Raw genomic sequence first — 55,856 nt, forward strand, 5'->3', positions numbered from 1 at the left:
CTCCAGCCGGGGCCGCGGGCGGCCTGGTGAGCGCGTACGGAGGGGATGGTCGCGGGCTCCTCGGAGAGCGCGTAACTGCGGGTGGGGCTGGGGGTCCGGCCCGGGGCGGCGGCCGCAGAGGTCGTACCCGCCTGGTCCGGTGGCGCGCCGCCCGGGTCGGGGGCGCCTTCGTCGGAGCAGCCGGCGAGCGTCATGGCGAAGACGGCGGCCGAGGCGGTTGTCGCACCGATCAGACGGATCCTGCGAGAGAACCACATCGTTCTCATACCTCCCATAAGCGGTGAACCCCCTTGAAGCAGCAGCACCCCCTCTGCGTCCATTACCTGTGCCCAAACTCTCCCGTCCGGGTGAAATTCGTGCATCCATCGGACGGCTTCGCGTCGATATCGATAGCGTTACGACTCACCCTTCTCTCCCTTCCCACCGTCCCGCTGCCCTTCGAGGAGCCCCCGCTGACCAGCGATTCCCACGCCGGCCTCCCGAAGCGACCGCCGACACTCCACCACACCCGGGGCGTCGCCGCTCCCTCTCCCATACCGTCCCAGCGTCGCGCGGAGTCCGGGCTCGAGCACTTCAACAGCGCCCCGGCCGACGCCGCGGAGGCGACCGTCCTCGCCTGCTGCGGCAGCCGCCGCTGGGCCCGCCGGGTGGTCGCGCACCGCCCCTACCCGGACCTCGGGTCCCTCTTCGCCGCCTGCGACGAGGCCGGGTACGACCTCAGTCCGGGCGACGTCCACGAGGTCCTGGCCGGCGAGTCGTCCACCGGACTGCCGCCGAGTGCCCCGCAGGCCGCCCACACCGCGCTCGCCGCGGCACACGTGGCCTACGAGAGCCGATTCGGACACGCGTTCGTCATCTGTCTCGACGCCTACCGGCCCGACGAGTACCTGGACCAGGTACTGGCCGGTATCCGGAGCAGGCTTTCCCATGAACCGGACGAGGAGCGGGCCATTTCCGCGGAGGAACTGCGCGCCCTCGCCCGGTCCCGGCTGGTGCACGCCCTGGCCGACCACCCGGGGACGGGGACCGGCGTCGCGGGGGTCGTCACCTAGTCCGGTCCGTTCGTCCGGTCTGTTCGTCCTCCGTCTCGGTCGACAGCCCGCCGTGGTCGAAGGATGGAGGATTGGTCCGTCCGTGGCTGTTTGATTGCCTGTTTGATCACACCAGTGGACCCCAGGCCAACGAACCGACAACACGTCGCTACGATGGCCAGGGCCGGTGGACCGTACCCGGCCGGGCCAGACCGACACCCCAAGCCGGCAGGCCCCAATCCCCGCTCCCGGAGGGTTCTTCCGTGCCGGCTGGAACGCTGTACCGCGGCCGGGAAGGAATGTGGTCCTGGGTGGCTCACCGAGTCACCGGCGTCCTCATCTTCTTCTTCCTGTTCGTACACGTGCTGGACACCGCTCTCGTCCGCGTCTCCCCCGAGGCATACGACGAGGTCGTCGCCACTTACAAGACGCCAATCGTCGCGCTGCTGGAATACGGCCTGGTGGCCGCGATCCTCTTCCACGCGCTCAACGGCCTGCGCGTCATCGCCGTGGACTTCTGGTCCAAGGGCCCGCGCTATCAGAAGCAGATGCTCTGGTCCGTGATGGCCATCTGGTTCGTACTGATGGTGGGCGCCCTTTACCCCGTGCTCGGCCACGCCGTCCGCGAAGTCTTCGGGAGCTGAGGCCAGAAATGTCCGCTGACACCACTTCCGCGATCGGTCCCGTCGAAGGCGCACGCCGCTATGACGTGGACAACCCGGCCCCGCTCATCGAGGCCCCGCGCAAGCGCACCGGCAAGACCCCGCGCTCGACACGCGGCAACTTCGAGATGGCCGCATGGCTCTTCATGCGACTGTCCGGCGTGGTCCTCGTCGTCCTGGTCATCGGCCACCTGCTGATCCAGCTGGTGCTCGACGGCGGCGTCTCCAAGATCGGCTTCGCCTTCGTGGCCGGCCGCTGGGCGTCCCCGTTCTGGCAGACCTGGGACCTGCTGATGCTGTGGCTTGCCATGCTGCACGGCGCCAACGGCCTTCGCACCGTCATCAACGACTACGCGGAGCGTCCGAACACGCGCCTGTGGCTCAAGGGCCTGCTGTACACCGCCACGGTGTTCACCATCCTTCTGGGCACGCTGGTGATCTTCACCTTCGACCCGAACATCCGCTAGGCACGGGGCTGAGGTAATCCACTCATGAAGATCCACAAGTACGACACCGTCATCGTCGGCGCCGGCGGCGCCGGCATGCGCGCCGCCATCGAGGCGACGAAGCGCAGCCGCACCGCCGTGCTCACGAAGCTCTACCCCACCCGCTCCCACACGGGCGCCGCGCAGGGCGGCATGGCCGCCGCGCTGGCCAACGTGGAGGAGGACAACTGGGAGTGGCACACCTTCGACACGGTCAAGGGCGGTGACTACCTGGTCGACCAGGACGCCGCCGAGATCCTGGCGAAGGAGGCCATCGACGCCGTCCTCGACCTGGAGAAGATGGGCCTGCCGTTCAACCGCACCCCGAACGGCACCATCGACCAGCGCCGCTTCGGCGGCCACTCCCGCAACCACGGCGAGGCCCCGGTCCGCCGGTCCTGCTACGCCGCGGACCGCACCGGCCACATGATCCTCCAGACGCTGTACCAGAACTGCGTCAAGGAGGGCGTGGAGTTCTTCAACGAGTTCTACGTCCTGGACCAGCTGATCACCGAGGTCGACGGCGTCAGGAAGTCCGCCGGCGTGGTCGCCTACGAGCTGGCCACCGGCGAGATCCACATCTTCCAGGCCAAGGCCGTGATCTACGCGTCCGGCGGCACCGGCAAGTTCTTCAAGGTGACCTCCAACGCGCACACCCTGACCGGTGACGGCCAGGCCGCCTGCTACCGCCGCGGTCTGCCGCTGGAGGACATGGAGTTCTTCCAGTTCCACCCGACGGGCATCTGGCGCATGGGCATCCTGCTGACGGAGGGCGCCCGCGGTGAGGGCGGCATCCTCCGCAACAAGGACGGCGAGCGCTTCATGGAGAAGTACGCGCCGGTCATGAAGGACCTCGCGTCCCGTGATGTCGTCTCCCGCTCCATCTACACCGAGATCCGCGAGGGCCGCGGCTGCGGTCCGGAGGGCGACCACGTCTTCCTGGACCTCACCCACCTGCCGCCGGAGCAGCTGGACGCCAAACTCCCGGACATCACCGAGTTCGCGCGTACGTACCTCGGCATCGAGCCCTACACGGACCCGATTCCGATCCAGCCGACCGCGCACTACGCCATGGGCGGCATCCCGACCAACGTCGAGGGTGAGGTCCTGAGCGACAACACCACCGTCGTACCCGGCCTGTACGCGGCCGGCGAGGTCGCCTGCGTCTCGGTGCACGGCGCCAACCGCCTCGGCACCAACTCGCTGCTGGACATCAACGTCTTCGGCAAGCGGGCCGGCATCGCCGCCGCGGAGTACTCGGCGAAGTCCGACTACGTCGACCTTCCGGAGAACCCCGCGTCGTTCGTCGCCGAGCAGGTCGAGCGCCTCCGCAACTCCACCGGCTCCGAACGGGTCTCCGTGCTCCGCAAGGAGCTGCAGGAGACCATGGACGCCAACGTGATGGTGTTCCGCACCGAGCAGACGATCAAGACCGCGGTCGAGAAGATCGCCGAGCTGCGCGAGCGCTACCTCAACGTGTCCATCCAGGACAAGGGCAAGCGGTTCAACACGGACCTGCTGGAGGCCATCGAGCTGGGCAACCTGCTCGACCTGGCCGAGGTCATGGCCGTCTCCGCACTCGCCCGCAAGGAGTCCCGCGGCGGTCACTACCGCGAGGACTTCCCGAACCGCGACGACGTCAACTTCATGCGCCACACCATGGCGTACCGCGAGGTGGGCGACGACGGCTCCGAGTCGATCCGTCTCGACTACAAGCCGGTCGTCCAGACCCGCTACCAGCCGATGGAGCGTAAGTACTGATGGCTACCCCCGTCATGGACAAGGCCGAGGCAGTGGCCAAGGCCGCCTCTCCGTACATCACGGTCACCTTCCGGATCCGCCGCTTCAACCCCGAGGTCTCGGCCGAGGCGGAGTGGCAGGACTTCCAGATCGAGATCGACCCGAAGGAGCGCGTGCTCGACGGTCTCCACAAGATCAAGTGGGACGTCGACGGCTCGCTGACCTTCCGCCGCTCGTGCGCGCACGGCATCTGCGGCTCCGACGCGATGCGGATCAACGGCAAGAACAGGCTCGCCTGCAAGACGCTGATCAAGGACATCAACCCGGAGAAGCCCATCACGGTCGAGGCCATAAAGGGCCTCACGGTCCTCAAGGACCTGGTCGTGGACATGGAGCCGTTCTTCCAGGCGTACCGCGACGTGATGCCGTTCCTCATCACCAAGGGCAACGAGCCGACCCGTGAGCGTCTGCAGTCCGCCGAGGACCGCGAGCGCTTCGACGACACCACCAAGTGCATCCTGTGCGCCGCGTGCACGTCCTCGTGCCCGGTGTTCTGGAACGACGGCCAGTACTTCGGCCCGGCGGCCATCGTCAACGCGCACCGCTTCATCTTCGACTCGCGTGACGAGGCCGGCGAGCAGCGGCTGGAGATCCTCAACGACAAGGACGGCGTGTGGCGTTGCCGCACCACGTTCAACTGCACGGACGCCTGCCCGCGTGGTATCGAGGTCACCAAGGCGATCCAGGAAGTGAAGCGCGCGCTGATCACGCGCCGCTTCTGACACTTCGGCAACTCGTGTGACGTGGTGTCACGGGCCCCTGTTCCCCAGTGTGGAACAGGGGCCCGTGCCCGTATCTCCGTACGGGCTTCACCGACCGGGGGCGTACCTGGCAGGATCGGGGAACGTCTGATCTGACGCAGCGGGAAAGCGGGGACGAGAACATGACGACGCCCAATCCGTACAAGGACGGGGAGCCCGAGTACCAGTGGGGCCCGACCCAGCCGCCGGGCAGCACGCCTGCCTACGGCTACCCCAACCCCGCGCCGGGCTACGGCTACCCCCAGGATCAGACCCCGGCCTACGCCCAGACCCAGCCCGCGGGGGTCCCGGTGCCGTACACCGGTCCTCCCGCCGCCATGGGCGGAGCGCCGCTGGTGTCGATCGGCGACATCACGGTGATGGGTGACTCCATCGTCACCCCGGCCGGCACCATGCCGCTGAAGGGCGCCGTGTGGAACGCGACGGACATGTCGCGCACCGAGGAGAAGATCCCGACGCACGCCATCGTGCTCGCGATCGTCTTCTTCATCTTCTGCCTGCTGGGCCTGCTGTTCCTGCTGATGAAGGAGAAGACGACCACGGGCTTCATCCAGGTCACCGTGACCAGCGGTGGCAAGCACCACTCGACGATGATCCCGGCGCAGGGTCCTCAGACGTTCCAGATGGTGATGGGGCAGATCAACTACGCGCGTTCGCTGAGCAGCATGTGACCCCGGGCGTGTGAGCGCCCCTCATGGCGCGAGGGCACGCCGAATCCTTCTCAGCGTCACCGTGTGGGAGACATGGTCGGCGAGCCGGGACAGTTCCGCATGCCCGGCGCCGCCCTCCATACGGGCCAGTGCCCGGACCGCGGCACCGGCGACGACGGCCTTGACGGGCGGCCGTTCGACGAGGGCGCCGAGGGTGCGGACGGACTCGGGGTGCGGCGGCAGCAGGGACAGCAGCCAGGCGAGACCTCGGACCGCGGTCACGTCACAGGGATCGTAGCCACCGCCCTCCGCCCGGCCGCCTTCGGCTGCCAGGGCCGCCCACGCAGTGACGGTCCGCCGGACGGTCTGGGCGTCGATGCCGTCGAGAAGACCTCTCGCCGCCTTGTCCCAGCGCCCGGTGGGGGCGGCGGGCGCCGCGTGCAGATGGGCGACCAGAGCGGGCCAGGGGTCGCCCAGGACGGGCAGGTCGGCGCGGATACGGTCGGCCCACGGCTCTCCCGGGTTGAGCAGCGGAAGAGGCACCCGCTCGAGCAGCAGGGCCGCCCAGTCGTGTCCTTCGAGCGCCGATCTGCGCAGCATCCCGACCACCGCGTCGGAGAGCGGGAGCCCCGCGTCCAGCAGCGCCTCGGCCACCGGAGGCGGTCCGTCGTCGGTGCCCATGGTGTACCAGTGCGCGGCCCAGTGCTCCAGCAGTGCGGTCCACTCGTCGCACCAGGAGGCGCGCACGAAGCCGCGCGAGATTGTGGCGAGCAGCACCATGCCCTGCTCCCGCAGGACCCGGGGCAGCCGGGGACGCTCACGGCCTCGAGGAGGGCGCCGGCGAAGGCCCTGCGCCGCGCCTCGGGCATGGCACGCAGCCGGGAGACCGCGCCGTGGCCCTCGCAGCCGTTGGCGTACAGCAGGTGGGCCACCAGCGCGCCGGGGTCTCCTTCTGCGGCGAGACGCCCCACGTAGTCGATCCGGTCCTGGCTCTCCCACGGCGACGGCCGGTACGCCACAGCCCCGTGTCCTGGGGCCCGGCCGCCCGCCCCTGACGCCGTCCCGCCGGCGAAGGTCACCGTTGCCATGCCCGAACTCTAGGTCCTGCCACCGACATTCGGGCCGGGACCGGCCTCCACGGTGGTGCGCCGGACGACACGCCGTTCGCGGAGCTTCCGCACCCCTTCACGGATCACGCGCGCCCTCCCGACCGGCAGGGTCCGTCAGGCGGCGCTCGCGCCCGCCGGGCGTCCCGCTCCCGCCAGGAAGCCGGTCAGCAGGGCGCTGATCTCGGCAGGCCGCTCCATGCCCGGAAGATGGCCGGCCCAGGGCAGTTCGAGATGGCGGGCGTTCGGCAGCAGCCCCGCGACACGTGCCGCCGCCCGGCGGAAGTCCGGCAGGTCGTGGGCGCCGGACACGGCGAGGCAGCGTGACTCGATCGCCGAGAAGTCGGGCAGTTCGGTGACTCCTTCACCGGACAGGACATGGGGCGCGCCCTCGGCCGACACGGCCTTCTCCGCCGCTGCCTGCATCTCAAAGGCGTGGAGCTGCATCCCGTACACGGCGTCCCCGGCCGCCTCGTCGGCGTCCGGACCGAGCCAGGTGGCCACGTTCAACGCGGCAGCGGCAGCCAGGTCGCCCGTTTCGAGGAGCGCGTCCTCCCGGGTGCCGAAGGCGGCCAGTTCGGCGCTCGCCTCCTGATCCGGCAGCGGGGCTGCGCACAGCAGCGCCAGCGAGGTCACCCGCCGGGGGCTGTCGGCGGCCGCCAGCAGGGCGACCCGGCCTCCGAACGAGGAACCGACCAGGGCTGCTTGTTCGATGCCGAGGGCGTCCATGAGCCCCAGGACGTCGCCGGCGTCCGTGTACGGGCGGTCGGCCACCGGTGTGGCGCCGTGGCCCCGGAGGTCGCAGCGCACCACGCGGTGCCCGGCGTCCGCGAGCGCCTGGAACTGGGCGTCCCACATCCGCCGGTCGCACACGGATGAATGGAGCAGGAGGACCGGGGCGCCTTCACCGGCCTCGTCGTAGGAGAGCGTCATCCGGGCGAGGTTAGGGCCCGGCGCGCACGGCACGCTCACCTTTTCCGCCCGCCCGCGCCGGGGACGACCATGACTTGAACATGTTCAACGGCAGGTCTACAGTCATGACCGCCAGCTTTTGAACATGTTCAAGGAGGGTGGGGCATGGACCTCACTGTTGTCGCGTACGTCGTCTACCTGCTGATCAGCGTCGGGCTCACCGCCTGGGTCGCACGCACACTCAGCAAGAACGGCCGGATCTTCCTCGCCGACGTGCTCAAGGGGGACGAGAAGCTCGCGGATGCCGTGAACCACCTTCTGGTGGTCGGCTTCTACCTCGTGAATTTCGGCTTCATCGCGCTCTACCTCCGGTCCGCCGACGAGATCACCGAGACCCGCGGTCTCTTCGAGGCCCTGTCGGTCAAGATCGGAGTCGTCCTGCTCGTCCTCGGCATCATGCACCTCGGCAACGTCTACGTGCTCAACAAGATCCGCCGCCGTCGGGTGATGGAGCGCGAGCAGACCCCGCCGGTCGGACCCCAGGGCTGGACGCCGCAGACCCCCGCGGGCCCGTGGGCCGCGCCCGCCACCCGCCCCACCGGAGCGTGACCCCGATGCGCCCCGCCGTCCGGGCTCTGACGGTCCTCTACGACGCCGACTGCTCCCTGTGCGTGCACCTGCGGAGCTGGCTGCTGCGCCAGCCGCAGCTCGTGCCGCTGCGCCTGGTGCCCGCGGGTTCGGCCGAGGCACGGCACAGGTACCCGCAGCTCGATCACGCGCGGACCAAACGCGAGATCACCGTCATCGGCGACCGTGGCCAGATCTACTCGGGCCAGGCCGCCTGGATCGTCTGCCTCTGGGCACTGGCCGAGCACCGGCCGAAGGCCCACTGGCTCGCCACTCCGGCCGGCGCCCCGTTCGTGCGGGTCACGATGCTCGCCGCGGCCAAGTACCGCGAGGCGACCGGGGCGGGGGCGACGGGAGCCCCCGTGGTCGCGGGGGCGGAGGAGGTCGCGGGGGCGGAGGGTGTCGCTCCCTGCGACGACCGGTGCTCGGTACCCGACTAGGCTCGGGCACCGTGACTGAAGCGAACTCCCCTACCGAAGCGAAGGCCCCCAAGAGCGAGCAGACCCGCACGCTCATCCTCGAAACCGCGCTCCGGCTCTTCCAGGAGCGCGGTTACGACAAGACGACGATGCGGGCCATCGCCAAGGAGGCCGGTGTCTCGGTAGGGAACGCGTACTACTACTTCGGCTCCAAGGAGCACCTCGTCCAGGGCTTCTACGACCGGATCGCCGCCGAGCACCAGGCCGCGGTCCGGCCCGTGCTGGACAAGGAGACCGACCTCGAGTCCCGGATGGCCGGCGTGCTCACCGCCTGGCTGGACATCGCCGCGCCGTACCACGAGTTCGCGGCCCAGTTCTTCAAGAACGCGGCCGACCCGGAGAGCCCGCTCAGCCCCTTCTCCCCCGAGTCGGAACACGCCCGCGAGGCCGCCATCGACGTCCACCGGGAGGTGCTGGCCGGGTCGAAGTCGAAGGTGGCCGAGGAACTGCGGGAGATCCTCCCGGAGTTGATGTGGCTCTCCCAGATGGGCCTGGTCCTGTACTGGGTCTTCGACCGCTCGGAGAACAGCGAACGCAGCAGGCGCCTCGCCGAACGCGGCGCCCGGCTGACCGCCCGGGGCGTGGCGCTCGCCCGCTTCCGGGTGCTGCGCCCGCTCGTTCGCGAGGTGCACGAGCTGTTCACCGACTTCCTGCCCGGCATGGCGCAGACGGTGGCCGCCCGCAAGAAGGCCTGACGCCTCGCCTCACGCCCGGCCTGAGCGCGGCGCCTACGCCTGGCGCGACGCGAGCTGTACGACGGTGATGTCGGACGGCGCCCCCACCCGCACCGGCGGCCCCCAGGCGCCCGCGCCACGGCTCACGTACAGCTGCGTGTCGCCGTACCGTTCCAGGCCCGCCACGGTGGGGTTGGCCAGCTCGGCCAGAAAGTTGCCGGGCCAGAGCTGGCCGCCGTGGGTGTGACCGGACAGCTGGAGGTCCACACCGTGTTCGACGGCGTCGTGGATGACGACGGGCTGGTGCGCGAGGAGCACGGCGGCGCGGGAACGGTCACGGTCGCCGAGAGCCCGTACGAAGTCCGGGCCCTGACCCTCGTCCTCACCGGCCACGTCGTCGACGCCTGCGAGGTCGAAGCCGCCGGCGATCTCGACGCGCTCGTTGCGCAGCGGCCGCAGGCCGAGCTCACGGACGTGGTCGACCCACTCGTCGGCACCGGAGAAGTACTCGTGGTTGCCTGTCACGAAGAACGAGCCGTGGCGGGCGCGGAGCTGCGCGAGCGGTTCTGCAGCGGACCCCAGGTCGGCGACCGAGCCGTCGACGAGGTCGCCGACGACGGCGACAAGGTCGGGCTGGGTGGCGTTGATCGAGTCGACGATGCGCTGCGTGTGGGCGCGGCCGAGGATCGGCCCGAGGTGAATGTCGCTGACGACGGCGACACGGAAACCGTGGGCGGCGCGCGGCAGCTTCGCGAGCGGCACCGTGACGCGCTTGACGCGGGGGCCGCGGAGCACGCCGTACGTCCCGTACCCGACGGTCCCCAGCGCAGCGGCGGCGGCCGCGCCCCCGACGATCCGGGAGACGAACACCCGCCGCGACACGGCGCCGGGGGCCGGTAGCGCGTCTCCCGCCGGGCGGGGCTCCTCCCCACGGGGACCGGCAGCGCCCGGCTCGTCGGCGCCGCGGTTCGCGACCCCGGCGACGACCGGGCTGTCGCTCGCAGCCGCGCCCGGCACGTCGCCCGCGGCACTTTGCGGTCCCTCAGGGCCGGCCGACCGCCCGGCAGCCGGTGGGCTGTCGACGGCGACCGCCGCAGCGGCGCCCGCCGGACGGGGCCCCTGCCCGGCGGCACCGGCCCGCGGTGGGACGGCGACCCCGGCCGGGACGGACGTGGCCCCGGCCGCGGCGGTCTCGTTCGGGTGATCCGCAGGCGCGGCACGGCGGTCGAGGGCCCTGCGGAGGAGGGGGCGGGCCACCTCGCCCACGAGCAGTGCCAGGACCAGGTAGAGCAGTACCGCGAGCCAGAGGTACCCCGGCCACGCCAGGATCCGCTCCAGCCAGAACGGCGCCCCCGCCCGGCCCGACACGAGGGCGGCGAAGGACAGCAGGGGCAACACCCAGGCCGCCGCGGTACCGAGCCTGCGCGCACTGCCGCCCCGCGCGGTCGTGTCACGGACGAGGCGCCGCCACACGTACCAGTGCGCCCCGGCGAGCAGGGCGACAACCAGAATGATCACGAACACGACGACTGCCGCCACGATCGGCTCCCTGTCCCCTAGCCGTTTTCCGTGTCCTGGCCGCGCTCGCCGCCGAGCGCGCGCACGCCGCGCAACCCGATGACCCCGATGACCGTCCCCAGAACAAAGGACGTGACGGCGAGCAGCAGATGGACCCAGAAGTAACCGGTGGGGTCGCCCGCGTCGTCGAAGGCGAGCCCGCTGGCGTCACTCCACAGGTTCTTGACGAAAGTGATCCAGATGAACCAGCTCCACACCCCGAATGCGAGCAGGAACCAGGAGACGGACCGGCTGAGCTTCATGAAGCAAGTATCGCGGCCGTCGTCCGACCGGGTTCTCCGGGGTGAACTGTCCCGAGGCCGGTGTAGGCCGAATGGCGGTCCGATCTCCATATTTTCAACGCGGCCCTGTACGTTCTCGTCCGTGTCTGCACTGAAAACCACCGCGCGACGAACCGCGTTGACGGTCATCGCCGCCGCGTTGCTGCCCGCGATGACCGCTGCTCCCTCGTTCGCGGCCACGCACGACAACAACCCGGACCGCAAGAAGCCGAAGCCTCCGGCGATGATGTCCTCGGTCGGCGGCGCGCAGCTCGCCAAGCCGGGCACGCAGGTCCGGCTCGGCCCGGGTGCGCCGGTCCTGCCCAAGGAGGTCAGCGGCCGGTCCTGGATCGTCGCGGACGCCGAGAGCGGAGACGTGCTGGCCGCCCACAACGCACACTGGCGGCTGCCCCCGGCGTCGACGCTGAAGATGCTCTTCGCGGACACACTGCTGCCGAAGCTGCCGAAGACCACCGTGCACAAGGTCGCCCCCGCGGACCTCTCGGACCTCGGTGAGGGCAGCAGTCTGGTCGGGATCAAGGAGAACCAGAGCTATACGGTGCACGACCTGTGGCTCGGGGTCTTCCTGCGCTCCGGGAACGACGCCGTCCACGTCCTGTCGTCGATGAACGACGGCATCGACAAGACCGTCGTGGACATGCAGAAGCACGCGGAGGAACTGCAGGCGCTCGACACCAAGGTCGTCTCCCCCGACGGGTACGACGCCCCCGGCCAGGTCTCGTCCGCGTACGACCTCACTCTGATCGCCCGCAGCGGCATGCAGAAGAAGGACTTCCGCGAGTACTGCTCGACGGTGAGCGCCGACTTCCCGGGTGAGGCGAAGAAGGGCAAGAAGCGCGAGACCTTCAAGATCCAGAACACCAACCGGCTGCTCACCGGCTCGAACGGCATCGCCCCGTACAAGGGCATCGCCGGGGTCAAGAACGGCAGCACCACCCAGGCCGGATCGACGTTCACCGGTGTCGCCGAGCGCAACGGCAGGGTGCTGCTGGTCACCGTCATGCACCCGGACTCGGACGAGAGCATGGCCGTCTACAAGGAGGCAGGCAGGCTGCTCGACTGGGGCTTCGCGGCGTCCGGCAAGGTGACGCCGATCGGTGAGCTGGTCCCGCCGACGTCGGCGCAACCGGCGTCCCCGGACCCGGAACCCGTCAAGAACGGCGACGCGGACAAGGACGACGCGGCGGACCCGGTCGCCGCCTCGCAGGCCGGCTCGAGCGGAATCGGCGTCGCACTGAGCGTCGCGGGCGCCGTGCTGGCAGGTCTCGGCACCGCGATGTTCCTGATCAGGCGCCGGTGGCCGCTGCCGAACCGGGCGCGTCGCGACCCGCGTCCGTAGCGGGCTTCACGTCATGGGCGGCCTGCTCTTCGGCGGGCTGCTCGTCGCTGCTCCGCGTCGCCGTCCACGCGGCGCAGAACAGCAGCAGCTTCGCCGTGAAGTTGATCCACAGCAGCAGCGCGATCGGGACGCCGAAGGCGCCGTACATGCTCCGTGACGCGACACCGCTGATATAACCGCCGAGCAGCAGCTTGAGCAGCTCGAAACCGGCCGCGCCGATCAGCGCGGCCACCACCAGCCGGCGGCGCGGCGGCTGGACTCCCGGCAGCAGGGTCAGCACGTAGAGCAGGATCAGGAAGTTCGCCACCACACCGACGGCGACGGCGGCGATCTGCAGCAGCACCCCACCGATCCCGCCGTCCTCAAGGCCCAGCCTGTCGGCGGTCCAGCCGACCGTCGTGGAGCCGAGCGCCGAGGCCGCGAACGAGGCCAGGCCGATGCCGCCGAGACCGGCCAGCACCCCCACGTCCTTGATCTTGCGGACCACCGGGTTGCCCTCGTCCACGTCGTCCAGTCCCCACACGGCCCGCAGGCACTCCCGCATGGAGCCGACCCAGCCGACGCCCGTCAGGAGCAGCAGCGCGCCGGCGACGACGCCGACCGTGCCCGCGTTGGCGACCAGGCCGTCGATGTCGAGCTGCTCGGAGATACCCGGCACCTGGTCGGACAGCTGGTCGTCGAGCTTGTCCAGCGCCTGCTGGTCGAGGGTCGCGGCGACGATCGCCGCCGCGACGGTGATCAGCGGGAAGAGCGCCAGGAAACTGAGGAACGTGACCGCGGCCGCAAGACGCGTCCAGTGGACCCGGTCGAGCGTCTCGTACGACCGCCAGGCATGGGTGCGCATCAGCCGCTGCGCGAGCGGGCCGACGACGGGAAGCTTGATCAGCCAGTCCATGCGGTACGCCTACCCGCCGTCACCCGCCGCAGGCCCGCGGCACGCCGGGCCGCTGTGGACCGCCACCGACGGTGACCGTTGCCGGCGCGGGTCAGAGACTGGTGGCGTGCTCGTCGACCGGTGCGCCCTGGGTGGGCACACCGGAGATGCCGCCCCCGAAGCTGAACGTGCTGAGCTTGCGCCACACGGCGTCCGCTCCCTGCTCGTAGAGGGCGAGGGACGCGCAGGTCCACCCCGCGCGGTACTCGGACAGCTCCTCGTAGGCCCGGTCCATGGCCTCCTCGGAGATGCCGTGGGCCACGGTCACATGCGGGTGGTACGGGAACTGCAGCTCGCGCACCAACGGACCGGAGGCGTCCCGCACCCGCTTCTGCAGCCAGGTGCAGGCCGCGCCGCCCTCGACGACCTGGACGAAGACGACGGGCGACAGCGGGCGGAAGGTACCGGTGCCGGAGAGCCGCATGGGGAACGGCCGGCCGGCCGCCGCGACAGCCGCGAGGTGCGCCTCCACGGCCGGCAGCATCGAGGAATCGACCTCGGTCGGCGGCAGCAGGGTGACGTGCGTCGGAATGCCGTGCGCGGCGGGATCCCCGAAGCCCGCGCGCCGCTCCTGGAGCAGGCTGCCGTAGGGCTCCGGGACCGCGATCGAAACGCCGAGCGTTACGGTCCCCACGTCGTTCTCCTCAGTTGTCGGTGCGGAAGCTGTCGGTACGGATCGGTGAGCGGGTCAGCCGCCAGTGTGGCGGCTGCACCCTCGGTAAGGCCAGAGTCCCTGGACACACGTCCTTCGACTCTTTCCGGCTCAGTGCTTCGCGGGGACGAATCCCAACTTGTCGTACGCGTCCGCCAGCGTCTCCGCCGCGACCGCACGGGCCTTCTCCGCCCCCTTGGCCAGGATCGAGTCCAGCGTCTCGGTGTCGTCCAGGTACTCCTGCGTACGGGCCCTGAAGGGTGTGACGAAGTCGACCATCACCTCGGCCAGGTCGGTCTTGAGCGCACCGTAGCCCTTGCCCTCGTACTTCTGCTCCAGATCGGCGATCGTCGCACCCGTGAGGGTGGAGTAGATGGTGAGCAGGTTGCTCACGCCCGGCTTCTCCTCCGCGTCGAAGCGGATCACGGTGTCGGTGTCGGTGACCGCGCTCTTGACCTTCTTCGCGGTCGTCTTCGGCTCGTCGAGCAGGTTGACCAGGCCCTTGGGCGTGGAGGCCGACTTGCTCATCTTGATCGACGGGTCCTGGAGGTCGTAGATCTTGGCGACCTCCTTGACGATGTACGGCGCAGGGACCGTGAACGTCTCGCCGAAGCGGCCGTTGAAACGCTCCGCGAGGTCACGCGTCAGCTCGACGTGCTGGCGCTGGTCCTCGCCGACCGGCACGGCGTCGGCCTGGTACAGCAGGATGTCCGCGACCTGCAGGATCGGATACGTGAAGAGACCGACGGTGGCCCGGTCCGTGCCGTGCCTGGCGGACTTGTCCTTGAACTGGGTCATACGGGAGGCCTCGCCGAAGCCCGTGAGGCAGTTCATGACCCAGCCGAGCTGGGCGTGCTCCGGGACGTGGCTCTGGACGAAGAGCGTGCAGCGCTCGGGGTCGAGGCCGGCCGCGAGCAGCTGGGCCGCGGCGAGTCGGGTGTTCGCACGCAGCTCGGCCGGGTCCTGCGGCACGGTGATCGCATGCAGGTCCACGACCATGTAGAACGCGTCGTGGGTCTCTTGCAGCGCAACGTACTGCCGGATGGCACCGAGGTAGTTCCCGAGGTGGAACGAACCGGCGGTGGGCTGGATACCGGAGAGCGCGCGGGGTCGGGATGAGGCCATGCACACCATTCTCTCAGGTGTGGAACCGATCTCCGGCCGCCGGTGCATCAAAGGTGTGAGGACGCGGGAGGGGACCCTCGAGCGGGGTCCGGAGGGGGCCGCATCGTCGACGCCGAGGGCGCGGTGATCGCTCGTGTGCGCGCCGGAGAGCCGGAGGCGTACGCGGAGCTGGTCCGCGCCCACACGGCGGTCGCGCTGCGCGCCGCGGTGGCCTTCGGAGCGCGCGCGGACGCGGAGGACGTGGTGCACAGCGCGTTCCTCAAGGCGTATCAGGCGCCGGGGCGCTTCCGGGACGGGGCGGCGTTCAGGCCGTGGCTGCTCCGGATCGTGGCCGGCGCGAAGTCACCGTCCGGCGGCGTGGCGGGCGCGAAGTCACTGTCCAGCGGCGTGGCGGGCCGTCCGTCCGCCTGGGAGCAGGACCGGGGCGCCGCCGCGCCGGCGCCGCAAGCGCCGGAGGCAGCCGGGGCGGACCCGGCGACCACCACCGGCTGGTGGTGGTCACTCCCAGGCGTGGCAGCCGGCGCGGCCGTGGCCCTCTGCCGCCGCCCGCCGGCCGCCCGTCTCCCGCGCCCACCGTTCGGCGGCAGTGCACGCCACTCGAACCGGGCCCACGCGGGCAACTCCTGGACAACTGGCGGTGTCCGCCGCAGGTGGGGCGTGCGGGACGGCGGCACGGCCCGGAGCGACGGACGCCGGGCCGGGCGGGCTCAGGCCCTCAGGTCGTCAGGCCCGGCGCGGGGTAGGCGGTCATCAGGTCCGCCACCTCCGCGCGGATTGCGGTGAGCTCGTCCTCGTCGCCCTTTCCGGCGGCCGTGACGCCCCGCTCGATCCACGCGGCGACAGCGGCCATGTGCTCCACGCCGAGACCACGGGAGGTCAGGGACGGCGTACCGATGCGGATGCCGGATGGGTCGAAGGGCTTCCTCGTGTCGTAGGGCACGGTGTTGTAGTTGACGACGATCCCGGCACGGTCGAGCGCCTTGGCCGCGACCTTGCCGGGGACGTCCCGGGAGGTGAGGTCCATCAGGATCAGATGGTTGTCGGTGCCGCCGGAGACCAGGTCGAAGCCACGGGCGAGCAGTTCGCCGGCGAGCGCCTTGGCGTTGGCGACGACCTGCGCGGCGTAGTCGCGGAAGGAGGGCTGGGAGGCCTCGTGGAGGGCGACGGCGATGCCCGCCGTGGTCTGGTTGTGCGGCCCGCCCTGCAGGCCGGGGAAGACAGCCTTGTCGATGGCCTTGGCGTGCTCCTCGCGAGACATGAGCATCGCACCGCGCGGCCCTCGGAGGGTCTTGTGGGTGGTGGTGGAGACGACGTCGACGTGCGGCACGGGCGAGGGGTGGGCACCGCCCGCGATCAGGCCGGCGATGTGCGCGACATCGGCGACCAGCACGGCCCCGGCCTCGCGGGCGATCTCCGCGAAGGCGGCGAAGTCGATGGTGCGGGGCAGGGCGGTGCCGCCGCAGAAGATGACCTTGGGCCGTTCTTTCAGGGCGAGTTCGCGCACCTCGTCGAAGTCGACGAGACCGGTGTCGTGGCGTACGCCGTACTGCACACCGCGGAACCACTTGCCGGTGGCGGAGACGCCCCAGCCGTGTGTGAGGTGGCCGCCCATCGGCAGGGCCATGCCCATCACGGTGTCGCCGGGCTCGGCGAAGGCGAGATAGACGGCGAGGTTGGCCGGGGAGCCGGAGTACGGCTGGACATTGGCGTGGTCGACGCCGAAGAGCGACTTGGCGCGGGCGACGGCGAGCAGCTCGATCTGGTCGATGTTCTGCTGACCCTCGTAGTACCGGCGGCCGGCGTAGCCCTCGCTGTACTTGTTCTGCAGGACCGTGCCGGAAGCCTCCAGCACGGCCTGGGAAACGTAGTTCTCGCTGGGGATGAGCCGCAGAGTGTCGGCCTGAAGCTGCTCCTCCGCGCCGACGAGCGCCGCGAGCTCGGGGTCGGTCGCGGACAGAGCGGGATGGGAGAGGGGAAGGGTCATGTCAGTGGTCCTCCGGGGCGATCCGTGGTCGTCGGTCGTGGTCCCGGGGTGCCCAGGCGGGCGGCACCTCGCGCGAATACCCGCGCACGGCTTCCTCGGGGTCGCTTCCCCGTACGCCAGTCGCCGCGCGTGCCGACCACACTAGCGGCCGGACCGGCCGCCACGCCGTCCCGTCCACACTGCGAGCCGCGGGCGGAGCGCGACGATGGAGTGGAAGGGCGGACGGGGCTCCGGCTCCGTCCGCGCCGCCGGAGGGCGGCCCCGACGATCGGAGGACCCGTGCCGAGAACGACAGCCGCCTTCGCCTCTGCCGAGGCGCACAGCGCGCACAACTACCACCCGTTGCCGGTCGTCGTCGCCACGGCGGAGGGCGCCTGGATGACGGATGTCGAGGGCCGCCGCTTCCTCGACCTGCTCGCCGGGTACTCGGCACTCAACTTCGGCCACGGCAACCGCCGGCTGATCGAGGCCGCCAAGGCGCAGCTGGAACGGGTCACTCTGACCTCCCGTGCCTTCCACCACGACCGGTTCGGTGACTTCTGCGCACAGCTCGCCGAGCTCTGCGGCATGGAGATGGTCCTGCCGATGAACACGGGCGCCGAGGCGGTGGAGACAGCCGTGAAGACCGCCCGCAAGTGGGGTTACCGGGTCAAGCGGGTGCCGGACAACATGGCCAAGATCGTGGTGGCGGCCAACAACTTCCATGGGCGGACGACCACGCTGATCAGTTTCTCCACCGACCCCGAGGCAAGGGCCGACCACGGTCCCTACACCCCGGGTTTCGAGATCGTCCCCTACGGCGATCTGACCGCGCTGGAGTCGGCGGTCACGGAGAACACGGTGGCCGTACTGCTGGAGCCCATCCAGGGCGAGGCGGGGGTGCTGGTCCCGCCCGCCGGCTATCTCACCGGCGTCCGCCGGATCACCCGCGAACGGAACGTGCTGTTCGTCGCGGACGAGATCCAGTCCGGGCTGGGCCGCACGGGCAGGACGTTCGCCTGCGAGCACGAGGGCGTGGTGCCGGACATGTATGTGCTCGGCAAGGCGCTGGGCGGCGGTGTGGTGCCGGTGTCGGCCGTGGTGTCCTCGGCGGACGTGCTGGGCGTCCACCGGCCGGGTGAGCACGGCTCGACGTTCGGCGGGAATCCGCTGGCCTGTGCCGTCGCCCTGGAGGTGGTGGCGATGCTGCGCACCGGCGAGTTCCAGCGGCGCGCCGCCGATCTCGGTGAGCACCTCCTCCGCGAACTGCGCCTGCTGATGGGCAGCGGCGCGGTGACGGCCGTGCGCGGGCGCGGCCTGTGGGCGGGTGTGGACATCGCGCCGGACCGCGGCACCGGGCGGGAGGTCTCGGAGAAGCTGATGGACCGCGGGGTGCTGGTGAAGGACACCCGTGGACCGACGATCCGGATCGCCCCGCCGCTGGTGATCAGCGAGGAGGACCTGGACTGGGGCCTTGCCCAGCTCCGGGCGGTGCTGACCGGCTGACGGCGACCCGCTGACTGCCACCCGCTGACGAGACCGGACGGCGGGCGCGACCGCGAGCCCCCGGCCACCGGACCGCCCCGCGCTCGCCCCTGTCGCCCGGCAAGCGCCCCCGCCGCCGGGCAACGGGGCCACGACCTGAACCTACGCCAGAACCCCGCCTACGCCAGCGCCCGGCACAGCGCGTCCAGCGCGCCCGCCCAGGCGCTGTCCGGCGGGGTGGCGTAGCCGACGACGAGCGCGTCCCTGCCGGGCGCGGCGTCCGGGTGCCGGAAGCGCCCGAGCGGCTCCACGACCAGGCCTTGCCACGCCGCCGCCCGGACGGCCGACTGCTCGGTCCCCGGCGGCAGTTCGAGGACCGCGTGCAGCCCGGCGGCGATACCGCTCACCCGGATGCCGGGGTCGTGCACGGCCAGCTGCCGCACCAGTTCGTCGCGGCGGCGCCGGTAGCGCATCCGCATGCCCCGTACATGCCGGTCGTACGCACCGGAGGTGATGAACTCCGCGAGCGTGAGTTGGTCCGGCGTGCCCGACATCCATTCGGTGCCGCCCTTCGCCTCCAGCACCTCGCCGACCAGGTCCTGTGGCAGCACCATCCAGGCCAGGCGCAGCCCGGGGGCCAGCGACTTGCTCGCCGTGCCCATATAGACGACGTGCTCCGGGTCGAGGCCCTGGAGCGCGCCGACGGGCTGGCGGTCGTAGCGGAACTCTCCGTCGTAGTCGTCCTCGAGGATCAGACCGCCCACCGTGCGTGCCCAGTCGACTGCCGCGGCCCGCCGGTCGGCGTGCAGCGGCAGTCCGACGGGGAACTGGTGGGCCGGCGTCATCAGCGCCGCGCCCACCCCCCGCAGCCCGCCCTCACCCAACCCGGTGGTGTCGGTGCCCAGTTCGTCGAGGGGCAGCGCCGGGGTGCGCAGCCCGGCGTCGGCCAGCAGGTCGCGGTGCACGTCGAGGCCGTAGGACTCGACGGCCACGTCCTTGACCCGTCGCCGCCGCAGCACCTTGCCCATCAGCATGAGGCCGTGCACGAAACCCGAGCAGATGACGATGCGTTCCGGGTCGGCGTACACACCGCGTGCCCGCGCCAGGTAGTCGGCGAGCACGCTCCGCAGCTCGACGCGGCCGCGCGGGTCCCCGTAGCCGAAGGCCTCGTGGGGTGCGGCGCTGATCGCCCTGCGGGCGGCCTTGAGCCACTCCGCTCGTGGGAAGGAGGCCAGGTCGGGGCTGCCCGGCAGCAGGCTGTAGGCGGGCCCGCCGCGCGCCGGGTGCACCCTGACCGGGCCGGAGGCGGCCTTGCGCGGCGCGGACCGGCGGGCCACCCGGGTACCGGATCCCTGCCGCGCGGTGAGCCAGCCCTCCGCCACCAGCTCCGCGTACGCGTCGGCGACGGTGTTGCGGGCGATGCCGAGGTCGGCGGAGAGCGAACGGGACGACGGAAGCCGGACGTCCGGCGCGAGTCTGCCGCTGCGTACCGCCTCGCGCAGCGCGTCCATCAGTCCCTGCCGCAGCCCCGGTCCGCGAAGCTCGAGGTGGAGATCCGCCCCCACGGCTCCGAACGCGCCGGACACGGCGTCGTCACGGGGCGCGGCGGCGTCGCCGGAAGCCGCGGCGGGGGCGGGATTGGCCCGCGAATCCGTCATGAAAGTGGACCATACCCCTGCGCCACTGCGCCTCTACGGTCGTACTCATGACAACCACGAACGCAGCCAACGCCCCGGAGCACACCCCCCGCATCCGCTGGACCGAGCACGCACCCGACGTCTACAAGGCCATGGTCCGGCTGGACCAGGCGTCCCGTAAGCATCTTGACCCGGCGCTGCTGGAGCTGGTGAAGATCCGCGCCTCGCAGATCAACCACTGTGCCTTCTGCCTCGACATGCACAGCAAGGACGCACTGGCGGCCGGCGAGTCGGTGGAGCGGATCGTGCAGCTCAGCGCCTGGGAGGAGTCGCAGCACTTCTACACGGAGAAGGAGATCGCCGCGATCGAGCTGACCGAGGCGATGACGGTGCTCACCGACGGCTTCGTTGCCGACGAGGTCTTCGAGAAGGCAGCCAAGCACTTCGACGAGATCGAACTGTCCCACCTCATCTCGGCGATCACGGTCATCAACGCCTGGAACCGCTTCGGCGTGACGGCCCGTCTGGTCCCCGGCCACTACACACCCGGCTCGCTGAAGCACTGAGGGGGAACGAGATGACCACGAAGGCGCAGGCGTTCCGCGCGCTGCACCGAGGCCGCGAGGCCGGCGATCCGCTCGTGCTGCCGGGGCCGTGGGACGCGATGAGCGCCCGCGCCTTCGCCGACGCGGGCTTCCCTGCCCTGGCGACGCCGAGCGCGGGGGTCGCGGCGTCGCTCGGTCACGAGGACGGCGCGACACCGGCCGAGGAGATGTTCGCCGCCGTCGCCCGTGTGGCACGGGCCGTCGACGTCCCCGTGAGCGCCGACATCGAGGACGGCTACGGCTTGCCGCCGAAGGAACTGGTGGCACGCATCCTGGAGACCGGTGCCGTCGGCTGCAACCTCGAGGACACCGACGGCGCGACGAAGGTGCTCAAGGACCCGCGCCGGCACGCCGACTGGCTGGCGGACGTCTGCGCGGAGGCGGGCGAGGAACTGTTCGTGAACGCCCGCGTCGACACGTTCCTGCGCGGGGTGAACGACCCGGCCGAGGCCGCCCGGCGGATCCGGCTGTATGTCGAGGCGGGCGCGGACTGTGTGTACCCGATCAGTGTGCCGTCCGCGCAGCTGCCACTGCTGCGGGCGGCGACGGACTCGCCGATCAACGTGTTCGCGTCCGTCGCGTCCGCGTCCGACCCGTCGATCGCAGAGCTGGGGCGGCTGGGCGCGACCCGCATCACCTTCGGCCCGGGTCTGCAGCGCCGGGCGCAGGCCGCGGTGGCGGACATCGCCCGCGAGCTGTACGAGAAGGGGCCCGGGCGGGCAAAGCTCTGAAGAGGCTCAACTGCGTTGAACAGCAAGCTGTCACGGGACACGATCACCGTATGCTCGGACTCAGCAAGCAGGAGCAGTCAGTGATCGTGCTGCGCGACGCGGACGGCATCGTCGACGCCGTCCGCGCCGCGCTGGACCGGGCCGCCCCGGAGGAGCGTCCCGGACTCGAGCGGGCCCTGGAGATCGTCGAGGACGCCTCGGCCACGACGTACGAGGACCTGCAGGCCCGATGGGTGCGCCAGCGTCTCGACGCGGCGGGCGTGACGGGCCCCGCCGACTCGATCCCGGCGATCAAGGCCCTGCGGGAAGCGGCCCCGGGCCTGAGCCTCAAGTCGGCGGTGGACCTGGCGAAGACCACGCGGTCGGCCGAGTCGCTACGCCGCGGCGCCTAGCGGAACCCGCTCGCCTACCGAGCCACGGTCCCGCTCGCCTACCGAGCCACGGTCCCGCTCGCCTCCCGAGTGCCGCAGGCGGCGCGCGGCGAGCGGGCCGGTGCCGGCCGGCACCGCCTGCGGCCCGCCCCGGAACCGGCCCGCCCCAGGTGTCACTTCTTCGGCAGCCAGGCCTTCCACGTCGACTCGTTGGCCTTGACCCACTTCTCGGCCGCCGCCTCGGGGGACATCTTCTCCCCGGCGATCATCTGCGCGACCTCGTTCTGCTGCTCGGTCGTCCACTTGAAGTTCTTCAGGAACTCGGCGGCCTCCCCGCCGTTCTTCGCGAAGTCTGCGTTGAGGAACTTCTGCAGCGGCGTGTTCGGGTAGGCGCAGGCAACCTTCTTCGGGTCGGCGTCGCAGCCCTCCTTGTACTCGGGGAGCTTGACCTCGACGAGTTCGACCTCGGCGTTGAGCCACTGCGGCGTCCACCAGTACGTGAGGAAGGGCTTCTTCTCCTTCACGTACTTCTTGATCGCCGTGATCTGCGCCGCCTCGGAACCCGCGTAGTTCGTCTTCAGGTCCAGGTCGAGGTTCTTGATGATCGCGTCGTCGTTGGTGACGTAGTCGGGCGAGCCCTCGAGGATCTCACCCTTGCCGCCGCTCTCGGCGGTCGCGAACTCCTTGGCGTACTTGTCGAGGTTCTTCCAGTCCGTCACGTCGGGGTGCGCGTCGGCGAAGTACTTGGGCACGAACCAGCCGATGTGGCCGGTGACACCGAGATCGCCGCCCTTGACGACGGTCTTCTTGTCCTCGACGTACCGCTTCTCTTCCTTGGGGTGACCCCAGTCCTCCATGATCGCGTCGACGTCGCCCTTGGAGAGCGCGTCCCAGGCGAGAACCTCGCCCATCTGCTGGGACTTGACCGTGTAACCGAGCTCCTTCTCCAGGATGTACTCCGCGACAGCCGTGTTGGCCTGCGCGCCGACCCAGGAGGGAACGGTCAGCTTCACGGTCTTCTCACCGCCGGCCGCGTCCTGGCTCTTGCCGGTCTCCGCGGCGCTGCACGCGCTGAGCGTCAGGACACCCAGGGCGCCGACGACGGCGGTGGCGGTACGGAGGGTTCTGGTGCGGTTTCGCATGATGGTGCTCCTGCTGTTCGTGACGGGGACGTCGGTGGTGGCGGTGGTGGTGGATCAGGGGCGTTTGCGGGCGGTGGGCTGGGTGACCCTGTCGAGCACGAGGCCGAGGCATACGATCGCCAGGCCGGCGGTCATCCCGAGGCCCATCTCGCCGCGGGACAGGCCCTTGACGACGTCGTAGCCGAGCGCCCCGCCTCCGACGAGCGCGCCGACGACGACCACGGCGAGGACCAGCACGACGCCCTGGTTGACGGCGAGTTGGAGAGCCGGCCGGGCGAGCGGCAGCTGGACCTGGAAGAGCTGCTGCCTGGTCGAGGCGCCGAGTGAACGTGCCGCTTCCATGGCCGCGGGGTCGACCTCGCGCAGGCCCTGGGCGGTGATGCGCACGACGGCGGGCAGCGCGTACACGACGGCGGCGATGATGGCCGAGGCCCTGGTGACTCCGAAGAGCGCCACGACCGGGATGAGGTAGACGAACTGCGGCATCGTCTGCATGGCGTCGAGCACAGGCCTCAGCCAGCGCTCGAGGCGCCCCGCACGCGCACATACGACGCCCGCGAGCACGCCCAGGACCAGGGTGACGACCAGCGCGGCCAGCACCTGCGAGAGCGTGTTCAGGGACTTCGTCCACACGCCGAGCACACCGATCGCCGACATCGCGAGCGTGGCCGTCAGCGCGGTCGCCCAAGTCCCGACGAGCCACGCCAGGGCCGCGACGATCAGCAGGACCGACCACCAGGGCAGCCAGAGCAGGCCGTCCCGCAGCGGGTTGAGGACCCACACGGTGAACTGCTCCGACCAGACCTCTGTGCCGCCGAGCACCGGGACACCGGACGAAAGGTGCTCGGTGATCCAGCTCTGCGCCTTGTTCACCGGCGTGGAGATGTCGAACGTCCAGGCCTCGGGCCATGCCCCGCCGATCAGGAACCGGGCCGACACGGCCACGGCGACTCCCGCCGCGACCAGGGCCCAGCCGGAGCGGCCGTGCAGCAGTCCGCCGCCCGGGACGCCGCGGCCGATGCGGTCACCGGCCGCGGCCGTCGTGCGGTCCAGCCAGATGGCGATCAGCACGATCGGGATGCCGGCGGTGAGTGCCTTGCCGACATCGACGGTGGAGAGCGCCGAATAGACCTCTTCACCGAGGCCGCCCGCGCCGACGAGGGCCGCGATGACGACCATCGACAGCGCCATCATGATCGTCTGGTTGAGGCCGAGAAGCATCTGCTGACGGGCGAGCGGCAGCCGGGCGGTCCGCAGACGCTGCCACGGGCTCGCGCCGAGCGACGCGGACGCCTCCAGCACCGAAGGGTCGGCGCCGCGCAGACCGAGCGCCGTCAGCCGGGCCATGGGCGGGGCGGCGTAGATGACCGTGCAGAACAGCGCGGCAGGTGTGCCGGTGCCGAAGACCAGTACGAAGGGCAGCAGGTACGCGAAGGCCGGCAGGACCTGCATCGTGTCGAGCACCGGCCGCAGTGCGCGGTTGATCCGGTCGGACAGGCCGGCCGCCAGGCCGATCAACACGCCGAGCAGCGCGGCCAGCGCCACGGCGACGATCATCAGCGCGATGGTCAGGAGTGTGGCGTCCCACATGCCCAGGAGTCCGCACAGCGCGAACGCGCCGAAGGCGGTGGCGGCGACCTTGGCGCCGCCGCGACCGAGTCCGGCAGCGCGCCAGGCGACGAGGACGCCGACGGCGAGCACTCCGAGCCAGCCCATCGAACGCAGCAGGTCGTAGACGCCGCCGACCGCGTCGGTGGCGGTGTTGGACAGGTGCAAGAGGAAGTAGAGGAAGAGCGGGTGGGAGTCGCGGTTGTCGATGACCCACCTGTTGGCGTCGTCGAGCGGTCCCGAGATGTCGACGTGCAGTGCTCCGGGCCAGCTGCCGCTGCCCCACAGCGTGACCCCGGCGGGTACGAGGACCACCGCGAGCGCGGCGAGCGCAAGCAGCTTGCCCTTCACGGGATGGCGCAGGACGTCACGGAACGACGGACCGGTGATGTTCTTCTTCTCCGCGGCGGGCGCGGACACGGCGGCGGTCATCGGGGCCACCTCCCGTCGGCGTTCCGGCAAGGTGTCGGGTGGGGTCTGCGGATCACGCGGCGACCCCCTTGGGCGCGGTCGTGCCTGCCACGACCCCCAGCAGGTCCGCGTGACCGACGACGCCCAGGCACCGGCCGTCCTCGACGACGCGGGCGGTCAGTCCGGTGCGGGCCACGGCCTCGATCGCCTCGAAGACGGTCGCCTCCGGGGCCAGCGCCGGTCCGCCCTCTCCCTCGTCGCCGTCGGCGGGCCGCATGGCCGTGCGCACGGTCATGACCTGCTCGCGCGGCACGTCGCGGACGAAGTCCCGTACATAGTCGTCGGCGGGGGCGCCCACGATCTCCTCCGGGGTGCCGAGCTGCACGATCCGGCCGTCGCGCATCAGGGCGATACGGTCGCCCAGCTTGAGCGCCTCGCTCAGGTCGTGGGTGATGAAGACCATCGTGCGACCCTCCTCGCGGTGCAGTCGTACGACCTCCTCCTGCATGTCGCGGCGGATCAGCGGGTCGAGCGCGCTGAACGGCTCGTCGAAGAGCAGCACCTCGGGGTCCACGGCGAGCGCACGCGCCAGGCCAACCCGCTGCTGCTGGCCGCCGGACAGCTGGCCGGGCCTGCGGTGTTCCATGCCCTCCAGGCCGACCTTCGCGACGACCTCGGCAGCGCGCGAGCGGCGGGCGGCCCTGCCCATGCCCTGGATCTCCAGGCCATAGGCGACGTTGTCGAGGACCGACCGGTGCGGCAGCAGGCCGAAGTGCTGGAAGACCATGGAGGCACGGTGGCGGCGCAGTTCCCGCAGCCGCGTGGTGTCCATGGAGAGCACGTCCTCGCCGTCGATGGCGATGGACCCGGAGGTCGGCTCGATCAGCCGGGTCAGACAGCGCACCAGCGTGGACTTGCCGGAGCCGGACAGGCCCATGACGACGAACACCTCGCCCTTGCGGACGTCGAAGGAGACGTCGCGCACGGCGGCCGTGCAGCCGGTACGTTCGCGCAGCTCGGCGGGGGCCAGGGCGGCGAGTTCCGGGTCGGCCGGGACCTTGCCCGCCTTCGGTCCGAAGACCTTCCACAGGTCGCGGACGGAGAAGACGGGGGGTCGTCCGGCGGACGTGGCGGCGTCCGCCTTCGTGTCCAACGCCTTCGTGCTCGTCGCCTTCGTGCTCGTCGCCTTCGTGTCCGTCGCCTTCGTGTCCGGCACCATCGGCTCTGTCTTCATGGGATCTGACTTCATCGGTTCCCGCCCCTCTTGTCGGCTTCCGCGCCCAGTAGTTCGGCGCACTTCTCCCCGACCATCAGGACGGTGATCATCGGGTTGACGGCCGTCATCGTCGGGAAGACGGACGCGTCGGCGATCCGGACGCCCTCGAGGCCCCGGATCTTCAGGTCGGGTGCCACGACGGCGAGTTCGTCGTCGGCGGCGCCCATCCGGCAGGTTCCGGCCGGGTGGTAGACGGTGTGCGCGACCTTGCGCGCGTACTCGCTGATGTCCTCGTCGGAGGTGACCTCCGGCCCCGGGCAGACCTCGCGCTTCAGCCACCCGGCGAGCGGCTCCTGAGCCGCGATCCGCCGGGCGAGTCTGATCCCGTCGACGAGGGTGCGGCCGTCGTAGTCGTCCTCGTCGGTGAAGTACCGGAAGTCCAGCGCCGGCTTGACCTCGGGGTCGGCGCTGGTGAGGTAGAGGCGGCCGCGGCTCTTGGGCTTGGGGATGTTCGGGGTCATCGACACGCCGTGGGCGGGGCGTTCGTAACCGAGCCGCTCGGGGTTGTCGGTGAAGGGGATCTGGTAGAAGTGGAACATCAGGTCGGGGCCTTCGGATCCGGGGTCCCGCCGTACGAAGAGCCCGGCGTCGCTGTCCATGGCGGAGTTCTCCGGGATGGGCCCGTGGGTCTCCCAGACGATGACCGACTCGGGATGGTCGAGCAGGTTCTCGCCGACGCCCGGCAGGTCGTGGACGACGGGTATGCCGAGCTTCTCGAGGTCGGCGCGGGGTCCGATGCCGGAGTACATCAGCAGCCGGGGCGTGTCGACGGCGCCCGCGCACACCAGCACCTCGTGGCGCGCCCGTACGAGGCGCTCCTCGCCGTCCTTCGTCCGCACGTGCACGCCGGTCGCCCGCGTCCCGTCCAGCTCCAGCCGGTACACCCAGGTCTCCAGCGCGATGTGCAGGTTCGGCCGGTCGAGGAACGGGTGCAGATAGGCGACGGAGGCGGAGGAGCGCTTGTTGTTCTCCGGGTGGTAGGCGAGGTCGAAGAAGCCGACGCCCTCGTGGAAGGGTTCCTTGTTGAAGCCCTCGACGCGGGGCACCTCCAGCGCGGTCTGCGCGGCGTCGACGAAGTCGCGGGCGATCGCGTTCCGGTCGTCCTCGTCGACGGGCACGATGTTGTTGCGCAGCTTCGCGAAGTAGGGGTCCATCGCCGCGGCGTCCCACCCGTCGGCGCCGGCCTCGGCCCACTCGTCCCAGTCGGACGGCAGCGGCTTGAAGGCGATGAGGGTGTTGTGCGACGAGCAGCCGCCGAGCACACGGGCGCGGCTGTGCCGGATGTGCGAGTTGCCGCGGGGCTGCTCGGTGGTCGGGTAGTCGTAGTCCAGTTCGCCGCCGAGCAGGCCCATCCAGCGACGCAGGGTCAGGACGTCGTCACGGCCGACATCGCTCGGGCCGCCCTCGATGACGGCGACGGTGACGCCGGGGTCCTCGGTGAGGCGGGAGGCGATCACCGAGCCGGCGGTGCCGCCGCCGACGACGACATAGTCGTACTCGTGGATGTGGTCGGTCATGGTGTGCGTTTCCTTGGCTCAGCCCGCGAACCAGCGCACGGGGCGCGGGGCGAGGTTCTGGTAGATGTGCTTGGCCTCGCGGTACTCGGCGAGCCCCGTGGGCCCCAGCTCACGGCCGGTGCCCGACCTGCCGAAGCCGCCCCACTCCGCCTGCGGCAGGTAGGGGTGGAAGTCGTTGATCCAGACGGTGCCGTGCCGCATCCGGCGCGCCATCCGCCGGGCCCGTCCGGCGTCGGCCGTCCAGACGGCGCCGGCGAGGCCGTACTCGGTGTCGTTGGCAAGGGCGAGGGCCTCGTCCTCGGTGCGGAAGGTCTCGACGGTCAGGACCGGGCCGAAGATCTCCTCGCGGACCACCCGCATGGAGCGGTGGCAGTGGTCGAGGACGGTGGGCCGGTAGAAGTAGCCGGGGCCCTCGGGCTTCTCCCCGCCGGCGCGCAGGACCGCGCCTTCGGCGAGCGCGGAGGCGACGAAGTCCTCGGTCCTGGCGAGTTGCTGCGCCGAGACGAGCGGGCCGCACTCGACGCCTTTCTCGGTGCCGCGGCCGAGGCGGATCTTCTCGGCCCTGCGGGCCAGTTCGGCGACGAACCGCTCACGCAGCGACTCCTCGACGATGAGCCGCGAGCCGGCGGAGCAGACCTGCCCGCTGTGGATGAACGCGGCGTTCAGCGCCTGGTCGACGGCGGTGTCGAAGCCCTCGGGGGTGGCGCAGGCATCGGCGAAGACGACGTTCGGGTTCTTGCCGCCGAGTTCGAGGGCGACCTTCTTGACGCTGTCGGCGGCGGCGCGGGCGACCTTCGTGCCGCTGGCGAACCCACCGGTGAAGGACACGAGGTCCACGTCGGGGTGGTCGGCCAGCCGGGCACCGACCGGGTCTCCGGGGCCGGTCACGATGTTCGCCGCGCCCGGGGGAAGCCCGGCCTCGATCAGGAGCTCGATCAGGGCGACGGTGGTCAGCGGCGTGATCTCGCTGGGCTTGATCACAAAAGTATTGCCCGCGGCAAGAGCCGGGGCAATCTTCCAACTCGCTTGGAGGAGTGGATAGTTCCACGGCGTGATGAGTCCGCAGACCCCGACCGGCTCGTGCACCACCACGCTGTGGATGTCGTCGGACCCGGCGTCGACGACCCTCCCGCCGCTCTCGTTCATGACGAGGTCGGCGAAGTAGAGGAAGGCGTCGCGCACACAGTCGACGTCCACGCGCCCCTCTTCGAGAGTCTTCCCGGCGTCCTGGCTCTCGAGGGCTCCGATCTTCTCGCGGTCGCGCTCCAGGAGCGCCGCGACGCGCCTCAGCAGCGCGGCCCGCTCGGCGACCGGGGTACGCGGCCAGGTCCCGTCGTCGAATGCGGCACGCGCGCATGCGACGGCGTCATCGGTGTCGGCGACGCCACCCTCTGCCACGACGGCGAAGACGCTACCGTCCACGGGGTCGATGATGTCGCGCGTGGCGCCGGAGACGGCGAAGCGCCACTCTCCGCCCACGTGGATGGTCTGCTGTACTGCCGACACGTCGCGTTTTGCCCTTCGTTCCCGTTTGGTCCCACTGGTCTGCTGACTCAGCGATCTGGCCGCCTGCCCGGGACCGGAGAAACCATGCGCAACGGCTGACGGAAAGTGACATGGCTCACGGGGCGGCCCCCTCGGCGGCCCGAACGGCTGCCGGCGGCGCCCCATAGGGTCTGCTCATGTCCATGACCTTCAGCGACCCGTTCCTCCACCTCACCGAGCAGCACGCCGCCTGGGGCGCGGAACAGCTCGAGACGTTCAACGAGTACATGCCCATGGGCGAGTGGAGCGCCGACCTCGGACAGTGCCTGTACCGGCAGGCCGGGCGGGAGCTGAGGGTCTCGCTCCTGGGGACCTTCGACGTACACGAGCAGGCGTGGCTGTGGGCCTGGGCCAACCCCGGCTTCGCGGGCTCACCGGTGGTCGCGGCGGCCGAACGGGTCCGTGCGTACGGGCAGGCGCACGGTCTGAACGAGTTCACCGACGAGCTCGTCCCCCTGGCCGGGCACGACGAGCCCCGCCGCGCCGTCGAGACCCTCGCGTTCACCGCGATGGGCGTGCTCGGCGCCGCCGGATACATCGGCGTACAGGCGAGCGCCGACGGCCGGGCGTACATGGTCTCGGACGATCCGCAGGTCCCCCGTGCCGAACCCGACGCCATCACCCTGCCTCGCGTCCTGCTCACCGGCGCGGGCCTCCTCGGTGGATCGGCCCGCCGGGTGGTGGCCGGCTACTTCGGCCACCACGACCTGCCGCAGCGCCGCACAGAGGACCGGATGAGCGCGGGACTCCCGAACGGCGGCACGGTCGACGTCCTCTTCGACGACCTCGACCGCATAGCCTCGGTCCACGTCAACTCGGGCGCGCCGGGCGAGTAGCCCCCGTCACGGCCGGTCCGCCGTCCCGTCGGTCACCAGGCAGGCGCCGGCCGGCGGTGACGAAGCCCTTGCCGCCCACCTCGAGGACGGCTGAAGGGCGCCGCTCACGACGGATCTGCCGCGCCTGGGAGGTCCCCGCGGCACCGCGCTCGATCCGGAAAGTGACGCGGAGCGACATCCCCACCCTGGTCGTGTCAGCCGGGTTCGACGCCCAGACCGGGGCGAGCAACGGTGCGTACGCCGCCCGTACGCTGAGCAGGTCCACCTCCGTCACGGTCCCCTACGTCGCCCATGTCGCCTTCGCCGAGTCACCGTGTGCGCAAGCGATCACCGCCTCGTTCTTCGACAGTCCGACCGCGCCGAACACGGGATGCCTCGCGGGTCTCCAGCCGCCCGAGTTCGAGATCGGGCCGTAGTCAGCGCTTCCTGACCGTGCCCCCGCTCCGCCGGGGCACGGCGCGCCCAGGGGCACCGCCGGCCTGGTCCCGGCCGTCACGACGTATCTGGACCGCGACCCGGGCCGCGGGTCGCGGGTAGCCGCCGCGCTATCCGCAGGCACCCTGTACCGGCCGTCCCGGATCCTCGCGTACCGCGTTGAGCACTGGCTGCCGCCCGAGCTTGCCGAAGGCCGCCGCGCCGGTCGAGGACTGCGGCCGCCCCTTCGCATCGACGGTCGCGGGGAACTGCCGCGACTGCCGGCGGCGCGAGTCCTCGGACGCCGCCTCCGGGGAACTGGGCGTGACGCCCGGCCGTCTCAATGATCAGGAGACCACTGGATCGAGGGGGAACACGCATGGCGGTCACGCTGGGCGAGGAGATCATGCTGCTGTCGCTGGACGACGAGTCCGGGGCGGCGAAGGACCGGCAGTCCGCCGGGTGGGCCGTGGCGGGCGCCATCCTGCTCGATCTCGTCATGGCCGGACGGGTCTCGGTGGACGACGGGCGGGTCGAGGTCACCGACCGTACGACCACCGGCACCCCTCTCCTCGACGGCCGTCTGGAGCAGCTCGCGGCCTGGGCGGGCAGGAGGAACAAGCCGCCGAAGGTCACGGACTGGCTGACGAAGGACCACTCCAAGGCCGTCAGCGCCACGATCGACAGCCTCCGCGGGCGTGGCCTCGTGGCCGAGGAGCAGCACAAGGTCCTGGGCCTCTTCCCGGTGAAGCGCTACCCGGAGGCGGACGGCTCGACCGAGCGCGAACTGCGCGAACGCCTGGCCGCCGTCGTCCTCCACGGCGCCACTCCGGACGACCGCACGGCCGGCCTCGTCGCCCTGATCCACTCCGCGAAGCTCCACCGCCTCGCCTTCCCCGACCTGCCGCGCAAGCAGCTCTCACCACGGATGACGGAGATCGCCGACGGCCAGTGGGCCGGCGAGAGCGTCCGTACCGCGATCCGCAACATGCAGGCCGCGATGGTCGCGGTCACGGTGGCGACGTCGGTCGCGGTCATGGGCTGAGCCCGCGGGGCCGCCGTCCGCCTCCGTCCCGCGCCGACAGGACTGCGACTGACCGCCGCGGCGGACGTTCTCGGCCGGCGGCGCCGCCCGCGAAGGCCGGGCGCGCCGCTTCCCCGGCCGGCTGTCGAAGGCCACTGGACGCGACCGGACCCGTCGGGCCGATCTGGCGGATCGGGCGGATCGGGCCGACGGCGGGCCCGTAGGCGTGTGGACACTTCAGGGCCTGGCCGACGCCCGTGCCCCGGAAGCCGGTTCAACCCTGCGGCCGCCGAACGCGGCCAGCGTGCGCTCCAGCATCGGCATCGCGCGGACCGTGCGCCTGGAGCGGATCAGCGCGTCCCAGGCGGGCTCGAACTTCTTCCAGCCGCCCGCGTACGCCAGGTGCCGAAGGCGCTCGTGCGTGCCGGGCTGGGCGGAGGCGCCGCGCCAGATGTTGGACCAGCGGTAGAAGTCGCGGTACGCGCGCCGGTAGCCGGCCTCCAGTTGCTCCGGCGTCATGCCCTGGGGGCGGTAGACGACATGGCGGGTGTCGTACAGGTCCCAGTCGCGGTGCACGATCCGGTCCTCTGCCTCCATCTGCTTCCACAGTCCGGTGGACGGGTACGGCGTCATGATGTGGAACGTCGCCGTCTCGATGCCCTGCTCGACCGCCCATTCCACGGTGCGGTCGAAGACGTCGGGACCGTCCTGGTCCAGGCCGAAGACGAAACTGGCGTTGACCATGACGCCGGCGTCGTGGAGGCGGCGGACCGCCGCGTCGTAGTCCTTGCCGATGTTCTGGTTCTTGCGGCGCTCGGCGAGGTTCGCGTCGTTGACGGTCTCGAAGCCAACGAACAGGCTGCGCAGCCCCGCGTCCACGGCGCGCTCCAACAGATCCGGCTGAAGCACCGAGTTGACCGTTCCGGCGGCCTGCCAGAGCCGCCCCATCCCTTTCATGCCGTCGAACAGGGACTCGGCGAAACGGCGGTTGCCCAGCAGATGGTCGTCGAGGAAGTACAGGTGCTTGCCCGGCAGGCGGTCGATCTCGGAGAGGGCGTCGTCGACGGTCTGCGTGTAGAACGACTTGCCGCCCTCGAAGAACGCGTCCTTGTAGCAGAAGTCGCAGTGGTGCGGGCAGCCCCGCGAGACGACGATCGAGTTGGGGACGAGGTAGAGGTGCCGCTTGATCAGGTCACGGCGGACGGGTGGCAGGCCGACGAGGGTGCGCTGCGCGGTGGAGTCGTAGCGGCCGGCGGCCGCCCCGTCCCGGAAGTCCTTCAGGAACAGCGGCCACTGCTCCTCCCCCGGCCCGGTGAAGATCGTGTCGGCGTGCTGCGCGGCCTCGTCGGGCAGTGAGGTGACGTGCAGCCCTCCCATCGCCACGTGCACACCGCGCGCCCGGAAGTGGTCGGCTATCTCGTAGCTGCGGCGGGCGGAGGTGATGTACGGCTGGAGGACGAGCAGGTCGGGGCTGGGCAGGGACTCGATGTCGATGCGCTCGACGTGCTCGTCGTAGAGCGTCACCTCGTCCGTGTCGTCGAGGTACCCGGCGAGGGTCGCGAGGCCGAGGGGCGGGAACAGCGAGTACTTGATGGGGCGGAAGAGCGGACTGGTCGCTTCGGTCAGAGCCGGCAGGATCATCATCACGCGCATGACAGCCCAGACTTCCGGAACCGCCCCGGCAGTTCCCGCACACACGTCCGCCCCGGCCGCAGGGCGACCGGGGCGGACGTACGACGGAGTCAGATGAGGCCGAGCTCGCGGACCGCGGCGCGCTCCTCCTCGAGCTCCTGCACGGACGCGTCGATGCGCGTGCGCGAGAACTCGTTGATGTCCAGGCCCTGGACGATCTCGTACTTGCCGTCCTTGCAGACGACCGGGAAGGAGGAGATCAGGCCCTCCGGGACGCCGTAGGAGCCGTCCGACGGGATGCCCATGGAGGTCCAGTCGCCCTCGGCAGTGCCGTTGACCCAGGTGTGGACGTGGTCGATCGCGGCGTTGGCGGCGGAGGCGGCGGAGGACGCGCCACGGGCCTCGATGATCGCCGCGCCGCGCTTGGCGACGGTCGGGATGAAGGTGTCGGCCAGCCAGGCCTCGTCGTTCACGGTCTCGGCGGCGTTCTTGCCGGCGATCTCCGCGTGGAAGATGTCCGGGTACTGGGTCGCCGAGTGGTTGCCCCAGATGGTGAGGCGCTTGATGTCGGAGACGGCGGCGCCGGTCTTGGCGGCCAGCTGCGAGATCGCGCGGTTGTGGTCGAGGCGGGTCATGGCGGTGAAGCGCTCGGCCGGTACGTCCGGGGCCGCGGCCTGGGCGATCAGCGCGTTGGTGTTGGCCGGGTTGCCGACGACGAGGACGCGGATGTCGTCCGCGGCGTTGTCGTTGATGGCCTTGCCCTGCGGCTTGAAGATGCCGCCGTTGGCGGAGAGCAGGTCACCGCGCTCCATGCCCTTGGTGCGGGGACGGGCGCCGACGAGGAGGGCGACGTTGGCGCCGTCGAAGCCGACGTTCGGGTCGTCGGTGATCTCGATGCCCTTGAGCAGCGGGAAGGCGCAGTCGTCGAGCTCCATGGCGGTGCCCTCCGCGGCCTTGAGGCCCTGCGGGATCTCGAGCAGGCGCAGCTTGACCGGCACATCCGCGCCGAGCAGGTGGCCGGAGGCGATGCGGAAGAGCAGCGCGTAGCCGATCTGGCCGGCCGCGCCGGTCACGGTGACGTTGACGGGAGTGCGGGTCATGGCGATCTCCGTAAGACAGCTGGCGGTGGGCAACACTGCCCCTCGTACGGGACCTCTCGTCCACGCCCGTGCTGAATCTTGACGTGAAGAGATTTCCAGCGGTCAGGCTATCCGACCCGTGCCCGACCCAATCCCCACCCCCTTGTGGCGCGGCTCACGCGGTAGTGCCCCAAGGGCGCTCACTGTCCGGAAGTACAGCCTTCCGTGCCGGTCTTGAGCGTGGTGCACGCCTTCACATCGGCGGGATCCGGCACTGCCGCCATCGGGGTGTACGCGTCGTTGTCGTTGACCAGAGCGGACTGACGGGCCTTGCCGCCGACGGCGATCCGGACCTCGTCGCCGGGCACCGCCTGGGTGATACGGGCCCAGCCGGCGCCGCAGACCTCGCTGTAGCGGACCTCGATAACCGCCTTGCCCACGGTCGCCGTGGAGACGGTTCTGGCGTACTCGCCGCCGCAGCCCATGGTCTCCGGGTCCTGGCCGGCACAGTCGTCGCCGTTGCACTTCACCCCGGCCGGAAGCTTCGGGCTGCTGGTGGTCGGCGTGACGGACGGGGTCGGCGTGGCGCGGTCCTCGCGGCCGTCTCCGCCCTCACCGCTCACGAGGAACCAGCCGCCGGTGCCCACGATGAGCACGCTCACCACGGCGGCGGCGACGAACGGGGCCTTGCGGCGGCGCCTGGCAGTGCCGGCGGGCCCGGACGGGGCGGACGCGGCCTCTCCGCCCTGGTGCGGCGGGCGCGCTCCGGCCCCGGGAGCGGGGGCGGCAGCGGCGCCGTACGGTCCGGGGCCGTACGGCGACTCGGTGACGGTCGGCCAGGTGTTGCCGGCGGATCCGCCGCCAGGGCCATGGCCCGCGGACCGGCCGCCTGTGGCGCCGGAGCCGGTCGAGCCCCGTCCGCCGGGCGCTCCCGACGCTGCGCCGTCGCCGCCGAGCGCTTCGCGCGCCTGCGATATTCGTATCGCTTCCATCGTCATGTCGTGCCGCATCTCGGCACGGCTCCAGGCACGCTCCGCGAGCTCCCACATGGTGGTCACATGGACCGTGTCCGTGCCGGTCACCTCGGCGAGCGCGACGACCGCGCCCTTGGGCGCGAGGAGCCGCCCGTTGAGATAACGCTCCCAGGACGTCTTGCTGTACCCGGTGCGGTCCGAGACGGCCGAGATGCTCAGTCCGCTGCGGTCGACGAGCCCGCGCAGCTGGCCGGTGAACTCGCGTACCTCCGGGTCGAGCTCCTCGGGCAATTCCTTCCAACGAGGCATCGATACTTCCCCCTAGTCCCCCGAATGTGCTGTGTTTACCCCCGGCGCAACCGATGGGCGTCGGATGCGGCCCCAGTCTCGCATCCGTAGCACGACGATCACACCGTGGCGGAATGGTCACTTCCGTGCCACAGGCCACAGTCGCCCCTTGAACGCTCTTGGCGCGTGCATGACTCTGGAACCCACGACGGCGCCCGTCCTCCCTCGGGGGAGAGGACGGGCGCCGTCTCGTTCGCACGGGCGCCGTCACCTTCGTACGGGCACCGTCGCCCTCGTACAGGCGCCGTCGCCCTCGTCCGTGAGCCGCCGGCCCGGCCGCTCACAGCGCCGTGCGGTCCACCATCTTCTTCTGCAGATTGGCGTCCAGCGTGTCCAGGAACTGCTCCGTGGTCTGCCACGGCTGGTTGCGGGAGATCAGCAGCGCCAGGTCCCTGGTCATCTGACCGCTCTCGACGGTCTCCCTGCACACCTGCTCGAGCGTCTCCGCGAACCGGATCACCTCCGGGGTACCGTCCAGCCTGCCCCGGTGGGCCAGGCCTCGTGACCAGGCATGGACCGAGGCGATCGGGTCGGTCGACGTCGCCCGGCCGTGCTGGTGCATGCGGTAGTGCCGGGTGACCGTGCCGTGCGCCGCCTCCGCCACGACCGTGCTGCCGTCCGCGGACATCAGCACCGAGGTCATCAGGCCCGGCGAACCGAAGCCCTGTGAGACGGCGTCCGACTGGACGTCACCGTCGTAGTTCTTGCAGGCCCAGAGGTAGCCGCCTTCCGACCTGAGCGCCGCCGCCACCATGTCGTCGATGAGACGGTGCTCGTACGTCAGACCGGCCCGGTCGAACTCCGCCTTGAACTCGGCGTCGAACACCTCCTGGAAGATGTCCTTGAACCGGCCGTCGTACCGCTTGAGGACCGTGTTCTTCGTCGACAGAAGGACGGGATAGCCGCGGGCCAGGCCGTAACGGAACGAGGCGCGCGCGAAGTCCCGGATCGAGTCGTCGTGGTTGACCATGCCGAGCGCGACGCCGGGGCCGGAGAACTCATGGACCTCGAGCTCGACCGGGTCCGAGCCGTCCCTGGGGGTGTACGTCATCGTGAGCGTGCCGGGCCCTGGGACCTTGATGTCCGTGGCACGGTACTGGTCACCGAAGACGTGCCGGCCGACGACGATCGGCTTGGTCCAGCCGGGTACGAGGCGGGGGACGTTCTCCATGATGACCGGCTCGCGGAAGACGACGCCGCCGAGGACTTCCCGGATGGTGTCCTCGGGCGAGCGGTACATCGCCTTGAGGTTGAACTCCTCGACGCGCGCCTCGTCGGGCGCGATCGTGGGGCATTTGACGCCCACGCCGTGCTTCGCGACCGCCCCGGCGGCGTCGGCGGTCACCTGGTCGCCGGTGGCATCGCGATGCTGGATGCCCAGGTCGAAGCGGTGCAGCTCGACATCGACGTACGGCAGGATCAGCTTGTTCCTGATGAACTGCCAGATGATGCGGGTCATTTCGTCGCCGTCGAGCTCGACGACGGGGTTGGCTACCTTGATCTTGGCCATCGGGTGAACGTCCCTCTCGCGCGGCAACCGGTCGCTGTCACTGCGGGTGACGAGCGGACCATCTCCGAATCAAGCTACTCGCGTGAGAGGGCGACACTTCGGACCCCGGGCGCTAACGCACGGTGAAATGAACCGCGTCTTCCAGGAAGGGCACATCGAGCCACGGCTTCGGCTGCACCACCAGCGCGAGCAGAACGATCACCGTGCCCAGGAGGCCGTACGTGATCATGTCGGTGAAGCGGGAGCGGACGGCGAGCATGCCGACGGACGGCGTGACGCGGCGCAGTACGGCACCGAGGATCAGAGCCGCGCCGATCAGCATCGTGCCGACCCGGAAGGCGTCGGCGAAGGCGTTGGTGCCGACGATCAGCAAGCCGATGCCGGTCAGGGAGAGCACGCTGAGCAGCGGCCACTGCCGCGCGGGGGCGGGCGCGTCCCCGCGGGCGGCACGCCCGCCGCCCTCGGGCCGCGCGGTGTCCCGCGTGACGGTCGGCGGCCGCCGGGACCCGGCCGGACGGCCGGCGCCGTCGTCCGGCTCCTGGGTTTCACCCACCGGGCAAGCCTCGGCCCCGGCAGGCCGGTCGGGGCCGGCAGGGCCGGACCGGCGGGCGCCGCCCTGTGCCGCAGCGCCAGCGACTGCCTTCCCGCTGTCGGCCGCCCCGGCCCGGGAGGGCGCGCCTGCCTCGGCCACATCCGGCTCGGCCTGCTCCGCGGCCCCGCTCCCCCGGGCGGAGCCGAGCCCCGCCGCACCGGCCGCCTCGGCTCCGGCCGCCGCCTCGCGGGCCGCGCCGGTGCGGCCGGCAGGATCGGGCTGCGCCCCGGGCGCATCGGCCCCGCGGGCGGGAACGGGGTCCTCCCCCGCCCGCCGGTCCGCGTCGCCCGGCCCGTGGGCGGCGGTGCTGTCCGCGCGTACCTCCATGGGGTCAGCCACCCTCAGGCCGCGGAACCGGCCGACGCCGCGCGCTCGGCCGCGTCGACCACGTTCACCAGCAGCTGTGCGCGCGTCATCGGGCCGACACCGCCCGGGTTGGGGGCGACCCAGCCGGCCACCTCCGCGACGTCCGGGTGGACGTCGCCGACGATCTTTCCGTTCTCGTCGCGGCTGACGCCGACGTCGAGCACGGCCGCGCCCGGCTTGACGTCCTCGGGCCGGATCAGGTGCGGTACCCCGGCGGCCGCGACGATGATGTCGGCCTGGCGCAGGTGGGCGGAGAGGTCGCGCGTACCGGTGTGGCACTGCGTCACGGTCGCGTTCTCGGACTTGCGGGTCAGCACCAGCGGCATCGGCCGCCCGATGGTGATGCCACGCCCGACCACCACGACGTTGGCGCCCTTGATCTCCACTCCGTGGTGGCGCAGCAGTTGGATGATGCCGTACGGGGTGCACGGCAGCGGCCCCGCGATGCCGAGCACGAGCCGGCCGAGGCTCATCGGGTGCAGCCCGTCCGCGTCCTTGTCGGGATCCATCAGTTCGAGAACCCGGTTTGCGTCGATGCCCTTGGGAAGCGGGAGTTGGACGATGTAGCCCGTGCACTCGGGGTTCTCGTTGAGCTCCCGTACGACCGCCTCGATCTCCTCCTGCGTGGCGTCCGCGGGCAGTTCGCGCTGGATGGACGCGATACCCACCTGTGCGCAGTCGCGGTGCTTGCCATTGACGTACCAGCGGCTCCCCGGGTCGTCCCCGACGAGCAGGGTCCCCAGGCCGGGCGTGACACCCCGCTCCTTGAGGGCCGCCACGCGGGCGGTCAGATCGGACTTGATCGCGGCTGCGGTGGCCTTGCCATCGAGAATCTGGGCGCTCATACCCCCATCCTCGCGGATGCACCCGCCCCGGTTCCAATCCGCCCTGCCCGCGTCTCGACGGGCGGATGGCCAACAGGTTGCACTTGCACAACACATACGGATTCCGGCTGGACAAAAAGTCCATTGTCAGACGACTATGAGCCGCGCAGTGCCGCGGGCAGTGCCGGGGGGCAAAACAGCAAAAAACCATGCAGTTCCTCCGCTCGGACCGCGTCGTCCCCGCATTTCAAACGGAGGAACCCGCCATGAGCTTCGGCGACCCGAACAACCCCTACGGCCAGCAGCAGGGCCAGCAGCCCGGCTACGGCTACCCGCAGGCCCCGCCCGTCCAGCCGTACGGTGGCGGCGGTTACGCGCCGGTGCCGCAGGAGATGCCGGGCGGCGTCAAGGCGGCCCGCGTGATGCTCTTCGTGATCGGCGGCCTCCAGCTGATCGGTGTGATCTTCGGCGCGCTCACCGCCTTCGGCGTCAGTGCGGCCAAGGATGACCCGGCGCTCCGCGACGAGCTGCAGTTCCAGGAGGCTGCCGACCTTTCCATCGGCGTCATCTGGTTCATCGTGGCGCTCATCCTGGCCTGGGGTGTCTTCGCCGTCTTCCTCGCCGCCAAGTTCGGCAGCGGCGGCAACGGCATCCGCGTCACCACCATGGTGTTCGGCATCATCACCGCGGTGCTCGGCATCTACCCGTTCATCCTGGTGGGCCTGGTGCACACCGTTCTGGCGATCCTCGTCGCCGTGTTCGTCGGCAAGTCCGACGGTGGCGCCTGGTTCAACCGTCAGCGCGCGTAAGTCCCGCTCCGCGCCGCTTCGAAGGCCGTGACCCCGCCCCGGCGGGTTCACGGCCTTCGGCCGTTCCCGGGTCGCGGACGCGGGTCTTGCCGGCGCTCCGCTTCGGCCGACGCACCGCGTCGGCCGGGCCGTCGGCGGGAGTCGGCCGAGCCTGAGGCATCCTGGGCCGGCGGTCACGACGTCGTACGGCTGTCCCAAGTACGACGGGCGATACGACCGTTGCGACCAACGACCAACGACCAACGACCAACGAAAGGTACGTCGGCGGCCGGGCCCGCGAACTTCTGCGGAAACGGCAGGAACGGCGGTACGGACGGGCCCGCCGGTCGTCCCGACCGGCGGGCCCGTCCGCGGGGCTCACGTTCAGTGGAAGAAGTGCCGCGTCCCCGTGAAGTACATCGTCACGCCGGCCTTATGAGCCGCCTCGACGACCAGCTCGTCACGGACCGAGCCGCCCGGCTGGGCCACGGCCTTGACGCCGGCCTCGGCGAGGACCTCGAAGGCGTCGGGGAACGGGAAGAACGCGTCGGAGGCGGCGTACGAGCCGCGTGCGCGCTCCTCACCCGCCCGCTCGACCGCGAGCTTCGCGGAGTCGACCCGGTTGACCTGACCCATGCCGACGCCGACGGACGCACCGTCCTTGGCGAGCAGGATCGCGTTGGACTTGACCGCGCGGCAGGCCTTCCAGGCGAAGGCCAGCTCGGCGAGCTCGTCGGCGGACAGCGCGTCGCCGGTGGCGAGCGTCCAGTTCGCCGGGTCGTCGCCGTCGGCCTGGAGACGGTCGGCGACCTGGAGCAGCGCGCCGCCGTCGATGGGCTTGAGCTCGACCGGGTTCGCCGGGGCGCCCTCGGCGCGCAGCACGCGGATGTTCTTCTTCTTGGCCAGGACCTCGACCGCGCCGTCCTCGTAGCCGGGCGCCACAATCACCTCGGTGAAGATCTCGGCGACCTGCTCGGCCATCGCGACGGACACAGGACGGTTGACGGCGATCACGCCGCCGAACGCGGACAGCGGGTCGCAGGCGTGCGCCTTGCGGTGCGCCTCTGCCACGTCGGCGCCGATCGCGAGGCCGCACGGGTTGGCGTGCTTGATGATCGCGACGCAGGGCTCGGAGTGGTCGTACGCGGCCCGGCGCGCGGCGTCGGTGTCCGTGTAGTTGTTGTACGACATCTCCTTGCCGTGCAGCTGCTCCGCCTGCGCGAGGCCGCCGCTGCCGGAGGTGTAGAGCGCCGCGGGCTGGTGCGGGTTCTCGCCGTAGCGCAGGACGTTCTCGCGCTCCCACGTGGCACCCAGGAAGTCGGGGAAGTCGCTCTCGTCGGCGGGCGCGTAGGAGGATGCGAACCAGGAGGCGACGGCCACGTCGTACGCGGCGGTGTGCTGGAACGCCTCCGCGGCGAGCCGCTTGCGGGCCGGGAGGTCGAAACCGCCCTCGCGGACGGCCGCGAGCACGTCCGAGTAACGGCCGGGGCTGGTGACGACCGCCACCGACGGGTGGTTCTTGGCGGCGGCACGGACCATGGACGGGCCGCCGATGTCGATCTGCTCGACGCACTCGTCGGGGCTCGCGCCCGAGGCGACGGTCTCCTTGAACGGGTACAGGTTCACGACCACCAGGTCGAACGGCTCCACGCCCAGTTCGGCGAGCTGCTCGCGGTGGGCGTCCAGGCGCAGGTCGGCGAGGATGCCGGCGTGCACGCGCGGGTGGAGCGTCTTGACGCGGCCGTCCAGGCATTCGGGGAAGCCGGTCAGTTCCTCGACCTTGGTCACGGGCACCCCGGCGGCGGCGATCTTCGAGGCGGTCGAGCCGGTGGACACGAGCTCGACGCCGGCCTCGTGCAGCCCGCGGGCAAGCTCCTCAAGACCCGTCTTGTCGTAGACGCTGACCAGTGCGCGACGGATGGGCTTGTTACCCGACTTATTCACCGACATGAACCTTTCGTCCCTCAATGCGGTAGCCGTGCCGGGCGAGACGCCCCACGACCTCGACGAGCAGCGATCGCTCGACTTCCTTGATGCGCTCGTGGAGAGCGTCTTCGTCGTCCGTGTCCCGTACCTCGACCACGCCCTGGGCGATGATCGGGCCGGTGTCGACGCCGTCGTCGACGAAGTGGACGGTGCACCCGGTCACCTTCGCGCCGTAGGCGAGCGCGTCCCGCACTCCGTGGGCACCGGGGAAACTGGGCAGCAGCGCGGGGTGCGTGTTGACGGTGCGCCCGCCGAACCGTGCGAGGAATTCCTTCCCCACGATCTTCATGAACCCGGCCGAGACCACGAGGTCCGGCTCGTACGCGGCGGTCGCCTCGGTCAGGGCCGCGTCCCACTCCTCGCGGGAGGCGAAGTCCTTCACCCGGCAGACGAAGGTCGGCAGCCCGGCGCGCTCGGCACGCTCCAGACCGGCGATGTCGCCGCGGTCCGCACCGACGGCGACGACTTCCGCCCCGAATCCTTCGGGATCGTCGGCGATCGCGTCGAGCAGGGCCTGGAGGTTCGTTCCCGATCCGGAGACCAGGACGACGAGGCGGGCGGCAGCCACGGAAGGGACTCTTTTCGCGTTACGGTGCGGCTTACGGTGCGACTTTGTGCGGTCGTACAAACGAGTCGCATCCCCTGATACGGGGAACTCTACGAAGAGGTCGACCGTCAGCAACGATACCGGCACACAGGACGGCCCCCACGGGACGGGGGCGTGGCCGGACGGTAGCGTCTGGGGGCAGGGCCCGCGTCCAGACGGACCCGACCAGGGCATGACGAGGGGAAGACGTTCACCAGATGCCGGACCGACGCCGCCGTACGGACCTCCTGTTGCCGCGGGAGCGCCAGTCCACGGACGACAGCAACCCCTTCGCGCCGCCGCCGGAGGGCACGCCGGACCAGCCGTGGCAGCCGCGCCACCCCTCGTCGAACGACGCCCCGTCGTCGTCCGGCTCGTCCGGTTCCGACGGTTCGGACTCCGGCTCCGGCCCGGCTTCCGGATCGGGGTCGAACCGGGGCAGCCAGTGGAGCAGCCGCCAGCCCGGCCGTTCCTCGGGCGGCGGCTTCGGCGGCCGGCCGGGCGCCGGCCAGAACGGGCCGGAGGGGAAGGGCGGCCCCGGTGGTTCCGGCGGCCCCGGTCTGCGCTGGGACCCGACGGACCCGGCGCAGCGCCGGGCGCGGTACGCCCTGCTGTCGGGCATGTGGGCCTTCTTCTTCGCGCTGTTCGACTTCCCCGAGATCGCCCTGCTGCTGGGCGCGCTCGCGCTGTACTGGAGCATCAGCTCCCTGCGCGCCAAGCCGCGCAGCCGGGTGACCGCCGACGCCCTGACCGGCGGCGGCACCCCGCCGAACGCCCCGCCTCCGTCGGCACCCGCCTCCGCGGCCGCGGCTGCCACCTCGAACCGGCCGCAGATCACGGCGGCCGTCAGCGGCCTGGTGATGGCGAGCATCGCGCTGGTGATCGTGGCTGCGTCGTTCACGGCGCAATTGGTCTACCGCGACTACTACACCTGTGTGAACGACGCGCTGACCAAGTCGGGACAGCTGACCTGCAACGAGAAGCTCCCCGAGCCGCTGCGTGGCGTGCTGGGCGTGAAGGAGTAGAGGCCGCCCGGCCGTCCCGGGCCCACGCTCGCCACGGGCGGTTCATCGGGCCTCGTCGTCCACGGGCGGCTCGGGCTCCGACTCGAGCGTCTCCCCGGCGGCACCATCGGGTTCGGGCCGTGCCGCCGGGAACGCCGCCGCCGGCTCAGGTGCGGCCGGGTGCTCGGGCCCGGCCCCGGAATCCGGACCGGCCGCCGTCGCGCCGCGCGCCGGCACCGGCGGTGAGTCCGGGTCGCCGGAGGACTCCTTCAGTGCCGCCCACCGGTCCTCGTTCGGCGCCCGATCGGCCCAGGTGTCCTGCGGCAGGTAGTCGTAGAGCTCGGACTCGTCGTCGAGGAGGTCCGACGCGGGGTCGAGGTCCGCCTCCGAGGCCGCGCTCCGTTCGGCGGGTGCCTCGGGCACCGCGGGTTCGGCGACGGCCGCCCCCGCCGACCCGTCGGCGGCCTGGGCGGAGTGACGGCCCAGCAGCCTTGGCCACCACCCTTGCGCCGGTGTCCGCAGCCGCCACGCCCGCAGCACCAACGCCAGCGGGATGCTCAGGCCGGCCGTCCAGGCCAGTGCCGCAAGGCCGACCAGCCACCACACGGGCCCGAACGCCGCGAGTCTGCCGGTGCCGAGCGGGCCGCCGGACGCCGCGGCGAGCAGCGCCGTCAGTCCCGCACAGCCGACCGCGCCGAGCAGCGCCGCGCGGGCGGTGTCGCCGGGCCGCCAGGCCGTCTCGCGCTCCCCGTACCGAGGTGCCGCCGCTCCCACCGTGAACCAGGCCAGCACCGCAGCCGCGACGACCGGCACCGCGACTGCCGCCCAGTGCAGAGGTGTACCCGGCCCCTGGTCCGGCACGGCCGCGAGCAGGGGGAAGTCGGGAAGGGCGGGCGTACCGGTCAGGGCGAGCGGCGTGGCCGTGGCGCCCGTGCCGACGGCGAAGCCCGGCCCCAGCCCGTAGCACGCGCCCCAGACCGCCGCGTTGGGCACCAGCGCCAGGACCAGCAGGGCGATCGCCGTCCGGCCCGACCACTCCCCCGACAGGTTCATGAACGACTCCTGCGCCGCCCGCCCGTGCCAGACCGTCGAGGCCACGACGAGCACCGCACCGCCGACGAGCAGCGCGAGCGCGCCGGCGGCCGCGGATCGCAGCGCGGCGGACATCCGGCTGCGGGCCAGGGCCACCCGCAGTCGCTGCGGCACCCAGGACGGCAGTGGGCCGAGCGGCAGTCCGTTCGCGGTCCAGGCCCCGGAGGCCGCCGCGAGCAGCGTCAGGAGCGGCAGATGGACCAGCGCGCTCAGGGGGTCCGCGGCGAACGAGCCGCCTGCGACGTAGAGCACGACCGGCGCCCCGACCATCACATATCCGCAGGCCACCATGATCGGCGCGCTCCACGCGGACGGTCGCGGCCTGCCCGGGTCCGGTTCCAGTGCGTCGCGCGCCGCCCGGTGCGCCAGCCAGACCGGCAGCGCGACCAGTAACAGCGGCGCGACCCCCATGGGTGCGGGAGCCCCGGAGAGGGTGTCCGCCCGTACGAGTTCGGTGCCGTGGGCGAGCAACCACAGCGCCGCCGCCACATGCAGCGCGTCACCGGGGTCGCTGTCGGGGAAGGGCGAACTGATCCACATCACCGTCACGAACACGGCGATCAGACCGAGTCCGAGTCCGGCCGCCGTCGCGCCGCGCACGAACGAGGCGACCAGCGCGACCGATGTGCCGCCCTGCACGGCGACCGGGGCTTGCGGCATCGACGGGCTCTGTTCGGTCACTTGGGTCACGCGGCCATGCTGCCAACGACACGCGCTTTATCCATGCAACAGGCCAATGACCGATGTGTCGCTCAAGATACGCTTATGTGCTTTTTCGTCGAGTACTGTGCCGCTGGGGGCCCTTCATGACCAAGAGCACCGCCCGCTCCGCCTCCGGCACCCCGCTGCCGCCGCCGAAGGAACGGCGCAGCCTGCGGGAGGCCAGGTCGATCTCCGAGGACGCCGTCGCGGCAGCCATCGGCGTCACACGGGCGACGGTCCGCTCCTGGGAGGCCGGGCGTTCGACCCCCAGGGGGCGCAAGCGCGAGGCGTACGCCCGGATGCTCGCGTCGTCCGGTGCGCCGGACGAGAAGGCGCCCGGGACCCCGACACCCACGCCGTCGCCCACGCCCGCAGTCCCCGCCGGGCAACTGCCGCCGGACTCCGGGCCCCTCATCGCCCCGGTTCCACCACCGGACTCCCGAGCCCTCACCGCGCCGGTTCCACCACCGGAGCCCGCCCCCGCTCCCGTGGCCCCGATCCGGCCCGCGCTCAGCCCGGAGGAGGCCTTCGACGTGCTGTACGCGGGTGCCGCCCCGGGCCTCGTGGGCCAGACGTATCTGCTCACCGGCCGTCGCCTGCTCTCCCTCGAGTCGGTGGAGCGCGCGTTCCACCACGCCTGGCAGCGCTGGCCGGAGGTCGCCGTGGACCGGGACCCGGCAGGCTGGGTCCGGGCCGTCGCGCACGAGTACGCCATGTCCCCGTGGAACCGGCTGCGATCCGTCCACCGGTACCCCGACGAGCTGCCCGCGGAAGACCCCCGCCGCGGGCTGCTCGAAGCGCTGCAGGAGCTTCCCCCGGCCTGCCGTCGCGCCCTGCTGCTCCACGACGGCCTGGGCCTCGGCCTGCCGGATACCGCGGCGGAGACGGAGGCCAGCACCCCGGCCACCGTGAACCGCCTCGTGCACGCGCGCGCGGCCCTCGCCGAACGGCTCCCCGAACTGGCGGACGCGCGCGTGCTGCGGGACCGGTTGCGGGCACTGGTCGGCGTGGGTCCCGGGCCGTTCACGACCCCATCTGCGAGGACTGTGCGCAGGGGCTGCGAGCGCCGGACGAAAACATGGACGCTCATCGTCGCCTCTGCGATCACGCTGCTCACCGCGGCGACAGTCTTCACACTGGTCACCGCCCCGCGGCAGTACGAACCGCCGCTGCCTGCGGCCCGGCAGATCGAAGGCGTGCCCGCCCCGCAGCACGGCCCGCACGCGCTGACGGCCGAGGACAAACGGCTGCTGGGCAAGCTGCGCGCCGAGCCGGCCGGCGGCCCTGCGCGCCTGGTACCGCTGCTGCACTGAGCGGCCGCGCCGACACGCGTGTGGGCCCGCCCCCTCGCCCGGGGAGCGGGCCCACATACGTACAGCGGAAGGTCAGCCGGCGAGAATGGCGCGCGCCAGCTTGGCCGTCTCGGTCGGCGTCTTGCCGACCTTGACGCCCGCGGCCTCGAGGGCCTCCTTCTTCGCCTGGGCGGTGCCGGAGGAGCCGGAGACGATGGCGCCGGCGTGGCCCATGGTCTTGCCCTCGGGCGCGGTGAAGCCCGCGACGTAGCCGACGACCGGCTTGGTGACGTTGGCCTTGATGAAGTCGGCCGCACGCTCCTCGGCGTCGCCGCCGATCTCACCGATCATGACGATCAGGTCCGTCTCGGGGTCGGCCTCGAACGCGGCGAGCGCGTCGATGTGCGTCGTACCGATGACGGGGTCGCCACCGATGCCGACGGCCGAGGAGAAGCCGATGTCACGGAGCTCGTACATCATCTGGTAGGTCAGCGTGCCGGACTTCGACACGAGACCGATGCGGCCGGGCTTGGTGATGTCGCCCGGGATGATGCCGGCGTTGGACTGGCCCGGCGTGATGAGACCGGGGCAGTTCGGGCCGATGATGCGGGTCTTGTTGCCCTTGGACTTCGCGTACGCCCAGAAGGCGGCGGAGTCGTGCACCGCGATGCCCTCGGTGATGACGACGGCCAGCGGGATCTCGGCGTCGATGGCCTCGACGACGGCGGCCTTGGCGAAGGCCGGCGGGACGAAGAGGACGGAGACGTTCGCGCCCGTCTTCTCGATCGCCTCGGCGACGGTGCCGAAGACCGGTACGTCGGTGCCGTCGAAGTCGACGGACGTGCCGGCCTTGCGCGGGTTCACGCCGCCGACGATGTTGGTGCCGTCACCCAGCATGAGCTTGGTGTGCTTCATGCCCGTGGCACCGGTCATGCCCTGGACGATGACCTTGCTGTCCTTGTTCAGGAAGATAGCCATGGTTCTACAGTCCCTCTTCCCTTACTTGGCCGCAGCAGCGAGCTCGGCGGCCTTGTCGGCCGCGCCGTCCATGGTGTCCACGCGCTGGACCAGCGGGTGGTTGGCGTCGGAGAGGATCTTGCGACCCAGCTCCGCGTTGTTGCCGTCGAGGCGCACGACCAGCGGCTTGGTGACCTCCTCGCCCTTGGAGGCCAGGAGCTCCAGCGCCTGGACGATGCCGTTGGCGACCTCGTCACAGGCGGTGATGCCACCGAAGACGTTGACGAACACGGACTTGACGTCCGGGTCGCCGAGGATGATCTCGAGGCCGTTCGCCATGACCTCGGCGGAGGCGCCGCCGCCGATGTCGAGGAAGTTGGCGGGCTTCACGTTGCCGTGCGCCTCACCGGCGTAGGCGACGACGTCGAGGGTCGACATGACCAGACCCGCGCCGTTGCCGATGATGCCGACCTCGCCGTCGAGCTTGACGTAGTTGAGGTTCTTGGCCTTGGCGGCAGCCTCGAGCGGGTTGGCTGCGGCCTTGTCCTCGAGGGCCTCGTGCTCCGGCTGGCGGAAGTCGGCGTTCTCGTCGAGGGACACCTTGCCGTCGAGGGCGATGACCTCACCGCTCGCGACCTTGGCCAGCGGGTTGACCTCGACGAGGAGCGCGTCCTCGGCGATGAAGGTCTTCCACAGGGTCACCAGCACCTCGGCGACCTTCTCTGCGACCTCGGCCGGGAACTGGGCCTGGGCGACGATCTCGCGCGCCTTCTCGATGGAGACGCCCTCGTTGGCGTCGACCGGTACCTTCGCCAGCTTCTCGGGGGTCGTCGCGGCGACCTCCTCGATGTCCATGCCGCCGGCGACGGAGGCCATGGCCAGGAAGGTGCGGTTGGTGCGGTCGAGGAGGTACGAGACGTAGTACTCCTCGGCGATCTCCGGAGCGGTCTCCGCGATCATCACCTTGTGGACCGTGTGGCCCTTGATGTCCATCCCGAGGATGTCCGTCGCACGGGCGACGGCCTCGTCCGGGGTGGCGGCCAGCTTCACACCGCCGGCCTTGCCGCGGCCGCCGACCTTCACCTGCGCCTTGACGACCGACTTGCCGCCCAGCCGCTCGGTGGCTTCGCGCGCCGCCTCAGGCGTGTCGATGACTTCACCGGCCAGCACCGGTACACCGTGCTTGGCGAAGAGGTCCCTCGCCTGGTACTCGAACAGGTCCACGCGCGTCCGTCCCTTTTCTGAAGATCGCGGTTCGTTGTCTGCGTGGGCGTGCCGCGAAGGGCAACGTGACTGCTCTTGTCACAAGGGAGGCACACACGGTGTCCGTGGGCGCGGCATGTCCGCCTGGCAGGTTATCCCCGCCGGACCTGCGCCCCTAAATCGCAGATCACACCTACGTGGTGATTACAGTCACAGAGGCCACCCCGGCCGGACGGCCGGTCCAGGGCCGGCGCGGCCTGGGATGCCGAGGCGGCCGGAACGCCCCTCCGGACGACGGGGACGTCCCGGCCGCGTGCTGGTTGCCTGGTCAGGCACCTGGCGGCCTGACGGCGGCGCTGCTCAGATGCCGTACGGCAGGTAAGCTCGGCGTCATGTCGGAGACGACGCCCTGCACACCGCCGGCGGCGTTCCCGGCGAGCGGCACGGCGTCGCCCGTGACGTTCGTCGCAATGTTCTGCGCGAAGGGCTGCACCTCGGAGACCAGTCCCGCGGCGAACGGGTCCACCTGGGCGGCCACGCCGTGGACCAGACCGGTGGCGCTGTGGCCGACGCCCTGGGCGAGCGGGTGGGCGTGGCCGGCCACCGTGTCGACCAGCGGCTGCACCTCGGCGACCACACCGGCCGCGAAGGGCTGCACCTCGCCCAGGGCGCCCGTCGCGAACGGCTGTGCCTCGGACACCACGCCACCGGCAAACGGCTGGACCCGGTCGCCGACCCCGCCGGCGAACGGCTGCACCTCGGCGGCCACGCCATGGGCGAGGACGCCCGCGTCACCGACGGCCTGAGCGGCGACCGGCTGGGCGCCGGCCAGGGCCGTGGCCACGACGGGCGGCAGCACGGCCGCGGAGGTCTCGTCGACGATCGGGCCGGACGCCTCCACCACGCCCTGGGCCCGGGCCTCGGCACCGGCCGGAACCTGGCCGAGCTCGTGCGCGAAGGCGGAGAGCGGACCGAAGAGGTAGTCGATGTCGGCGTCGACGGCCGGGGCGTCCGCGGAAGGCGCGGCCGGGACGTCGACATGCGGGGCGGCCGGGACGCCGACGGAGGGGAGCTGCGCGCCGGGGACGGACGGGACCTCGTAGGAGGGGAGCTCACCCTCGACGTACTGGCGGGCCCGGTCCTGGACGTCGGACGTCACGCCCTGGAGGCCGGCCGAGGACAACCGGCTCTCCGCCTCGACACCGACGACGTCCTCGTCGGCGACCCGGAGGCCGGCAGCGGCGTCCCCGGCATCGGCGCCGAGCGACAGGTCGACCGCGTCGGCCGCGTCGGTGGCCTGGTCCGGGGTGGACAACGGCACGGAGACGGGTGCCTCGTCGGCACTGGCCACGGCGGTCCCGAGGGCCCACATACCGGTGGCCGTGGCGGCGACGGCGATCGAGCGGCGGATGTTCTTGTGCATGCTTGGTGGTTCCTTCGAATTCGTTCGGCGGTCCGGAGCAGCAGAAGGGCTCCGGAGTGGCGGGCAGACCTGCCCACCCCCGCGTGGCAGGTCCTGAGGCGCGGGAATGCCTTGCCCTAGCCGGGGAATTCGAGAACGTCGCGCGGCCTGTCGCGGGTCGGCGGCTCCGCCGCCGGACAGCCGGGGCCCGAGGCGGAAGCGTCCGGAGAAACGTCGGCGAACGTCGCCGCCGGCTGGTCGCCCGGGCGAGGCGCCTGGGTCTCGCTCGACTGCTGCACCGCGCCCTGCTGGTGCTTGCGCGGATCGACGGGCCCAGGTGCGGGCGTGTGCACCGGGGACTTCGCGGACACGAGCCGCGCCGTGCCGAAGCCCCCACCCTGCGCGCCGCAGTCCCGGTCGATGCCGACGAGGGCGGGCTGCCCGGCGTCGGCCGAGGAGCGTGCGCCGCCCACGGCCGGGGCCGTACCGGCGCTGGTGAACGGCGCTCCACCCGGTGCCAGTTGTGCCGCCGGAAGATCGCCGGGGACGACGACACCAGGTGCCGGCAGATGGCCGCCGGGCAGCGGACCGGCGATGATCCCGGCCGGCAAACCGGTCAGCCACCCCATGCCGTCGGTGACCGGACGCGTCACCGCACGGACCGCTTCCGCTGTCCGGGCGGTGCCTGCGGCGGCCGCGGCCTCGACGGCGCTCATGGACTCGTCGGCCGCACGCCGCAGTTCCCGTTCGGCGGGCCGCTCGGCGGAGGTGGCGGAGTCGACCCGCGGGGAAGCACCGTCGGACGGTGCGGACTTAGTGGACCCGGGCGCCGTGGAAGCCGAGGCAGGCGCCTGTGACCCGGTCGACCGGGAGGCCACCGTCGCGTCGGCGCCGCTCTTCTGCCGGGCTTCGGCCCGAACCTCCGCAGTGGAGCCCGCGCCGGACTCGGCCGCGTACGCCGGAGCGCCGAGAAGAAGACCGAGCGTCAGAACCCCGCCGAGAAAGAGCAGGACCCGCAGCATGCGACGCCCGTACACCGCCCGGCGCAGCGCGCGCGGGTCGGCAGCGGGGCGGAGCGCTGCGGAAGTCACGGGGCGGGCCCTCTCTCTTGGTCGGCGTCGGGCCGGATCAAGGCGATGCTCGCACGAGGCTCCCAGGGCGACGCAAGCCCCCTGTCACCGATGTCACCGATGGATCACCCTGTCCTGTCCTGCTACTGATGGGCCGCCATGTCCGGTATGGGGAGCGGCCGTTTTTCGATGGCCGCGGCCATGACGTCCGGGAAGAGATCCGGCGTGCAGGCGAACGCCGGTGCTCCGAGCCCCGCGAGGGCGGCCGCGTGCTCACGGTCGTAGGCCGGGGCGCCCTCGTCGGAGAGCGCCAGCAGAGTGACGAACTGCACTCCGGACGCCTTCATCGCCGCGACCCGTTTCAGCATCTCGTCGCGGATCCCGCCCTCGTAGAGGTCGCTGATCAGCACGACGACGGTGTCGGCGGGGCGGGTGATCTGCGACTGGCAGTACGCCAGCGCCCTGTTGATGTCGGTCCCGCCGCCGAGCTGAGTGCCGAACAGGACGTCCACCGGGTCGTCGAGCTGGTCGGTCAGGTCGACGACCGCCGTGTCGAAGACGACGAGCCGGGTCGCGATGGAGCGCATGGAGGCCAGCACCGCGCCGAACACCGATGCGTACACGACGGACGCGGCCATCGAGCCCGACTGGTCGATGCAGAGCACGACCTCCTTCTTCACCGCCTGGGACGCCCGGCCGTAGCCGATCAGCCGCTCCGGGACGACGGTGTTGAACTCCGGCAGGTAGTTCTTGAGGTTCGCCCGGATCGTGCGGTCCCAGTCGATGTCGCGGTGGCGCGGGCGGTTGATCCTCGCCGAGCGGTCCAGCGCACCGGTCAGCGTCGACCGGGTGCGGGTGGCGAGCTTCTTCTCCAGTTCGTCGACGACCTTGCGCACGACCGCACGGGCCGTCTCCTTCGTCGTCTCCGGCATGGCCTTGTTGAGCGACAGCAAGGTGCCGACGAGGTGCACGTCGGCCTCGACGGCCTCCAGCATCTCCGGCTCCAGCAACAGCGTGGAGAGGCCGAGCCGGTCTATCGCGTCGCGCTGCATCACCTGGACGACCGAGCTGGGGAAGTACGTGCGGATGTCGCCCAGCCAGCGGGCGACGGACGGCGCGGACGCGCCGAGCCCCGCCGACCTGCTGCCGCTGCGGTTCCCGTTGCCGGCACCGGTGCCTGAGCCCTTGCCGTAGAGGGAGGCGAGTGCCCCGTCCATCGCCGCGTCCGTGCCGGTCAGTGCGCAACCCGTGCCGTCCGCGCCGGATTCTCCGCCCAGCACCAGCCGCCACCGCCGCAGCCGCTCGTCGTCGACGCCAGTACTGCTCGCGCCCGTGTGCTTGCTCGCGCTTGCTTCTGTGCTCGCCGTCATCGGGCCACCCCCGCCAGGTCGTTGTCATCGATGCCGAGCAGCAGCTGCAGCACGGGAAGCACCGCGTCCGCGCGCGCGGCGTCGAGGCCGGGGCCGAACCCGGGTGTGCCGGCGTCCGTGCCCGCCGACCCGGCCGCCGCACCCGGCCCTCGCCGGACGAGCTCGCCGAGCGTGCGGCGGACGCCCGGTTCGTACGCGGAGAAGGTACGGCGCAGCAGCGGCAGCACATCGGTGAAGGCCCCCACCGGTACGCCGGTCAGCCAGGAGTCGACGAGGCCGAGCAGGCGCTCGTCGTGGACCAGCAGCAGCCCTCCCCCGGACGCGCCGCCGACGAAGCCTTCGATCCAGGCCGCCGCCTCGGCCGGCTCCGTGCCCGGGGAGAGCGCGAGAGCCATCAGACGCGCGGCTTCGTCCTCCTCGAGCCGCCCCTCGTCCAGCAGCAGCCGGGCCGCGCGCCCGCGGATCACTCCGGGGACGGTGTCGCGGGCGGCGAGTCTGTGCAGGACGGTCCGCCAGCGCTCGCCCGTACCGTCGGCGTCCGGCAGCAGACCGACGGCGGTGTGCACGCCGTCGAGGTGGCCGCGCATCTCGGCCGCCCCGTCCGCGTCGAGTCCGGTGCACGCGGGCGGCAGGCCGACGCAGATCCGCTCGGCGAGTCCTGCGGCGACCTCGCCGAGCGCGGCCGTGTCGGTGCCCCGTACGTCGCCGTACCGCAGCGAGCGGGCCAGCGCGGGCAGTGCCTGCGCGAGGTGGCTCACATCGGCGTCGAGAGCGGCCCGGTCCGCGAGTGCCTTCATCACCACCGGGAGCGCGTCCGGCAGTTCCGCGAGGAGGCACTGCTCGGCGAGCGCCGTCACCTCCGAGAGCGCCGTCGCGGAGACGGCCTGCGTCTCGGCCTTGGCGGTGGCGGCGGCGAGCACCGTAGTGCCCCATACTCCGGCCTCCGCGACCTTCACGGACAGCTCCGGCTCCCAGCGCAGCCGCCAGGTCTCCCGGAACGTGCCGGTGCTCCCCCGCCCGGTGACCGGCTCGCCCCAGCCCACCGCGAGCAGCCGCAGCCGGTGCAACAGCCGGCTCTTGGCCGCGTCGCTCTCCTTGCGCAGGTCGAGTTCCAGCTCGCGCTCGAGCGCCTCCGGCTTGAGCCGCAGGCCGCGCTGCTGCCGGGTCAGGTCCCGCTGGAGCGGTACGGCGGGCGCCGTGTCGGGCACCTCGCCGAGGACGTCCCCCACCACGAGCCGGTCCCGGACGAGGTCGAGCGGTACGTCGGAGCCGTCGCACATCACGGCCCGGACGGCGTCGACCGTCTCGGTCAGCCCCGCGAGCGGGCGGCCTCGCACGGCGGCCAGTGTCCCGGCGAGCCGGACGGCTTCGATGACATGGGCGGAGGACACCATGCGGTCCTCGTCCCGCAGCAGCCTGGCGACCTTGGTCATCCAGCGCTCGACGGGCCGGTCGGGCGCCCCGAAGAGATGCCCGTACCAGCCGGGCGAGTCGATGCCCGCCCCGTACCCGGAGCGGCGGGCCAGCCTGCGGTGTGTCCAGGGAACCCAGGTCATCTCGGTCCGGACCTTGGGGAGCCCTTTGAGGAGGGCCCTGTCGGCGGTGACCGTCGTCCTCGCTTCGAGCGCGGGGACGTGCCAAGCGCCGCAGACGACCGCGACAGCGCTGTCCCCGAACTCCTTCCTGGCCGCGCGGAGTTGCAGCCGCATACAGGCCTCACGGACGAGATCCCGATCGTGGCCGCCGTGGCCGTACGTCTCCCGCAGTGCGGTCATGGCCTCCCCGAGCGCGGCGAACGGGGCGAACGGATCGGCGCCGTCGGACGCCGCGGCGCCCCCGCCCGGCTGGCCGGCGGCTTCGTCGGCCCGGGGCCCCTGACGACCCCGGCCGCCGCGCAGTTCGACGACGTCCTCCCACCACCGCTCCGGATCGTCGTACCCGGCGGTGGACGCGAGCACCGCGATCGGGTCGATGCGCACATCCGGCGCCTCTTTGCCGGAGTCCTCGTCCTCCGTGCGGAATTCGTCGGTCAGCGCGAGCGAATGCGCCGCAGGCAGATCGATGAACCGCACCGCCGCCCCGTTGGCCAGCGCCCACCGGACAGCCACCCACTCGGGGGAGAACTCGGCCAGCGGCCAGAACGCGGCCCTGCCCGGGTCGTCCGTGGCATGGGCGAGCAGGGCGACGGGCGGACGCATCTGCTCGTCGGCGGCCAGCGGCAGCAGGGCATCGCCCTCCGGCGGGCCCTCGATCAGCACGACCGCGGGTGCGGCCGCCTCCAGCGCGGCCCGCACCGCCCGGGCCGAGCCCGGACCGTGGTGACGGACTCCGAGCAGGAGCGGGCCGGTCATGCGCTCACCTCGCGGCAGGCGCGGTAGAAGTCCTTCCAGCCGTCCCGCTCGCGCACCACGGTCTCCAGGTACTCCTGCCAGACGACCCGGTCGGCCGCCGGGTCGCGCACGACCGCACCGAGGATGCCGGCCGCCACGTCGCCCGGCCGCAGCACGCCGTCGCCGAAGTGCGCGGCCAGCGCCAGGCCGCCTGTGACGACGGAGATCGCCTCGGCCGTCGACAGGGTGCCGGACGGGGACTTGATCTTTGTGCGACCGTCGCTGGACACACCGTCGCGCAGCTCGCGGAAGACCGTGACGACGCGGCGGATCTCGTCCAGGCCTTCCGGCGCGGCCGGCAGGTCCAGCGAGCGTCCTAGCTGGTCGACGCGCCGCGCCACGATGTCGACCTCTGCTTCCGCCGTCTCGGGCAGCGGCAGGACGACGGTGTTGAACCGGCGGCGCAGGGCGCTGGAGAGGTCGTTGACGCCGCGGTCGCGGTCGTTGGCCGTGGCGATGAGGTTGAAGCCGCGGACGGCCTGCACCTCCTGCCCCAGCTCGGGGACGGGGAGCGTCTTCTCGGACAGGATCGTGATGAGCGTGTCCTGCACGTCGGCCGGGATGCGGGTCAACTCCTCGACCCGCGCGGTCATCCCCTCGGACATGGCGCGCATGACGGGACTGGGCACCAGTGCGTCGCGGCTGGGGCCGTGGGCCAGCAGCTGGGCGTAGTTCCAGCCGTAGCGGATGGCCTCCTCGGGAGTGCCGGCGGTGCCCTGCACGAGGAGGGTGGAGTCGCCGCTGACGGCTGCCGCCAGATGCTCCGACACCCATGTCTTCGCGGTGCCGGGCACGCCGAGCAACAGAAGAGCGCGGTCGGTGGCGAGCGTGGTGACGGCGACCTCGACGATCCGGCGGGGTCCCACGTACTTCGGCGTGATCACCGTGCCGTCGGCGAGTGTGCCGCCGAGCAGATAGGTGGCGACGGCCCATGGCGACAGCCGCCAGTTCACCGGGCGAGGCCTGTCGTCGAGCGCGGCCAGCGCCCTCAGTTCGTCGGCGAACGCGTCCTCCGCGTGCGGCCTCAG

Annotated in this window: 51 protein-coding genes, 1 pseudogene and 1 riboswitch (2 of these 53 cut by a window edge); of the genes and pseudogenes, 21 read left to right on the forward strand and 31 right to left on the reverse strand. The window is 71.4% G+C overall.

Features of this window, described 5'->3' with window-relative positions; translation table 11 throughout:
- On the reverse strand, positions 1 to 257 hold the 5' end (the start) of the coding sequence (locus IE198_RS14865; protein ID WP_189886641.1) for a beta-N-acetylhexosaminidase. Its footprint begins 1,351 nt before the window's first position; the window shows 257 of its 1,608 coding nt (coding positions 1-257); its start codon is at positions 255 to 257; the stop codon falls past the left edge of the window.
- Between the two features lie 195 nt (positions 258 to 452).
- Here IE198_RS14865 and IE198_RS14870 point away from each other — a divergent pair, with 195 nt between their 5' ends.
- The 6 genes from IE198_RS14870 to IE198_RS14895 all read left to right on the forward strand — a co-directional run bounded on the left by IE198_RS14870 (position 453) and on the right by IE198_RS14895 (position 5,410).
- On the forward strand, positions 453 to 1,052 hold the full coding sequence (locus IE198_RS14870; RefSeq protein WP_189886947.1) for a 2-oxo-4-hydroxy-4-carboxy-5-ureidoimidazoline decarboxylase: 600 nt from the start codon (positions 453 to 455) through the stop codon (positions 1,050 to 1,052).
- Between the two features lie 242 nt (positions 1,053 to 1,294).
- Positions 1,295 to 1,675: a succinate dehydrogenase, cytochrome b556 subunit gene (sdhC, locus tag IE198_RS14875; protein WP_005313117.1), complete on the forward strand. Its 381-nt coding sequence runs from the start codon at positions 1,295 to 1,297 to the stop codon at positions 1,673 to 1,675.
- Between the two features lie 8 nt (positions 1,676 to 1,683).
- A complete protein-coding gene (locus tag IE198_RS14880) occupies positions 1,684 to 2,160 on the forward strand; it encodes a succinate dehydrogenase hydrophobic membrane anchor subunit (RefSeq protein WP_189886643.1) in 477 nt (158 codons plus the stop codon).
- A gap of 24 nt (positions 2,161 to 2,184) precedes the next feature.
- Positions 2,185 to 3,939 (forward strand): succinate dehydrogenase flavoprotein subunit, encoded by a 1,755-nt coding sequence (sdhA, locus tag IE198_RS14885; protein ID WP_189886645.1) that lies wholly within the window; start codon positions 2,185 to 2,187, stop codon positions 3,937 to 3,939.
- The gene (locus tag IE198_RS14890; protein ID WP_189886647.1) at positions 3,939 to 4,700 is read left to right on the forward strand and encodes a succinate dehydrogenase iron-sulfur subunit; all 762 of its coding nucleotides are present in this window, start codon (positions 3,939 to 3,941) and stop codon (positions 4,698 to 4,700) included. The genes sdhA and IE198_RS14890 overlap by 1 nt, the downstream gene beginning before the upstream one ends.
- A gap of 161 nt (positions 4,701 to 4,861) precedes the next feature.
- The gene (locus IE198_RS14895) at positions 4,862 to 5,410 is read left to right on the forward strand and encodes a hypothetical protein (RefSeq protein ID WP_189886649.1); all 549 of its coding nucleotides are present in this window, start codon (positions 4,862 to 4,864) and stop codon (positions 5,408 to 5,410) included.
- Between the two features lie 21 nt (positions 5,411 to 5,431).
- Here IE198_RS14895 and IE198_RS14900 read toward each other — a convergent pair whose 3' ends face one another.
- Positions 5,432 to 6,169: a hypothetical protein gene (locus IE198_RS14900; RefSeq protein WP_189886651.1), complete on the reverse strand. Its 738-nt coding sequence runs from the start codon at positions 6,167 to 6,169 to the stop codon at positions 5,432 to 5,434.
- Positions 6,170 to 6,612: 443 nt separating this feature from the next.
- Positions 6,613 to 7,428: an alpha/beta fold hydrolase gene (locus tag IE198_RS14905; protein WP_189886653.1), complete on the reverse strand. Its 816-nt coding sequence runs from the start codon at positions 7,426 to 7,428 to the stop codon at positions 6,613 to 6,615.
- A gap of 144 nt (positions 7,429 to 7,572) precedes the next feature.
- On the opposite strand from IE198_RS14905, the gene IE198_RS14910 reads away from it, so the two are divergent.
- From IE198_RS14910 to IE198_RS14920, 3 genes are read left to right on the forward strand one after another with little or no spacing between them, the layout of a single operon-like run.
- On the forward strand, positions 7,573 to 8,016 hold the full coding sequence (locus IE198_RS14910; RefSeq protein ID WP_189886655.1) for a hypothetical protein: 444 nt from the start codon (positions 7,573 to 7,575) through the stop codon (positions 8,014 to 8,016).
- Positions 8,017 to 8,021: 5 nt separating this feature from the next.
- The gene (locus IE198_RS14915; protein WP_189886657.1) at positions 8,022 to 8,474 is read left to right on the forward strand and encodes a thiol-disulfide oxidoreductase DCC family protein; all 453 of its coding nucleotides are present in this window, start codon (positions 8,022 to 8,024) and stop codon (positions 8,472 to 8,474) included.
- 11 nt (positions 8,475 to 8,485) lie between these two features.
- Positions 8,486 to 9,208 carry a TetR/AcrR family transcriptional regulator gene (locus tag IE198_RS14920; RefSeq protein ID WP_100108702.1) on the forward strand — a complete coding sequence of 241 codons (723 nt, stop codon included), beginning with the start codon at positions 8,486 to 8,488 and terminating at the stop codon, positions 9,206 to 9,208.
- Between the two features lie 33 nt (positions 9,209 to 9,241).
- Here IE198_RS14920 and IE198_RS14925 read toward each other — a convergent pair whose 3' ends face one another.
- Both IE198_RS14925 and IE198_RS14930 read right to left on the reverse strand, forming a co-directional pair.
- Entirely contained in the window at positions 9,242 to 10,729 is a 1,488-nt protein-coding gene (locus IE198_RS14925; protein ID WP_373299873.1) for a metallophosphoesterase, read from the reverse strand.
- A gap of 14 nt (positions 10,730 to 10,743) precedes the next feature.
- Positions 10,744 to 11,007 (reverse strand): SCO4848 family membrane protein, encoded by a 264-nt coding sequence (locus tag IE198_RS14930; protein WP_189886659.1) that lies wholly within the window; start codon positions 11,005 to 11,007, stop codon positions 10,744 to 10,746.
- A 190-nt stretch (positions 11,008 to 11,197) separates the two neighbouring features.
- Between IE198_RS14930 and IE198_RS14935 the strand changes: the two genes are divergently transcribed.
- Positions 11,198 to 12,385, forward strand: a complete 1,188-nt coding sequence (locus IE198_RS14935; RefSeq protein ID WP_373299874.1) for a D-alanyl-D-alanine carboxypeptidase family protein — start codon at positions 11,198 to 11,200, stop codon at positions 12,383 to 12,385.
- Here the strand turns inward: IE198_RS14935 and IE198_RS14940 are convergent.
- The 3 genes from IE198_RS14940 to trpS all read right to left on the reverse strand — a co-directional run bounded on the left by IE198_RS14940 (position 12,333) and on the right by trpS (position 15,096).
- On the reverse strand, positions 12,333 to 13,280 hold the full coding sequence (locus IE198_RS14940) for a YihY/virulence factor BrkB family protein (protein ID WP_189886663.1): 948 nt from the start codon (positions 13,278 to 13,280) through the stop codon (positions 12,333 to 12,335). The two genes, IE198_RS14935 and IE198_RS14940, sit on opposite strands and share 53 nt — an antisense overlap.
- A gap of 91 nt (positions 13,281 to 13,371) precedes the next feature.
- Positions 13,372 to 13,953, reverse strand: coding sequence for a 2'-5' RNA ligase family protein (locus tag IE198_RS14945; RefSeq protein ID WP_189886665.1), 582 nt, complete (start codon positions 13,951 to 13,953; stop codon positions 13,372 to 13,374).
- Positions 13,954 to 14,082: 129 nt separating this feature from the next.
- Entirely contained in the window at positions 14,083 to 15,096 is a 1,014-nt protein-coding gene (trpS, locus tag IE198_RS14950) for a tryptophan--tRNA ligase (protein WP_189886667.1), read from the reverse strand.
- On the opposite strand from trpS, the pseudogene IE198_RS14955 reads away from it, so the two are divergent.
- Positions 15,095 to 15,433 (forward strand): annotated as a pseudogene (locus tag IE198_RS14955) (RNA polymerase sigma factor); the annotation flags it as partial. The gene trpS and the pseudogene IE198_RS14955 overlap by 2 nt on opposite strands.
- 378 nt (positions 15,434 to 15,811) lie before the next feature.
- Here IE198_RS14955 and glyA read toward each other — a convergent pair.
- Positions 15,812 to 17,080: a serine hydroxymethyltransferase gene (gene glyA, locus IE198_RS14960; RefSeq protein WP_189886669.1), complete on the reverse strand. Its 1,269-nt coding sequence runs from the start codon at positions 17,078 to 17,080 to the stop codon at positions 15,812 to 15,814.
- Between the two features lie 43 nt (positions 17,081 to 17,123).
- A riboswitch (ZMP/ZTP riboswitch) is annotated at positions 17,124 to 17,214 on the reverse strand.
- Between the two features lie 145 nt (positions 17,215 to 17,359).
- Here glyA and rocD point away from each other — a divergent pair.
- Complete coding sequence (gene rocD / locus IE198_RS14965) at positions 17,360 to 18,565, forward strand: ornithine--oxo-acid transaminase (protein WP_189886672.1); 1,206 nt, start codon at positions 17,360 to 17,362, stop codon at positions 18,563 to 18,565.
- Between the two features lie 158 nt (positions 18,566 to 18,723).
- Here the strand turns inward: rocD and pdxR are convergent, their stop codons facing one another.
- Positions 18,724 to 20,202: a MocR-like pyridoxine biosynthesis transcription factor PdxR gene (pdxR, locus tag IE198_RS14970; RefSeq protein ID WP_373299866.1), complete on the reverse strand. Its 1,479-nt coding sequence runs from the start codon at positions 20,200 to 20,202 to the stop codon at positions 18,724 to 18,726.
- A 47-nt stretch (positions 20,203 to 20,249) separates the two neighbouring features.
- Here pdxR and IE198_RS14975 point away from each other — a divergent pair, with 47 nt between their 5' ends.
- The 3 genes from IE198_RS14975 to IE198_RS14985 are packed head-to-tail and all read left to right on the forward strand — an operon-like array spanning position 20,250 to position 21,909.
- Entirely contained in the window at positions 20,250 to 20,747 is a 498-nt protein-coding gene (locus IE198_RS14975; RefSeq protein ID WP_189886674.1) for a carboxymuconolactone decarboxylase family protein, read from the forward strand.
- Between the two features lie 11 nt (positions 20,748 to 20,758).
- Positions 20,759 to 21,517: an isocitrate lyase/PEP mutase family protein gene (locus IE198_RS14980; protein WP_189886676.1), complete on the forward strand. Its 759-nt coding sequence runs from the start codon at positions 20,759 to 20,761 to the stop codon at positions 21,515 to 21,517.
- A gap of 50 nt (positions 21,518 to 21,567) precedes the next feature.
- Complete coding sequence (locus IE198_RS14985; RefSeq protein ID WP_189886677.1) at positions 21,568 to 21,909, forward strand: hypothetical protein; 342 nt, start codon at positions 21,568 to 21,570, stop codon at positions 21,907 to 21,909.
- A 152-nt stretch (positions 21,910 to 22,061) separates the two neighbouring features.
- Here IE198_RS14985 and IE198_RS14990 read toward each other — a convergent pair whose 3' ends face one another.
- Genes IE198_RS14990 through IE198_RS15010 form a run of 5 tightly spaced genes read right to left on the reverse strand, consistent with a single transcriptional unit; the run spans position 22,062 to position 29,348 of the window.
- Complete coding sequence (locus IE198_RS14990) at positions 22,062 to 23,030, reverse strand: ABC transporter substrate-binding protein (RefSeq protein WP_100108691.1); 969 nt, start codon at positions 23,028 to 23,030, stop codon at positions 22,062 to 22,064.
- Between the two features lie 54 nt (positions 23,031 to 23,084).
- Positions 23,085 to 25,070 carry an ABC transporter permease gene (locus tag IE198_RS14995; protein ID WP_189886679.1) on the reverse strand — a complete coding sequence of 662 codons (1,986 nt, stop codon included), beginning with the start codon at positions 25,068 to 25,070 and terminating at the stop codon, positions 23,085 to 23,087.
- 52 nt (positions 25,071 to 25,122) lie between these two features.
- Entirely contained in the window at positions 25,123 to 26,283 is a 1,161-nt protein-coding gene (locus IE198_RS15000; RefSeq protein ID WP_229833960.1) for a quaternary amine ABC transporter ATP-binding protein, read from the reverse strand.
- Positions 26,284 to 26,294: 11 nt separating this feature from the next.
- Positions 26,295 to 27,842, reverse strand: coding sequence for a GMC family oxidoreductase (locus tag IE198_RS15005; protein WP_189886681.1), 1,548 nt, complete (start codon positions 27,840 to 27,842; stop codon positions 26,295 to 26,297).
- An 18-nt stretch (positions 27,843 to 27,860) separates the two neighbouring features.
- Positions 27,861 to 29,348: an aldehyde dehydrogenase family protein gene (locus IE198_RS15010; protein ID WP_189886683.1), complete on the reverse strand. Its 1,488-nt coding sequence runs from the start codon at positions 29,346 to 29,348 to the stop codon at positions 27,861 to 27,863.
- A gap of 176 nt (positions 29,349 to 29,524) precedes the next feature.
- On the opposite strand from IE198_RS15010, the gene IE198_RS15015 reads away from it, so the two are divergent.
- The 3 genes from IE198_RS15015 (at position 29,525) to IE198_RS15025 (ending at position 31,682) form a co-directional block, all read left to right on the forward strand.
- The gene (locus IE198_RS15015) at positions 29,525 to 30,223 is read left to right on the forward strand and encodes a DUF6882 domain-containing protein (protein ID WP_189886685.1); all 699 of its coding nucleotides are present in this window, start codon (positions 29,525 to 29,527) and stop codon (positions 30,221 to 30,223) included.
- Between the two features lie 56 nt (positions 30,224 to 30,279).
- Complete coding sequence (locus IE198_RS15020) at positions 30,280 to 30,639, forward strand: alpha/beta hydrolase (RefSeq protein ID WP_189886687.1); 360 nt, start codon at positions 30,280 to 30,282, stop codon at positions 30,637 to 30,639.
- A 377-nt stretch (positions 30,640 to 31,016) separates the two neighbouring features.
- Positions 31,017 to 31,682: a GOLPH3/VPS74 family protein gene (locus IE198_RS15025; RefSeq protein ID WP_189886689.1), complete on the forward strand. Its 666-nt coding sequence runs from the start codon at positions 31,017 to 31,019 to the stop codon at positions 31,680 to 31,682.
- A 216-nt stretch (positions 31,683 to 31,898) separates the two neighbouring features.
- Here the strand turns inward: IE198_RS15025 and IE198_RS15030 are convergent, their stop codons facing one another.
- The 6 genes from IE198_RS15030 to IE198_RS15055 form a co-directional block, all read right to left on the reverse strand.
- A complete protein-coding gene (locus IE198_RS15030) occupies positions 31,899 to 33,305 on the reverse strand; it encodes a B12-binding domain-containing radical SAM protein (protein ID WP_229833964.1) in 1,407 nt (468 codons plus the stop codon).
- Between the two features lie 98 nt (positions 33,306 to 33,403).
- Positions 33,404 to 34,393 carry a malate dehydrogenase gene (locus IE198_RS15035; RefSeq protein ID WP_189886693.1) on the reverse strand — a complete coding sequence of 330 codons (990 nt, stop codon included), beginning with the start codon at positions 34,391 to 34,393 and terminating at the stop codon, positions 33,404 to 33,406.
- A gap of 179 nt (positions 34,394 to 34,572) precedes the next feature.
- Positions 34,573 to 35,655, reverse strand: a complete 1,083-nt coding sequence (locus IE198_RS15040) for a DUF2690 domain-containing protein (RefSeq protein ID WP_189886695.1) — start codon at positions 35,653 to 35,655, stop codon at positions 34,573 to 34,575.
- A gap of 319 nt (positions 35,656 to 35,974) precedes the next feature.
- On the reverse strand, positions 35,975 to 37,204 hold the full coding sequence (locus tag IE198_RS15045; RefSeq protein WP_189886697.1) for an NADP-dependent isocitrate dehydrogenase: 1,230 nt from the start codon (positions 37,202 to 37,204) through the stop codon (positions 35,975 to 35,977).
- Between the two features lie 112 nt (positions 37,205 to 37,316).
- Positions 37,317 to 38,123, reverse strand: coding sequence for a DUF3017 domain-containing protein (locus IE198_RS35200; protein WP_229833965.1), 807 nt, complete (start codon positions 38,121 to 38,123; stop codon positions 37,317 to 37,319).
- Positions 38,124 to 38,137: 14 nt separating this feature from the next.
- The gene (locus IE198_RS15055; protein ID WP_189886699.1) at positions 38,138 to 39,007 is read right to left on the reverse strand and encodes a bifunctional methylenetetrahydrofolate dehydrogenase/methenyltetrahydrofolate cyclohydrolase; all 870 of its coding nucleotides are present in this window, start codon (positions 39,005 to 39,007) and stop codon (positions 38,138 to 38,140) included.
- Between the two features lie 245 nt (positions 39,008 to 39,252).
- Here IE198_RS15055 and IE198_RS15060 point away from each other — a divergent pair, with 245 nt between their 5' ends.
- Positions 39,253 to 39,795 (forward strand): hypothetical protein, encoded by a 543-nt coding sequence (locus IE198_RS15060; RefSeq protein WP_189886701.1) that lies wholly within the window; start codon positions 39,253 to 39,255, stop codon positions 39,793 to 39,795.
- 363 nt (positions 39,796 to 40,158) lie between these two features.
- On the opposite strand, the gene purH is transcribed toward IE198_RS15060, so the two are convergent.
- Both purH and purN read right to left on the reverse strand, forming a co-directional pair.
- Positions 40,159 to 41,724, reverse strand: a complete 1,566-nt coding sequence (gene purH, locus IE198_RS15065) for a bifunctional phosphoribosylaminoimidazolecarboxamide formyltransferase/IMP cyclohydrolase (RefSeq protein WP_189886703.1) — start codon at positions 41,722 to 41,724, stop codon at positions 40,159 to 40,161.
- Entirely contained in the window at positions 41,711 to 42,328 is a 618-nt protein-coding gene (purN, locus tag IE198_RS15070; RefSeq protein WP_189886705.1) for a phosphoribosylglycinamide formyltransferase, read from the reverse strand. The genes purH and purN overlap by 14 nt, the downstream gene beginning before the upstream one ends.
- 236 nt (positions 42,329 to 42,564) lie before the next feature.
- Between purN and IE198_RS15075 the strand changes: the two genes are divergently transcribed.
- Positions 42,565 to 43,371 carry a hypothetical protein gene (locus tag IE198_RS15075; protein WP_189886707.1) on the forward strand — a complete coding sequence of 269 codons (807 nt, stop codon included), beginning with the start codon at positions 42,565 to 42,567 and terminating at the stop codon, positions 43,369 to 43,371.
- Between the two features lie 42 nt (positions 43,372 to 43,413).
- On the opposite strand, the gene IE198_RS15080 is transcribed toward IE198_RS15075, so the two are convergent.
- Positions 43,414 to 45,132 (reverse strand): cell division protein PerM, encoded by a 1,719-nt coding sequence (locus tag IE198_RS15080; RefSeq protein WP_229833966.1) that lies wholly within the window; start codon positions 45,130 to 45,132, stop codon positions 43,414 to 43,416.
- A gap of 116 nt (positions 45,133 to 45,248) precedes the next feature.
- Here IE198_RS15080 and IE198_RS15085 point away from each other — a divergent pair, with 116 nt between their 5' ends.
- Complete coding sequence (locus IE198_RS15085) at positions 45,249 to 46,457, forward strand: helix-turn-helix domain-containing protein (RefSeq protein ID WP_189886709.1); 1,209 nt, start codon at positions 45,249 to 45,251, stop codon at positions 46,455 to 46,457.
- Positions 46,458 to 46,529: 72 nt separating this feature from the next.
- On the opposite strand, the gene sucD is transcribed toward IE198_RS15085, so the two are convergent.
- The 7 genes from sucD to IE198_RS15120 form a co-directional block, all read right to left on the reverse strand.
- Positions 46,530 to 47,414, reverse strand: a complete 885-nt coding sequence (gene sucD, locus IE198_RS15090; RefSeq protein WP_189886711.1) for a succinate--CoA ligase subunit alpha — start codon at positions 47,412 to 47,414, stop codon at positions 46,530 to 46,532.
- A 21-nt stretch (positions 47,415 to 47,435) separates the two neighbouring features.
- Positions 47,436 to 48,617, reverse strand: coding sequence for an ADP-forming succinate--CoA ligase subunit beta (gene sucC, locus IE198_RS15095; protein WP_189886713.1), 1,182 nt, complete (start codon positions 48,615 to 48,617; stop codon positions 47,436 to 47,438).
- A gap of 307 nt (positions 48,618 to 48,924) precedes the next feature.
- The gene (locus tag IE198_RS15100; RefSeq protein ID WP_189886715.1) at positions 48,925 to 50,019 is read right to left on the reverse strand and encodes a hypothetical protein; all 1,095 of its coding nucleotides are present in this window, start codon (positions 50,017 to 50,019) and stop codon (positions 48,925 to 48,927) included.
- Between the two features lie 116 nt (positions 50,020 to 50,135).
- Positions 50,136 to 51,089, reverse strand: coding sequence for a hypothetical protein (locus IE198_RS15105; RefSeq protein WP_189886717.1), 954 nt, complete (start codon positions 51,087 to 51,089; stop codon positions 50,136 to 50,138).
- Between the two features lie 122 nt (positions 51,090 to 51,211).
- Positions 51,212 to 52,438, reverse strand: a complete 1,227-nt coding sequence (locus IE198_RS15110; protein ID WP_189886718.1) for a VWA domain-containing protein — start codon at positions 52,436 to 52,438, stop codon at positions 51,212 to 51,214.
- Positions 52,435 to 54,789, reverse strand: coding sequence for a DUF5682 family protein (locus IE198_RS15115; RefSeq protein WP_189886719.1), 2,355 nt, complete (start codon positions 54,787 to 54,789; stop codon positions 52,435 to 52,437). The genes IE198_RS15110 and IE198_RS15115 overlap by 4 nt, the downstream gene beginning before the upstream one ends.
- Positions 54,786 to 55,856, reverse strand: the 3' portion of a protein-coding gene (locus tag IE198_RS15120) for an ATP-binding protein (RefSeq protein WP_189886955.1). It continues 42 nt past the right edge of the window; 1,071 of the gene's 1,113 nt are visible here — the last part of the coding sequence; the start codon falls outside the window, past its right edge; it ends in the stop codon at positions 54,786 to 54,788. The genes IE198_RS15115 and IE198_RS15120 overlap by 4 nt, the downstream gene beginning before the upstream one ends.

Origin of the sequence: Streptomyces xantholiticus (genome assembly GCF_014651015.1) — a bacterium.
In the GTDB taxonomy this organism is placed as follows: domain Bacteria; phylum Actinomycetota; class Actinomycetes; order Streptomycetales; family Streptomycetaceae; genus Streptomyces; species Streptomyces xantholiticus.

What these genes read in the sequence shown, in the direction of transcription:
- IE198_RS14880 (WP_189886643.1), top strand. Translation starts at nt 1,684, where the DNA reads ATGTCCGCTGACACCACTTCCGCGATCGGTCCCGTCGAAGGCGCACGC.
- sdhA (WP_189886645.1), top strand. Translation starts at nt 2,185, where the DNA reads ATGAAGATCCACAAGTACGACACCGTCATCGTCGGCGCCGGCGGCGCC.
- IE198_RS14890 (WP_189886647.1), top strand. Translation starts at nt 3,939, where the DNA reads ATGGCTACCCCCGTCATGGACAAGGCCGAGGCAGTGGCCAAGGCCGCC.
- IE198_RS14895 (WP_189886649.1), top strand. Translation starts at nt 4,862, where the DNA reads ATGACGACGCCCAATCCGTACAAGGACGGGGAGCCCGAGTACCAGTGG.
- IE198_RS14900 (WP_189886651.1), bottom strand. Translation starts at nt 6,169, where the DNA reads ATGGTGCTGCTCGCCACAATCTCGCGCGGCTTCGTGCGCGCCTCCTGG.
- IE198_RS14905 (WP_189886653.1), bottom strand. Translation starts at nt 7,428, where the DNA reads ATGACGCTCTCCTACGACGAGGCCGGTGAAGGCGCCCCGGTCCTCCTG.
- IE198_RS14910 (WP_189886655.1), top strand. Translation starts at nt 7,573, where the DNA reads ATGGACCTCACTGTTGTCGCGTACGTCGTCTACCTGCTGATCAGCGTC.
- IE198_RS14915 (WP_189886657.1), top strand. Translation starts at nt 8,022, where the DNA reads ATGCGCCCCGCCGTCCGGGCTCTGACGGTCCTCTACGACGCCGACTGC.
- IE198_RS14930 (WP_189886659.1), bottom strand. Translation starts at nt 11,007, where the DNA reads ATGAAGCTCAGCCGGTCCGTCTCCTGGTTCCTGCTCGCATTCGGGGTG.
- IE198_RS14935 (WP_373299874.1), top strand. Translation starts at nt 11,198, where the DNA reads ATGACCGCTGCTCCCTCGTTCGCGGCCACGCACGACAACAACCCGGAC.
- IE198_RS14940 (WP_189886663.1), bottom strand. Translation starts at nt 13,280, where the DNA reads ATGGACTGGCTGATCAAGCTTCCCGTCGTCGGCCCGCTCGCGCAGCGG.
- trpS (WP_189886667.1), bottom strand. Translation starts at nt 15,096, where the DNA reads ATGGCCTCATCCCGACCCCGCGCGCTCTCCGGTATCCAGCCCACCGCC.
- glyA (WP_189886669.1), bottom strand. Translation starts at nt 17,080, where the DNA reads ATGACCCTTCCCCTCTCCCATCCCGCTCTGTCCGCGACCGACCCCGAG.
- pdxR (WP_373299866.1), bottom strand. Translation starts at nt 20,202, where the DNA reads ATGACGGATTCGCGGGCCAATCCCGCCCCCGCCGCGGCTTCCGGCGAC.
- IE198_RS14975 (WP_189886674.1), top strand. Translation starts at nt 20,250, where the DNA reads ATGACAACCACGAACGCAGCCAACGCCCCGGAGCACACCCCCCGCATC.
- IE198_RS14980 (WP_189886676.1), top strand. Translation starts at nt 20,759, where the DNA reads ATGACCACGAAGGCGCAGGCGTTCCGCGCGCTGCACCGAGGCCGCGAG.
- IE198_RS14985 (WP_189886677.1), top strand. Translation starts at nt 21,568, where the DNA reads ATGCTCGGACTCAGCAAGCAGGAGCAGTCAGTGATCGTGCTGCGCGAC.
- IE198_RS14990 (WP_100108691.1), bottom strand. Translation starts at nt 23,030, where the DNA reads ATGCGAAACCGCACCAGAACCCTCCGTACCGCCACCGCCGTCGTCGGC.
- IE198_RS14995 (WP_189886679.1), bottom strand. Translation starts at nt 25,070, where the DNA reads ATGACCGCCGCCGTGTCCGCGCCCGCCGCGGAGAAGAAGAACATCACC.
- IE198_RS15000 (WP_229833960.1), bottom strand. Translation starts at nt 26,283, where the DNA reads ATGAAGACAGAGCCGATGGTGCCGGACACGAAGGCGACGGACACGAAG.
- IE198_RS15005 (WP_189886681.1), bottom strand. Translation starts at nt 27,842, where the DNA reads ATGACCGACCACATCCACGAGTACGACTATGTCGTCGTCGGCGGCGGC.
- IE198_RS15015 (WP_189886685.1), top strand. Translation starts at nt 29,525, where the DNA reads ATGTCCATGACCTTCAGCGACCCGTTCCTCCACCTCACCGAGCAGCAC.
- IE198_RS15025 (WP_189886689.1), top strand. Translation starts at nt 31,017, where the DNA reads ATGGCGGTCACGCTGGGCGAGGAGATCATGCTGCTGTCGCTGGACGAC.
- IE198_RS15030 (WP_229833964.1), bottom strand. Translation starts at nt 33,305, where the DNA reads ATGATGATCCTGCCGGCTCTGACCGAAGCGACCAGTCCGCTCTTCCGC.
- IE198_RS15035 (WP_189886693.1), bottom strand. Translation starts at nt 34,393, where the DNA reads ATGACCCGCACTCCCGTCAACGTCACCGTGACCGGCGCGGCCGGCCAG.
- IE198_RS15040 (WP_189886695.1), bottom strand. Translation starts at nt 35,655, where the DNA reads ATGCCTCGTTGGAAGGAATTGCCCGAGGAGCTCGACCCGGAGGTACGC.
- IE198_RS15045 (WP_189886697.1), bottom strand. Translation starts at nt 37,204, where the DNA reads ATGGCCAAGATCAAGGTAGCCAACCCCGTCGTCGAGCTCGACGGCGAC.
- IE198_RS35200 (WP_229833965.1), bottom strand. Translation starts at nt 38,123, where the DNA reads ATGGAGGTACGCGCGGACAGCACCGCCGCCCACGGGCCGGGCGACGCG.
- IE198_RS15055 (WP_189886699.1), bottom strand. Translation starts at nt 39,007, where the DNA reads ATGAGCGCCCAGATTCTCGATGGCAAGGCCACCGCAGCCGCGATCAAG.
- IE198_RS15060 (WP_189886701.1), top strand. Translation starts at nt 39,253, where the DNA reads ATGAGCTTCGGCGACCCGAACAACCCCTACGGCCAGCAGCAGGGCCAG.
- purH (WP_189886703.1), bottom strand. Translation starts at nt 41,724, where the DNA reads ATGTCGGTGAATAAGTCGGGTAACAAGCCCATCCGTCGCGCACTGGTC.
- IE198_RS15075 (WP_189886707.1), top strand. Translation starts at nt 42,565, where the DNA reads ATGCCGGACCGACGCCGCCGTACGGACCTCCTGTTGCCGCGGGAGCGC.
- IE198_RS15085 (WP_189886709.1), top strand. Translation starts at nt 45,249, where the DNA reads ATGACCAAGAGCACCGCCCGCTCCGCCTCCGGCACCCCGCTGCCGCCG.
- sucD (WP_189886711.1), bottom strand. Translation starts at nt 47,414, where the DNA reads ATGGCTATCTTCCTGAACAAGGACAGCAAGGTCATCGTCCAGGGCATG.
- IE198_RS15100 (WP_189886715.1), bottom strand. Translation starts at nt 50,019, where the DNA reads ATGCACAAGAACATCCGCCGCTCGATCGCCGTCGCCGCCACGGCCACC.
- IE198_RS15110 (WP_189886718.1), bottom strand. Translation starts at nt 52,438, where the DNA reads ATGACGGCGAGCACAGAAGCAAGCGCGAGCAAGCACACGGGCGCGAGC.
- IE198_RS15115 (WP_189886719.1), bottom strand. Translation starts at nt 54,789, where the DNA reads ATGACCGGCCCGCTCCTGCTCGGAGTCCGTCACCACGGTCCGGGCTCG.